The 56,064-nt window shown below is 73.4% G+C and carries 50 protein-coding genes and 1 pseudogene (1 of these 51 cut by a window edge); 22 read left to right on the forward strand and 29 right to left on the reverse strand.

Annotated features, from left to right (window positions below):
• Nucleotides 1-262: 262 nt before the first annotated feature.
• Nucleotides 263-994, reverse strand: a complete 732-nt coding sequence (locus ACFC0B_RS30715) for a DUF1707 domain-containing protein (RefSeq protein WP_376093287.1) — start codon at nt 992-994, stop codon at nt 263-265.
• A 223-nt stretch (nt 995-1,217) separates the two neighbouring features.
• On the opposite strand from ACFC0B_RS30715, the gene ACFC0B_RS30720 reads away from it, so the two are divergent.
• Nucleotides 1,218-2,885: a fumarate hydratase gene (locus ACFC0B_RS30720; protein WP_376093076.1), complete on the forward strand. Its 1,668-nt coding sequence runs from the start codon at nt 1,218-1,220 to the stop codon at nt 2,883-2,885.
• Between the two features lie 142 nt (nt 2,886-3,027).
• Nucleotides 3,028-3,239: pseudogene (locus tag ACFC0B_RS30725) on the forward strand (Txe/YoeB family addiction module toxin).
• 15 nt (nt 3,240-3,254) lie between these two features.
• Here ACFC0B_RS30725 and ACFC0B_RS30730 read toward each other — a convergent pair.
• Nucleotides 3,255-4,016 (reverse strand): GntR family transcriptional regulator, encoded by a 762-nt coding sequence (locus ACFC0B_RS30730; RefSeq protein ID WP_376093079.1) that lies wholly within the window; start codon nt 4,014-4,016, stop codon nt 3,255-3,257.
• 212 nt (nt 4,017-4,228) lie between these two features.
• Between ACFC0B_RS30730 and ACFC0B_RS30735 the strand changes: the two genes are divergently transcribed.
• Nucleotides 4,229-4,507 (forward strand): hypothetical protein, encoded by a 279-nt coding sequence (locus ACFC0B_RS30735; protein ID WP_376093082.1) that lies wholly within the window; start codon nt 4,229-4,231, stop codon nt 4,505-4,507.
• A 260-nt stretch (nt 4,508-4,767) separates the two neighbouring features.
• On the opposite strand, the gene ACFC0B_RS30740 is transcribed toward ACFC0B_RS30735, so the two are convergent.
• Nucleotides 4,768-5,034, reverse strand: coding sequence for a hypothetical protein (locus tag ACFC0B_RS30740; RefSeq protein ID WP_376093085.1), 267 nt, complete (start codon nt 5,032-5,034; stop codon nt 4,768-4,770).
• Between the two features lie 218 nt (nt 5,035-5,252).
• On the opposite strand from ACFC0B_RS30740, the gene ACFC0B_RS30745 reads away from it, so the two are divergent.
• The 3 genes from ACFC0B_RS30745 (at nt 5,253) to ACFC0B_RS30755 (ending at nt 11,523) form a co-directional block, all read left to right on the forward strand.
• Nucleotides 5,253-8,231, forward strand: coding sequence for a BTAD domain-containing putative transcriptional regulator (locus tag ACFC0B_RS30745; protein WP_376093088.1), 2,979 nt, complete (start codon nt 5,253-5,255; stop codon nt 8,229-8,231).
• Between the two features lie 685 nt (nt 8,232-8,916).
• Nucleotides 8,917-9,612: a class I SAM-dependent methyltransferase gene (locus ACFC0B_RS30750; RefSeq protein ID WP_376093290.1), complete on the forward strand. Its 696-nt coding sequence runs from the start codon at nt 8,917-8,919 to the stop codon at nt 9,610-9,612.
• Nucleotides 9,613-9,711: 99 nt separating this feature from the next.
• Nucleotides 9,712-11,523, forward strand: coding sequence for a SpoIIE family protein phosphatase (locus ACFC0B_RS30755; protein WP_376093091.1), 1,812 nt, complete (start codon nt 9,712-9,714; stop codon nt 11,521-11,523).
• Nucleotides 11,524-11,583: 60 nt separating this feature from the next.
• Here the strand turns inward: ACFC0B_RS30755 and ACFC0B_RS30760 are convergent, their stop codons facing one another.
• Entirely contained in the window at nt 11,584-13,782 is a 2,199-nt protein-coding gene (locus tag ACFC0B_RS30760; protein WP_376093094.1) for an MMPL family transporter, read from the reverse strand.
• Between the two features lie 151 nt (nt 13,783-13,933).
• On the opposite strand from ACFC0B_RS30760, the gene ACFC0B_RS30765 reads away from it, so the two are divergent.
• The gene (locus ACFC0B_RS30765) at nt 13,934-14,557 is read left to right on the forward strand and encodes a TetR/AcrR family transcriptional regulator (protein WP_376093097.1); all 624 of its coding nucleotides are present in this window, start codon (nt 13,934-13,936) and stop codon (nt 14,555-14,557) included.
• Between the two features lie 9 nt (nt 14,558-14,566).
• Here the strand turns inward: ACFC0B_RS30765 and ACFC0B_RS30770 are convergent, their stop codons facing one another.
• Entirely contained in the window at nt 14,567-15,520 is a 954-nt protein-coding gene (locus ACFC0B_RS30770; RefSeq protein ID WP_376093100.1) for a LysR substrate-binding domain-containing protein, read from the reverse strand.
• A 188-nt stretch (nt 15,521-15,708) separates the two neighbouring features.
• Here ACFC0B_RS30770 and ACFC0B_RS30775 point away from each other — a divergent pair, with 188 nt between their 5' ends.
• The 3 genes from ACFC0B_RS30775 (at nt 15,709) to ACFC0B_RS30785 (ending at nt 17,312) form a co-directional block, all read left to right on the forward strand.
• Nucleotides 15,709-16,260, forward strand: coding sequence for a peroxiredoxin (locus tag ACFC0B_RS30775; RefSeq protein WP_376093103.1), 552 nt, complete (start codon nt 15,709-15,711; stop codon nt 16,258-16,260).
• A gap of 3 nt (nt 16,261-16,263) precedes the next feature.
• Nucleotides 16,264-16,806, forward strand: a complete 543-nt coding sequence (locus ACFC0B_RS30780) for an alkyl hydroperoxide reductase (protein ID WP_376093106.1) — start codon at nt 16,264-16,266, stop codon at nt 16,804-16,806.
• A 152-nt stretch (nt 16,807-16,958) separates the two neighbouring features.
• Nucleotides 16,959-17,312 (forward strand): hypothetical protein, encoded by a 354-nt coding sequence (locus ACFC0B_RS30785; protein WP_376093109.1) that lies wholly within the window; start codon nt 16,959-16,961, stop codon nt 17,310-17,312.
• On the opposite strand, the gene ACFC0B_RS30790 is transcribed toward ACFC0B_RS30785, so the two are convergent.
• The 4 genes from ACFC0B_RS30790 to ACFC0B_RS30805 form a co-directional block, all read right to left on the reverse strand.
• On the reverse strand, nt 17,309-18,730 hold the full coding sequence (locus ACFC0B_RS30790; RefSeq protein ID WP_376093293.1) for an AI-2E family transporter: 1,422 nt from the start codon (nt 18,728-18,730) through the stop codon (nt 17,309-17,311). The genes ACFC0B_RS30785 and ACFC0B_RS30790 overlap by 4 nt on opposite strands.
• A gap of 403 nt (nt 18,731-19,133) precedes the next feature.
• A complete protein-coding gene (locus ACFC0B_RS30795; RefSeq protein ID WP_376093112.1) occupies nt 19,134-19,889 on the reverse strand; it encodes a transglycosylase SLT domain-containing protein in 756 nt (251 codons plus the stop codon).
• A gap of 455 nt (nt 19,890-20,344) precedes the next feature.
• Nucleotides 20,345-21,679: a PhoH family protein gene (locus ACFC0B_RS30800; protein WP_376093115.1), complete on the reverse strand. Its 1,335-nt coding sequence runs from the start codon at nt 21,677-21,679 to the stop codon at nt 20,345-20,347.
• 250 nt (nt 21,680-21,929) lie between these two features.
• Nucleotides 21,930-22,724 (reverse strand): isoprenyl transferase, encoded by a 795-nt coding sequence (locus tag ACFC0B_RS30805; RefSeq protein WP_376093118.1) that lies wholly within the window; start codon nt 22,722-22,724, stop codon nt 21,930-21,932.
• 422 nt (nt 22,725-23,146) lie between these two features.
• Here ACFC0B_RS30805 and ACFC0B_RS30810 point away from each other — a divergent pair, with 422 nt between their 5' ends.
• Nucleotides 23,147-24,766 (forward strand): chitinase, encoded by a 1,620-nt coding sequence (locus tag ACFC0B_RS30810; RefSeq protein ID WP_376093121.1) that lies wholly within the window; start codon nt 23,147-23,149, stop codon nt 24,764-24,766.
• A gap of 119 nt (nt 24,767-24,885) precedes the next feature.
• On the opposite strand, the gene ACFC0B_RS30815 is transcribed toward ACFC0B_RS30810, so the two are convergent.
• Nucleotides 24,886-25,602 carry a prepilin peptidase gene (locus tag ACFC0B_RS30815; protein ID WP_376093124.1) on the reverse strand — a complete coding sequence of 239 codons (717 nt, stop codon included), beginning with the start codon at nt 25,600-25,602 and terminating at the stop codon, nt 24,886-24,888.
• 474 nt (nt 25,603-26,076) lie between these two features.
• Here ACFC0B_RS30815 and ACFC0B_RS30820 point away from each other — a divergent pair, with 474 nt between their 5' ends.
• Nucleotides 26,077-27,291: a pyridoxal phosphate-dependent aminotransferase gene (locus ACFC0B_RS30820; protein WP_376093127.1), complete on the forward strand. Its 1,215-nt coding sequence runs from the start codon at nt 26,077-26,079 to the stop codon at nt 27,289-27,291.
• A 155-nt stretch (nt 27,292-27,446) separates the two neighbouring features.
• Here ACFC0B_RS30820 and ACFC0B_RS30825 read toward each other — a convergent pair whose 3' ends face one another.
• The gene (locus ACFC0B_RS30825) at nt 27,447-29,288 is read right to left on the reverse strand and encodes a phosphoenolpyruvate carboxykinase (GTP) (RefSeq protein ID WP_376093130.1); all 1,842 of its coding nucleotides are present in this window, start codon (nt 29,286-29,288) and stop codon (nt 27,447-27,449) included.
• Between the two features lie 284 nt (nt 29,289-29,572).
• Between ACFC0B_RS30825 and ACFC0B_RS30830 the strand changes: the two genes are divergently transcribed.
• Entirely contained in the window at nt 29,573-30,247 is a 675-nt protein-coding gene (locus ACFC0B_RS30830; protein ID WP_376093133.1) for a hemolysin III family protein, read from the forward strand.
• On the opposite strand, the gene ACFC0B_RS30835 is transcribed toward ACFC0B_RS30830, so the two are convergent.
• On the reverse strand, nt 30,218-30,730 hold the full coding sequence (locus tag ACFC0B_RS30835) for a hypothetical protein (protein ID WP_376093136.1): 513 nt from the start codon (nt 30,728-30,730) through the stop codon (nt 30,218-30,220). The two genes, ACFC0B_RS30830 and ACFC0B_RS30835, sit on opposite strands and share 30 nt — an antisense overlap.
• 308 nt (nt 30,731-31,038) lie before the next feature.
• Between ACFC0B_RS30835 and ACFC0B_RS30840 the strand changes: the two genes are divergently transcribed.
• A complete protein-coding gene (locus ACFC0B_RS30840; protein ID WP_376093139.1) occupies nt 31,039-32,619 on the forward strand; it encodes an MFS transporter in 1,581 nt (526 codons plus the stop codon).
• A gap of 8 nt (nt 32,620-32,627) precedes the next feature.
• Nucleotides 32,628-33,284, forward strand: a complete 657-nt coding sequence (locus ACFC0B_RS30845) for a TetR family transcriptional regulator (protein WP_376093142.1) — start codon at nt 32,628-32,630, stop codon at nt 33,282-33,284.
• 81 nt (nt 33,285-33,365) lie between these two features.
• On the opposite strand, the gene ACFC0B_RS30850 is transcribed toward ACFC0B_RS30845, so the two are convergent.
• Both ACFC0B_RS30850 and ACFC0B_RS30855 read right to left on the reverse strand, forming a co-directional pair.
• Complete coding sequence (locus ACFC0B_RS30850; protein ID WP_376093145.1) at nt 33,366-34,235, reverse strand: hypothetical protein; 870 nt, start codon at nt 34,233-34,235, stop codon at nt 33,366-33,368.
• Between the two features lie 8 nt (nt 34,236-34,243).
• On the reverse strand, nt 34,244-34,900 hold the full coding sequence (locus ACFC0B_RS30855) for a papain-like cysteine protease family protein (protein WP_376093148.1): 657 nt from the start codon (nt 34,898-34,900) through the stop codon (nt 34,244-34,246).
• Nucleotides 34,901-35,186: 286 nt separating this feature from the next.
• Here ACFC0B_RS30855 and ACFC0B_RS30860 point away from each other — a divergent pair, with 286 nt between their 5' ends.
• The gene (locus ACFC0B_RS30860; protein ID WP_376093151.1) at nt 35,187-36,119 is read left to right on the forward strand and encodes a hypothetical protein; all 933 of its coding nucleotides are present in this window, start codon (nt 35,187-35,189) and stop codon (nt 36,117-36,119) included.
• A gap of 47 nt (nt 36,120-36,166) precedes the next feature.
• Here ACFC0B_RS30860 and ACFC0B_RS30865 read toward each other — a convergent pair whose 3' ends face one another.
• The 5 genes from ACFC0B_RS30865 to mca all read right to left on the reverse strand — a co-directional run bounded on the left by ACFC0B_RS30865 (nt 36,167) and on the right by mca (nt 41,220).
• A complete protein-coding gene (locus tag ACFC0B_RS30865; RefSeq protein ID WP_376093154.1) occupies nt 36,167-36,925 on the reverse strand; it encodes a sterol desaturase family protein in 759 nt (252 codons plus the stop codon).
• A 144-nt stretch (nt 36,926-37,069) separates the two neighbouring features.
• A complete protein-coding gene (locus ACFC0B_RS30870) occupies nt 37,070-37,933 on the reverse strand; it encodes a GNAT family N-acetyltransferase (protein WP_376093157.1) in 864 nt (287 codons plus the stop codon).
• A 39-nt stretch (nt 37,934-37,972) separates the two neighbouring features.
• Nucleotides 37,973-40,030, reverse strand: a complete 2,058-nt coding sequence (locus tag ACFC0B_RS30875; RefSeq protein WP_376093160.1) for a thioredoxin domain-containing protein — start codon at nt 40,028-40,030, stop codon at nt 37,973-37,975.
• A gap of 43 nt (nt 40,031-40,073) precedes the next feature.
• Nucleotides 40,074-40,265: a hypothetical protein gene (locus ACFC0B_RS30880; RefSeq protein WP_376093163.1), complete on the reverse strand. Its 192-nt coding sequence runs from the start codon at nt 40,263-40,265 to the stop codon at nt 40,074-40,076.
• 49 nt (nt 40,266-40,314) lie between these two features.
• On the reverse strand, nt 40,315-41,220 hold the full coding sequence (gene mca / locus ACFC0B_RS30885; protein ID WP_376093166.1) for a mycothiol conjugate amidase Mca: 906 nt from the start codon (nt 41,218-41,220) through the stop codon (nt 40,315-40,317).
• Nucleotides 41,221-41,459: 239 nt separating this feature from the next.
• Here mca and ACFC0B_RS30890 point away from each other — a divergent pair, with 239 nt between their 5' ends.
• On the forward strand, nt 41,460-41,870 hold the full coding sequence (locus tag ACFC0B_RS30890) for a DUF4307 domain-containing protein (RefSeq protein WP_376093169.1): 411 nt from the start codon (nt 41,460-41,462) through the stop codon (nt 41,868-41,870).
• Between the two features lie 272 nt (nt 41,871-42,142).
• Nucleotides 42,143-42,640 carry a transcription elongation factor GreA gene (greA, locus tag ACFC0B_RS30895; RefSeq protein WP_376093172.1) on the forward strand — a complete coding sequence of 166 codons (498 nt, stop codon included), beginning with the start codon at nt 42,143-42,145 and terminating at the stop codon, nt 42,638-42,640.
• Between the two features lie 73 nt (nt 42,641-42,713).
• Here the strand turns inward: greA and ACFC0B_RS30900 are convergent, their stop codons facing one another.
• From ACFC0B_RS30900 to ilvA, 3 genes are all read right to left on the reverse strand, one after another.
• A complete protein-coding gene (locus tag ACFC0B_RS30900) occupies nt 42,714-43,571 on the reverse strand; it encodes an ABC transporter permease (protein WP_376093175.1) in 858 nt (285 codons plus the stop codon).
• A 1-nt stretch (nt 43,572) separates the two neighbouring features.
• On the reverse strand, nt 43,573-44,607 hold the full coding sequence (locus ACFC0B_RS30905) for an ATP-binding cassette domain-containing protein (RefSeq protein ID WP_376093178.1): 1,035 nt from the start codon (nt 44,605-44,607) through the stop codon (nt 43,573-43,575).
• A 180-nt stretch (nt 44,608-44,787) separates the two neighbouring features.
• Nucleotides 44,788-45,999 (reverse strand): threonine ammonia-lyase, encoded by a 1,212-nt coding sequence (ilvA, locus tag ACFC0B_RS30910; RefSeq protein WP_376093182.1) that lies wholly within the window; start codon nt 45,997-45,999, stop codon nt 44,788-44,790.
• 122 nt (nt 46,000-46,121) lie between these two features.
• On the opposite strand from ilvA, the gene ACFC0B_RS30915 reads away from it, so the two are divergent.
• Nucleotides 46,122-46,610, forward strand: coding sequence for a MarR family winged helix-turn-helix transcriptional regulator (locus ACFC0B_RS30915; RefSeq protein WP_376093185.1), 489 nt, complete (start codon nt 46,122-46,124; stop codon nt 46,608-46,610).
• A 4-nt stretch (nt 46,611-46,614) separates the two neighbouring features.
• Here ACFC0B_RS30915 and ACFC0B_RS30920 read toward each other — a convergent pair whose 3' ends face one another.
• Nucleotides 46,615-47,769 carry a cystathionine gamma-synthase gene (locus tag ACFC0B_RS30920; RefSeq protein ID WP_376093188.1) on the reverse strand — a complete coding sequence of 385 codons (1,155 nt, stop codon included), beginning with the start codon at nt 47,767-47,769 and terminating at the stop codon, nt 46,615-46,617.
• 131 nt (nt 47,770-47,900) lie between these two features.
• On the opposite strand from ACFC0B_RS30920, the gene msrA reads away from it, so the two are divergent.
• Together msrA and ACFC0B_RS30930 are read left to right on the forward strand one after the other, a co-directional pair.
• The gene (msrA, locus tag ACFC0B_RS30925) at nt 47,901-48,566 is read left to right on the forward strand and encodes a peptide-methionine (S)-S-oxide reductase MsrA (RefSeq protein WP_376093191.1); all 666 of its coding nucleotides are present in this window, start codon (nt 47,901-47,903) and stop codon (nt 48,564-48,566) included.
• A 145-nt stretch (nt 48,567-48,711) separates the two neighbouring features.
• Nucleotides 48,712-49,080, forward strand: a complete 369-nt coding sequence (locus ACFC0B_RS30930) for a cupin domain-containing protein (protein WP_376093194.1) — start codon at nt 48,712-48,714, stop codon at nt 49,078-49,080.
• An 18-nt stretch (nt 49,081-49,098) separates the two neighbouring features.
• Here the strand turns inward: ACFC0B_RS30930 and ACFC0B_RS30935 are convergent, their stop codons facing one another.
• The 6 genes from ACFC0B_RS30935 to ACFC0B_RS30960 form a co-directional block, all read right to left on the reverse strand.
• Nucleotides 49,099-49,602, reverse strand: a complete 504-nt coding sequence (locus ACFC0B_RS30935; RefSeq protein ID WP_376093197.1) for a DUF1203 domain-containing protein — start codon at nt 49,600-49,602, stop codon at nt 49,099-49,101.
• Nucleotides 49,603-49,675: 73 nt separating this feature from the next.
• Nucleotides 49,676-50,560 carry a hypothetical protein gene (locus ACFC0B_RS30940; RefSeq protein WP_376093200.1) on the reverse strand — a complete coding sequence of 295 codons (885 nt, stop codon included), beginning with the start codon at nt 50,558-50,560 and terminating at the stop codon, nt 49,676-49,678.
• Entirely contained in the window at nt 50,557-51,117 is a 561-nt protein-coding gene (locus tag ACFC0B_RS30945) for a SigE family RNA polymerase sigma factor (protein WP_376093203.1), read from the reverse strand. Before ACFC0B_RS30945 ends, ACFC0B_RS30940 begins: the two co-directional genes overlap by 4 nt.
• 137 nt (nt 51,118-51,254) lie before the next feature.
• Nucleotides 51,255-52,598, reverse strand: coding sequence for an Ig-like domain-containing protein (locus tag ACFC0B_RS30950; RefSeq protein WP_376093206.1), 1,344 nt, complete (start codon nt 52,596-52,598; stop codon nt 51,255-51,257).
• 179 nt (nt 52,599-52,777) lie between these two features.
• Entirely contained in the window at nt 52,778-53,116 is a 339-nt protein-coding gene (locus ACFC0B_RS30955; protein ID WP_376093209.1) for a hypothetical protein, read from the reverse strand.
• Between the two features lie 469 nt (nt 53,117-53,585).
• Entirely contained in the window at nt 53,586-54,989 is a 1,404-nt protein-coding gene (locus ACFC0B_RS30960; RefSeq protein WP_376093212.1) for a cystathionine beta-synthase, read from the reverse strand.
• Nucleotides 54,990-55,209: 220 nt separating this feature from the next.
• On the opposite strand from ACFC0B_RS30960, the gene ACFC0B_RS30965 reads away from it, so the two are divergent.
• A protein-coding gene (locus tag ACFC0B_RS30965; RefSeq protein WP_376093215.1) for an SGNH/GDSL hydrolase family protein crosses the window boundary here: on the forward strand, nt 55,210-56,064 show its 5' portion. Its footprint extends 231 nt past the window's final position; 855 of the gene's 1,086 nt are visible here — the first part of the coding sequence; its start codon is at nt 55,210-55,212; its stop codon lies beyond the right edge, outside the window.

Genomic DNA, 56,064 nt, shown 5'->3' on the forward strand with positions numbered 1-56,064 from the left:
CCGTACTCCTGACGAGGCTCTCGGACACGGGGAAGCTCGCTCCCCTGCCCAGCTGCGGGCCCCCGTTCGCACCCCCGGGCCGGCCTCAGGCCGCCTCCGCTACGCAGCCGTACAAGAAGCGATGTGCCAGAGGAACTACCCCACGCCCGCGCGATTCATGCACACTGCACGCAACCGACTACAGCCTGCACCCGCCGCAACGGCGAGTGCCCGGTCGGGAGTTGCCCCGAACCGGGCACCGGACCCGCCGTCCGTACCCGGATCAGTCGGCGCCGAGCTGCTTGCGCACCCACTCCTTGAGCTTCTTGCCCCGGCGCGGCTTGGCCTCGCACCCGCCGAACACCGCGGTGCCCTTCACCCGCACCACCGGCGCGTACGGGTCCGCCGCGGTCTGCTCCTTGACGTCGAAACCGCCGAAGATGCCGACGCCGCCGCCGTGCAGGCTGACGTTCTCCGGCACCTTGATCTCCACCCCGCCGAAGATCGCGACCACGTCGATCACCACCTCGGGCGACTCGAACACGGCGTCGGTGAGGTCGATCTCGACCCCGCCGAAGATCGCCACGGCCCGCAGGTTGGACCCCACCCGCCACCGCCCCTTGCGGGACGAGCCGCCGAAGACCGCCAGCATGGTCGGCGCCTCGTTGCGGGCCGGCAGCCGCACCGGGCCCTGCGGCCGCGAACCGGCGGCCGGCTCCGGGGCACCCAGCGGCGGCTTCTCGAAGGAGATCTCGCGGTGCGCCGGGAGGTCCCGGGTCAGCGGCACGAGGTCGCCCAGGGTCTTGGCGCCGTAGGCCGCCTCGATCCGCTCGGCGTGCTCGTCGACGTCCAGCCGCCCCTCGGCGTAGGCGTCGCGCAGCAGCTCGGCCACCCGTTCGCGGTCCGCGTCCGAGGCCCGCATCTCGGCCTGCGCCACCGGGGCGTGCGCGGGCCGCGCGGGCGGCGTCGCCGCGGGCTTGGTCATCGGTACGGGCCCCTGCCCCTGATCGTCCATCTGCTGGTCCTGCGGGTCCTTCGACGGCGAGTTGTCCACGGGGGCAAGCCTAGTCAACGGGCCCGCCCCGGACCCACCCCCGGGTGACCCTGGTCACGCAGGCGGACCTTCCCGCGTGCGGGATATCGGCGGGTCCTACCCTTGAGGGTGGTTTCGCCCCTCCAGGGTGCTTCGCCGACGCAGCCGGAACACCGGCAACACTGGACACCTAAGGACCGCCCCCATGGCTCCCACGCCGGACTTCGAGTACAGCGACCTGCTCCCCCTGGGCGCTGACCCGACCCCCTACCGCAAGCTCACCTCCGAAGGCGTCTCCACCTTCGAGGCCGGCGGACGCACCTTCCTCCAGGTCGAGCCCGAGGCCCTGCGGCTGCTCACCGCCGAGGCGATGCACGACATCTCGCACTACCTGCGCCCGGCCCACCTCGCCCAGCTGCGCCGCATCCTGGACGACCCGGAGGCCAGCCCGAACGACCGCTTCGTCGCGCTGGACCTGCTGAAGAACGTCAACATCTCGGCCGGCGGCATCCTGCCGATGTGCCAGGACACCGGCACCGCCATCGTCATGGGCAAGCGCGGCCAGAACGTGCTCACCGCGGGCGGCGACGAGGCCGCCGTCGCGCGCGGCGTCTACGACGCGTACACCAAGCTGAACCTGCGCTACTCCCAGATGGCCCCGGTCACCATGTGGGACGAGAAGAACACCGGCAACAACCTGCCGGCGCAGATCGAGCTGTACGCGACCGACGGCGACGCCTACAAGTTCCTCTTCATGGCCAAGGGCGGCGGCTCGGCCAACAAGTCGTACCTGTACCAGGAGACCAAGGCGATCCTGAACGAGGCCGGCATGCTCTCGTTCCTGGAGCAGAAGATCCGCTCGCTGGGCACCGCGGCCTGCCCGCCGTACCACCTGGCGATCGTGATCGGCGGCACCAGCGCCGAGTTCGCGCTGAAGACCGCCAAGTACGCCTCCGCGCACTACCTGGACAACCTGCCGACCTCCGGCGACGCGAAGACCGGCCACGGCTTCCGCGACCTGGAGCTGGAGGCCAAGGTCACCGAGCTGACCCAGAAGATCGGCATCGGCGCCCAGTTCGGCGGCAAGTACTTCTGCCACGACGTGCGGGTCGTCCGCCTGCCGCGCCACGGCGCCTCGCTGCCCGTCGCGATGGCCGTCTCCTGCTCGGCGGACCGCCAGGCGCTCGGCAAGATCACCGCCGAGGGCGTCTTCCTGGAGCAGCTGGAGACCGACCCGGCGAAGTACCTGCCGGACACCACCGACGAACACCTCGACGACGACGTCGTGCGCATCGACCTCGACCAGCCGATGGCCGCGATCCGCGCCGAGCTCTCCAAGTACCCGGTGAAGACCCGCCTCTCGCTCACCGGCACCCTGGTCGTCGCCCGCGACATCGCGCACGCCAAGATCAAGGAGCGCCTGGACGCCGGCGAGGGCATGCCCAAGTACCTGCAGGACCACCCGGTCTACTACGCCGGCCCGGCCAAGACCCCCGAGGGCTACGCGTCCGGCTCCTTCGGCCCGACCACCGCCGGCCGGATGGACTCCTACGTCGACCAGTTCCAGGCCGCCGGCGGCTCGATGGTCATGCTCGCCAAGGGCAACCGCTCCAAGCAGGTCACCGACGCCTGCGCCCAGCACGGCGGCTTCTACCTCGGCTCCATCGGCGGCCCCGCCGCCCGCCTCGCCCAGGACTGCATCAAGAAGGTCGAGGTCCTGGAGTACGCCGAGCTCGGCATGGAGGCCGTCTGGCGCATCGAGGTCGAGGACTTCCCGGCCTTCGTCGTCGTCGACGACAAGGGCAACGACTTCTTCCGCGAGACCACCGAGGGCCCGCTCATCACCAACCTCCGGGTCCGCTCCAAGGAGTAGCGCTCCCCCGCTTCCGCCACCGCCCCGGCCGCGCCCCGCGCCCGGGGCGGTGGCGTCTCCGGCCGGCGATTCGGCCTCGCGTTCCGGCGACGCCGTCCTGATGTCCGCCGAGGACTACGACTCCTGGCAGGAGACGATCTACCTGCTGCGCTCCCCCGCGAACGCCCAGCGCCGCATGGCGGCCATCGCCCGCGACAAGGCCGGCGACCCGTTCAGCGGGACCGGCAAGCCGGAACCCTGAAGGGCGACCTCGCCGGCTACTGGTCGCGCCGGATCGACGACGAGCACCGCCTCGTCTACCGCGCCGACGAGAAGGAAGTGAAGATCCTGAAGGCCCGCTACCACTACCAGTGAGGCGGGCGGCGGCGGTCAGGCGTCGAAGTCGTACTCAAGGACGTAGGAGGCCGCGTCGAGGGTCATCTCGTTCAGCTCGACGACCTGGCCCTCGTCGGCGAAGGCGGTGCGGCAGATGAGGATGACGGGGGTGCCGGCGGAGAGCCCCAGGCGGGCCGTCTCCTCGGCGTTCGGCATGCGGGAGCGGACCTCCTCGCGGAAGTGCACCGGCTTGGCGCCGATCTCGGCCAGCCGGGCGTAGGTGCCGCCCGGGCCGGTGTCCTCGCGGGTGATCGCGGTGCCCGCGACCAGGCCCGCCGGTAGGTAGGAGGTCGAGAGCAGGACCGGCTTGCCGTCCAGCACGAAGCGCCGGTGCCGCACGCACATCGGCTCGCCCGGGTCGACGCCGAGCACCCGGGCCACGTGCTCCGGTGCGCCCTGCTCGGTGACCGAGACCTGGTCGACGACGAGGCTGCGGCTGTCGATGTCGGCCGACCATATCGAGCGGCCGGAGCCCCACTGCCCCTGGGCGAGCCGCTGGATCCCGCGCCGGCGCAGCGGCCGGAAGTCCCGGACGAAGACGCCCGCCCCGCGGCGGGCCTCGGCGATGCCCTCGCTCTGCAGGACGCCGAGCGCCTGGCGGGCGGTCATCCGGGCCACGCCGTACGCGTCCATCAGGTCGTTCTCGCCGGGGAGCCGGTCGCCCGGGCGGTACTCGCCGGCGTCGATGGCCGCCTTCAGCGTGTCGGCGATCCGTTGGTACTTGGGCTGCTTCTCGCCGCCACTGCTGCCGACCATCGCCTTCTCCCTCGTCCTCCGCCAGAAATGGTAGGCGCGCCTTCGGTCTGCGGTCAGCCGATAGGACCGGTTCGACCGTTGACATCTCTAGAGATATTAGCTTCTCTAGAGATGCTGGGTAGTCGCCGAGCAGAGCCGAACCAAGCCAAGCCACGACAGCGACCAGGGCCGGCCACCACCGTCGCCGCGCCCGAGCAGCAAGGAGCAGCGCGGTGAGCATTCGGAAGCGCGCCGCCGCGGCCTACCGGCCGCGCGTGGGGGAATCCGTCCTCGACACCAGGACCGGACGCACCGGCATCTACATGGACACCATCGGTGGGGAGCACTACCTCCGGCCGCCCGAGGGCGGCTGCGAGTGGACCGCCCGCCCCGAGCACGTCGCCCCCGCGGCCCCGGCCGGCGGCGGGGGCGCCGACACCGATCCGGCGGGGCGCGACGGGCCCGCCGGACGCGCCGGCCCCGCGACCGCCGCCCCCGCCCACGCGGCCTGACGCCCGCGCCTCCGGGCAACCCCACCGGCGGATTCCGGCCACCGGACCCTCCGCCGGACGTGCGAGTGCCCCGCACCGCCGGGACGGCGGGGTGCGGGGCACTCGGGCGATGTGTGGGCTACGGGTGACCGGCGATGATGCCGGCGGAGGCGCCGGTGGCCGTCACGAGGTAGCCGGTGGTCACCACGATCGTCGAGACGGCGACGACCGCGAGGCGACGGAGCGTGTTCAAGCGTTCCCCCCAGGAACTGCCGGTGCGCTTACGGGTGGCTGGCGATGATGCCCTGCGGCTCGCGCTCGGTGGCCGCCTCGCCGTCGCCCGCCGTCTCGGTCTCCGCGATGTACTGGGCCTCGTCGCCGAAGAAGTCGTCCTCCAGGTCGGCCTTGCGGTCGGCGGAGGGCTCGGCGTACTCGGCCGGGGCCGAGGTCGCGGTGACCGCGCCCTCGACGACCTCGCCGGCCTGCGCGGCGACGGCCTCGCCGGCCGGCACCGTCGCCACGGGGGATTCACTCTGGTCGTTGGCCATGCGTCGGCCGCCTTTCGGTCATCGAACTGTCTTCCGCCCCACCGGATCGGCGCGAGCGCGGGCTCAGTATCGTAGGGTTGATTAAATGTCCGATAAACATCGTGCGGCTGACCGTGCCGTCCGGCAGAGTCGGCCCCCCGCCTAAGCTGAGGCCACCACAAGGGCGGAACCGCCGAGCGCCCTACCGGGAAATCGACACCAGGCCATCGGGGGACCACATGGAGTTGCGGGAAACGCCGCCTGCACCGGCGCTGCGCTTCCAGGTACTCGGTCCGGTCCAGGCCTGGCTCGACGGCAGGCAGCTCGCCCTCGGTTCACCGCAGCAGCAGGCCGTCCTGACGATGCTTCTGCTGCACGCCGGACGCCCGGTGACCACCCAGGACCTCGTCGACGGCCTCTGGGGCGACCGGCCGCCCGCCCAGGCCGTCGCGGCGCTGCGCACCTACGTCTCCCGGCTGCGCTCGGTCATCGAGCCCCGCCGCGAGGTGCGGCGGCCCGCCGAGTTCCTCGTCTCCGTCGCCGACGGCTACGCCCTGCACATCCCGGGCGAGGCCCTCGACATGACGGTCTTCGAGCACCTCTCCGCCGAGGCCGCGACCGCCCGCAACGCCGGGGACCTCGACAACGCCCACCGGCTGCTGGTCCGCTCGCTCGCCCTGTTCGCCGGCCGCCCGCTCACCGGCGTCCCCGGCCCGTACGCGGACGCCCAGCGGCTGCGGCTGGGCGAGCGGCAGGTCTCGGTCGCCGAGGAGCGGTGCGCGCTCGCCCTCGACATCGGCCTGCACGCCGAGGTCGTCGGCGAGTTGAACTCGCTCACCGCCGAGCACCCGCTGCGCGAGCGGCTGCGCGAGCTGCTGATGCTCGCGCTGTACCGCTGCGGCCGGCAGGCCGAGGCGCTCGGCGTCTACACCGACACCCGCAAGCTGCTGATCGACGAGCTGGGCGTCGAACCGGGGGCCGGACTCTCCGCCATGCACTCCCGGATCCTCGCCGCGGACCCCGCGCTGACCCTTCCCGCCGCGCCCGCGGCGCCCGCCGCCGCCCGCGAGGAGGGCCCCGCCGCCCCGCCGGCCCCGGCCCAACTGCCCGCCGACGTGTCGGACTTCAGCGGCCGCTCGGAGATGGTGGCCGATCTGTCGGCCGTGCTGATGAACGCCACCGGCCAGGCCGTCGTGGTCACCTCGCTGGCCGGCATCGGCGGCGTCGGGAAGACCACGCTCGCGGTGCACGTCGCCCACCGGGTGCGCGCGGAGTTCCCGGACGGGCAGCTCTACGTCGACCTGCGCGGCGCGGGCGCCTCGCCCTCCGACCCGGCGGTGGTGCTCGGCGACTTCCTGCACTCCCTGGGCGTCACCGAGAACCCGGACTCGCTGGAGCAGCGCGCCGCCCTCTACCGCTCGCTGCTCGCCAGCCGGCGGATGCTGATCCTGCTCGACAACGCCCAGGACGCCGAGCAGATCCGGCCGCTGATCCCGGGGGTCTCCAGCTGCGCGGTGCTCGCCACCAGCCGCTCCCGGCTGGCCGGCATCCCCGGCGCGCACCTGGTGGACGTCGAGGAGCTGACGCCGGAGGAGGCGCTGGCGCTGTTCTCCGCGATCGTCGGCGAGCAGCGCGTCGCCGCCGAACCGGAGGCGGCCATGGCGGTGGTGACCGCCTGCGGCTTCCTGCCGCTCGCCGTCCGGATCGCCGCGGCCCGGCTCGCCAGCCGTCCGCGGTGGAGCGTCTCGGACCTCGCCCGCCGCTTAGCCGATCAGCGCCGGCGCCTGGACGAGCTCCAGCTCGGCAACCTCGCCGTGGAGACCACCATCGGGCTCGGCTACGGCCAGCTCTCCCCCGCCGAGGCCCGCGCCTTCCGGCTGCTCTCGGTGGTCGACTCGCCGGACCTGCCGCTGCCGGCGGTGTCGGCGCTGCTCGGGGTGGACGAGACCGAGGCCGAGGACCTTGCCGAGGCGCTCGTCGAGGCCAACATGCTGGAGACCTTCTCCGCGGGCCGCTACCGGTACCACGACCTGCTCCGGCTCTACGCGCAGCGGCAGAACGAGCGGGTCGGGGACGTCGAGGAGCAGCAGGCCGCCGTCCTGCGGGTGCTCGACCTGCTGCTCGCCACCGTCCGCAACGCCGCCCAGGCCATCGAGCCCGACGACCAGCTGCCCGAGCCGCTGAACGCGCCGGGCTCCACCGGCATCCCGCTGATCACCAGCGAGTACGCGCAGGAGTGGATCCGGGCCGAGATCGGCCTGCTGCTCAGCTCGGTCGAGGCGGCCGTCCAGGGGCCGAGCGGACTGCTGCGGCCCGCCGTCGACCTGCTGATCATCCTGGACAGCCTGGTGGAGGACCCGACGCACGGGCCCCGGGTGCGCCGGATGCTGGAGACGGCCGAACGGAGCGCGGAGGAGCACGGGGACGCGGCGGCGCTCGCCCGGGTGCACTTCGCCTTCGGCACCCTGCAGTCCGTCACCGGCGACTTCCAGAGCTCCGAACAGTCGCTGCGCAAGAGCCTGGACCTGCTGGGCCCGGCGGACATGACCGTCATGCGGTCGGCGGCGGCCAACACCCTCGGCATCATCCTCAGCCTGGGCAACCGCCCGGCCGAGGCGGCGCCGTTCTTCGAGCAGGCCCTGGTCATCAGCCGCGTCGTCGGCACCCCGATCGGCGAGGCGCGGCTGCTCGCCAACCTCGCCCGGGCCCAGCTCGGGCTCGGACAGGTCGAGCGGGCCGTCCGCTCGGTCACCGAGGCGGTCGCCACCGCGCGCGCCTCGAAGAACGGCCCGTGCCTGGCCGACACGCTCTACCAGCTCGGCGTGGTCCTCTCCTCCGCCGACGATCCCGCGACCGCCGCCGAGCACCTGCGCGAGGCGCACCGGCTCTACCGGTCGCAGCAGAACCGGCTGCGCGAGGGCTACACGCTCGCCCGGCTCTCCTCCTCGCTGCTCGCCGCCGGCCAGCAGGCCGAGGCCGCCGAGGCGGCGGAGGAGTCCCTGGCGATCGGACTGGAGATGGACTCCGCCTACTGCCAGGGCCTGGCCGACGCGGCGCTGGGCGAGGCTCTGCTCTCCCTCGCCCAGCCCGCACGTGGCCTGGCGTGCCTGCGCGAGGCCCACGCCATCTTCACGCGGCTCGGTGTGCCCGAGGCCTCCCCCGTGGCGGACCTCATCTCCCAGCAGCACACCGAGCCCCTCTCTCCCCCCGCGCCGTAAGGCCTCCGCTCCCCCGTGTCCCCCCTGGAGGCCTTCCCCCGTGAGCGTCCGGCGCTCCCGCAGCCCCCCGGCTGCGGGAGCGCCTTCAACGCTTCCCCGGCGCTGGACTCCACTGTGCACCGGCCCGATTGACGTTCAATAAACGCCTGCTTGCCGACCCGACGGCCGACGAAACCGCAGGTCGGCGCGGGTACGGCGGCCGACCGTACGGTGCGCGGCGCCCGGCCGCACCGCCCCGGCACGCGCCCCGCGCTTCCGGGGAGGGGCGATGTCGGCCAACCGCCGCGAGTTGGCCGGAAACGGACCCCATCGCGGAGTGATCGCGCATATTCTCGGATGCCAGTACACACACGGGTGCCCTTCTCCGGTGAAGCAATCCGGAAAAGGCAGCGCGGCGGCGCTCCCGCGGTGCAGAGTGTCTCTGTGCAAAGAGTCTGTGCAGAGTGTCAGCGTGCAGTCAGCGTGGCAATGCAGTCATTGTGACGCGGGGAGCGTGACGTACCGCCACCGGCAGCGGGCCGGCGGGGCAGCGCGGCGCCGGGAGCAGACGGCGGTCCGGCCCCGCGCCTCGTCCAGCCGACCGGAGGCCCGGCCGGAAAGGTGCCTCTCAATCGTGACGACCGGACAGATATCGGATCCGTTCCCCGTCGACGAGGACGCGGGTGGCGACGACGGGTCCGACGTCCTGCGCCGCCGCGCCGCGCGCGCCCTGCAGGCGGTGGCCTTCGACACCATCGGCACCGGCTACGCGGAGGCGTTCCCCTCGAAGGACGGACAGCTGGCCTGCGGACGCCGGCTGCTGGCCGCGCTGGAGCCGGGCGCCGCGGTGCTGGACGTCGGCTGCGGCAACGGCGACCCGACCGTCCGCCAGCTCACCGCGGCCGGGATGCGGGTCACCGGGGTGGACCTCTCGGACGTCATGCTGACCCTGGCCCGGCAGGCCCGCCACCCGGGCCCGCACCCGCCCGTCCTGCACCGCATGGACATGTACGACCTCGCCACCGAACGCGCCCGCTCCGCCTGGAACATGCCGGAGCTCGGCCCCGCCGGGCGCGGCACCTTCGACGCGGTCACCGCCTTCTTCTCGCTGATCCTGCTCCCCCAGGACGAGATCCCCACCGTGCTGGGGCGGCTGCGCGACCTGCTGCGGCCCGACGGGCTCCTGGCGCTCGGTATGGTCGAGGCGGACCTCGACCACGTTCCCCTGCCGTTCCTCGGCCGGGAGCTGCGGATCAGCGGATACCTGCGGGAGGATCTCGAACGGGTCCTGCTGGCCGCCGGGTTCACGGTCGAGGAGCGGGAGGGGCGTCCGTACGCGCCCGCCAGCACCTCGCTGCCGCCGGAGGAGCAGCTCTTCCTCCGTTGTCGGCGGGTCGGCTGACCGGCCGGACCGCGGACCGCAGGCAGACCGAGCAGACCAGGCAGACCAGGCAGTCCCCCGACAGACCACAGACCGTACCGATCCCCAGGACAGGCACCCGTGCGCGACCAGCTCAATCCCGAGGCCGGAGAGCCGCCTGCCCTGCCGACCCCGCGCCGTCCGTCGTCGCCCCCGGAGCACGTCCCCGAGCGCCTCGCCTACCTCGACTCCGCGACCCGGCGGATCAACAGCGCGCTCGACCTGGCCGCCACCCTGCGCAACGTCGGCCGGGTACTCGTCCCCGCCCTCGCCGACGCCGCCGTCGTCCACCTGCGCGACCCGCTGCCCAACGTCGAGCGCGAGCCCGGCTTCCCCGAACAGCTCCGGATCCACCACAGCCAGGGCACCCGGCTGGGCCGGCGCGGCCGCCCGGCCGGCGACGACCGCCGCGACCGCTACGGGAGCCGCTACGGCGCCCGCTCCACCGCCGACCCCGGCCCGGCCACCCCGGTCACCCGCGGCGGCGCGCTCGCCCACACCCTGCTCAGCCGCCGCCCCGCCGAGGCGGTCGTGCTCGGCACCGGCGAGGACGGCGGCCGCGCCCGCACCACCGAGCTGCTGCGCGAGCTGTACGGCTCCCGCGGCCTGGCCCGGCTCAGCCCGGGGACGTCGGTGCTCGCCCTGCCGCTGCGCGGGCGCAAGACCGTCCTGGGGCTGCTGGTGCTGATCCGGCGCCCGCCCGCGAAGAGCGGCCGGCCCTCCTTCGACGCCACCGACACCGCCACCGCCGCCCACCTCGCCACCCAGGCCGGGCTCGCCGTCGACACCGCGCTGCGCTACGCCCGCGAGTGGGAGATAGCCAACGAGCTCCAGCGCAGCATGCTGCCGCTGCGGCTGCCCCAGCCGCACGGCGTCCGGCTCGCCCAGCGCTACCTGCCCGGCGAGCGCGGCGCCCAGGTCGGCGGCGACTGGTACGACGCCGTCCCGCTGCCCGGCAACCGGGTCGCCCTGATCGTCGGCGACGTGATGGGCCACTCGCTCACCTCGGCCGCCATCATGGGCCAGCTGCGCACCAGCGCGCAGACCCTGGCCGCGCTCGACCTCCCGCCGCACGAGGTGCTCTACCACCTGGACGAACAGGCCCAGCGGCTCGGCCGCGAACAGCACCTGGCGACCTGCGTCTACGCCGTCTACGACCCGATCGCCAACCGGGTGGTGCTCGCCAACGCCGGCCACGTGCCGCCGGTGCTCGTCCAGCCGGACGGCGCGGCCGAGTTGCTCGACCTGGAGGCGGGCGCGCCGATCGGCGTCGGCGGGGTCGACTTCTCCTCCGTCGAACTGCCCGCGCCGCCCGGCTCGGCCCTGCTGCTGTTCACCGACGGCCTGGTGGAGACCCGCAACCGGCCGCTCAGCGACGGCCTCGAACTGCTCCGCGCCCGGCTCGCCGGCGCCCACCGGCACGCGCCCGAGCACCTCTGCCAGGAGGCGCTGCGGATCCTGCCGCCCGGCGACCGGGGCGACGACATCGCGCTGCTGGCCGCCTGCTTCGACGGCATCCCGGCCGGGGACGTCGCGCACTGGTACCTCCAGCCGCGCCACGAGACGCCGGGCCGGGCGCGCCGGCTGGCCGCGCACACGCTGCGCCGCTGGGGTCTGGAGGAGCTGACCGAGGCGACCGAGCTGATGGTCAGCGAGCTGGTCACCAACGCCGTCCAGCACGCCACCCGCCCGGTGACGCTGAGTCTGGTCCGCACCACCCGGCTGCGCTGCGAGGTCGGCGACGACAGCCCGCTGCTGCCCCGGCCGCGCCGGACCGGGCCGGAGGACGAGCGCGGGCGGGGCCTGCAGATCGTGGCCCGGTGCGCCGAGCGCTGGGGCGCGACCCGGCTGGGCACCGGCAAGGTGGTCTGGTTCGAGCAGCGGCTGCCGTGACGCGCGGGGCCGCCCCGGGCGCGGTGCGCCGGGGGCGGCCCTCGGTCGGGCCCGGGTCCGTCAGACCCGCTCGGACACCTTGGCGTCCTGCGCGGTGTCGCTCCCGGCGGGCTCCAGCCGGGCCATCAGCTGCTCGCCCTCCATGTCCACCCGCGGCACCACCTTGTCCAGGCTCTTCGGGAACCACCAGGCGGCCCCGCCGAACAGCGCCATCGCGGCCGGCACCAGGGCCATCCGCACCACGAAGGCGTCCACGAACACGCCCACCGCGAGGGCGAAGCCGATCGGCTGGACGATCGGGTCGTGGCCGAAGACGAACGAACCGAAGACCGCGATCATGATCAGCGCGGCCGCGGTGACCACCCGGGCGCCGTTGCGCACCCCGGCCACCACCGCCTCGCGCGGCGCCATGCCGTGCACATGGTGCTCCTTCATCCCGGAGACCAGGAACAGCTCGTAGTCCATCGCCAGCCCGAACAGCACGCCGATCAGCAGGATCGGCACGAAGCTGACCACCGGGCCGACCTTCGGCACGTCGATCAGGCCGTCCAGCCAGCCCCACTGGTAGACCGCGACGACGGCGCCGAGCGAGGCCGTGATGGAGAGCAGGAAGCCCGCCACCGCCTTCAGCGGCACCAGCACCGAGCGGAAGGCCAGCGCCAGCAGCACCAGCGCGATGCCCACGATCACCGCGACGAACGGCGGCAGCGCGTCGGCGAGCTTGGCGGAGACGTCGATGTTGGCCGCGGTGGTGCCGGTGACGTCGATCCGCGCGCCCGTCCCGTCCTGGATCGCGTCGCGCTGGTCGCGGATGTCGGTGACCAGCTGCCGGGTGTCGGCGTGGTCCGGGCCGGTCTTCGGGATGACCGGGACGAGCGCGGTGCCGCTCGGCCCGTCGAGCTGCGGCGGGAGCAGGGTCTGCACGCCGGGCAGCGTGGCGAGCCGGCCCGCCACGCCCTGCACGGCCTGCTCCGGCTGCGCGGTGCCGGCGGCGTCGACGACGACCACCAGCGGGGCGTTGAAGCCGGGGCCGAAGCTGTGGTCCACCAGGTCGTACGCGGTGCGGGCGTCGGTGCCCTTGGCCTGGGAGCCGCCGCCGGGCAGACCGAGGGTGAGGCTCGCGGCGGGCACGGCCAGCGCGATCAGCGCGGTGAGGCCGGCCAGCAGGACGGCGAGCGGGCGGCGGACCACGAAGCCCGCCCAGCGCTCGCCGAGCGTGGTGCGCCCGGTGGTCCGCAGCGCGCGCCGCCAGACCGGCAGCCGGTCGATGCCGCGGCCGGCGAAGCCGAGCAGGGCGGGCAGCAGGGTGATCGCGACGAGCACCGCGATCACGACGGCGCCGGAGGCGGCCAGGCCCATCACGGTCAGGAACGGCACCCCGGCGACGGCCAGGCCGGCCAGCGCGGCGACGACGGTGAGGCCGGCGAAGACCACCGCGCTGCCGGCGGTCGCGTTGGCGCGGGCCGCGGCCTCCTCCGGCTCCAGCCCCTCGGTGAGGTGGCGGCGGTGCCGGGAGAGGATGAACAGGGCGTAGTCGATGCCGACCGCCAGGCCCACCATCAGCGCCAGCACGGGCGCGGTGGAGATGATCTCGAACGAGCCCGCCACCGTGAACACCCCGGCCATCGCGACACCGACCCCGATCAGGGCGGTGACCAGCGGGAGCCCGGCCGCGACCAGCGAGCCCAGGGTGACCACCAGGACCAGCCCGGCCACGATCAGGCCGATCACCTCGCCGCCGTCGACCTGGGCCATCTCGTTGTAGGCGTCGCCGCCGAAGGCGACCGTGACCCCGGCCGCGCGGGCCGGGTCCGCCGCCGCCCGGACGGCGTCGCGCTGCTGGTCGGTGATGTCGCCGAGCGCGCCGTCGAAGGAGACCAGGCCCAGTGCGACCTTGCCGTCCGGGGAGAGCGCGCCGGTGGTGTACGGGTCGGGGACGCCCGCGACGCCCGGGACGGCGGCGATCCGGGCGACCGCCTCGCCGACCGCCCTGGCGTTCTCGGGGGCGGCGATGCCGCCGGGCGCCTCGGTGGCGAAGACCACCTGGGCGGAGCCGCGGCCCTGTTCGGGGAAGGTGCCCTTGATCCGGTCCAGGGTGGCCTGGGCCTCGGTGCCGGGGACCTTGAACTCCTCGGAGGTCGTGCCGCCGAAGGCCGCCGCCGCACCGCCGACGGCGATCAGCAGGGCCAGCCAGACGGCGAGCACGGTACGCCTGCGGCGGAAGCAGAGGCGGCCCAGGCGGTACAGGTACGTGGCCATGCGTACACCTTCGGGTCGGGTCGTCGGGGCTGGTCGCCCAGTCGTCCGCACCACCGTACGCGCAACTTGTTCATGTGACAAAGTCGACCGACGAGAGTGTGTGATGCAATCGATCGATCCAGTTGTGTGAACATGGCGATACCCTGGCCCAATGGCTCATGTCCCGGCCGCCGAACGGCGCCCCCAACTCATCCAGGCCGCCATCGACCTGATGGCCCGCGAGGGCGTGGCCGCCGGCAGCACCCGCGCCATCGCGGCCGAGCTGGGCGTGGCGCAGGCGACGGTGCACTACACCTTCGGCACCAAGAAGGACCTCTACCGGGCCGTCGTCGAGCAGCTGACCGCCGAATTCATCGGCCAGGTACGGGCGTCCGCGCCGGCCGAGGGCCCGTTCGGCGAGCAGGTCCGCACGATGGTCCACGCCCTGTGGGACAGCGCCGTCGGCGAGCGCGGCAAGTGCGCGCTGATCACCGAGTTCTCCGCGCTGGCGCTGCGCGACCCGGACCTGCAGGAGATCATGCGGGCGGTGCAGCACGAGATCGAGGCCACCGCCGCCGAACTCCTCACCGGCCTCGCCGACGCCCACGGGCAGCCGCTGCCGCTGCCCGCGCAGGAGATCTCGGTGTACTTCCTGGCCGGCTTCAACGGGCTGACCGACCGCTACCTGGTCCTCAAGGCCGCCGGCGAGGACCCCGAGGAGGAGTCCCGCCGGGCGCTCGACCTGCTGGTCGCCACCACGGTCGGCCTCTGCCTCGGCGCGCCCGCGCAGGCCTGACGGCCGGCCCTACGGCTCGACGATCCGGACCGGCAGCTCGGCCAGCACCTCGCGCAGCGTGGCGGCGAAGCGGTCGTACTCGGAGCTGCGGGCCGAACCCGGCCGGGCCGCGAGGCCGATCCGGCGCCCCGGCGCCGGCGCGGCGAAGCGGACGGCGGCCAGCCGGTCGGTGCGGCCCGCCTCGACGTCCAGCGCCGTGGCGGGGAGCAGGGTCACCCCGAGGCCGCCGGCCACCAGCTGCACCAGGGTGGACAGGCCGGCCGCCCGGGTGGTGGAGCCGGCCGGGTCGGCGCCGACCTCCCGGCAGATGTCGAGGGCCTGGTCGCGCAGGCAGTGGCCCTCCTCCAGCAGCAGCACGTCCAGGTCGAGCAGCACGTCGCGCGGCACGTCGACCCGGCCGGCCAGCTCGTGGTCGGGCGGGGCGACCAGGACGAAGTCCTCGTCGAACAGCGGGATGTCCCGGGTCGGCGCGCTGCCGCCGGCCGGCAGCGCCAGCAGCAGCAGGTCCAGCCGCCCGGCGGCCAGCCCCTCCAGCAGCGAGGGCGTCCGCTCCTCGTGGACGTGCAGCTCCAGGTCCGGGTAGCGGTCGCGGACCAGCCGCAGCACCGTCGGCAGCAGGTACGGCGCGACGGTCGGGATGACGCCCAGGTGCAGCGGCCCGGTGAACGGTCGGCGGGCGGCCTCCACCTCCTCGGTGAGCGCCTGCAGCGAGGCGAGCACCCGGCGCGAGTGCTCCAGCACGCGCTCCCCCAGTGGAGTGATCATGACCCGGCGCGTCGTACGCTCGACGAGCTGCGCGCCCAGCGACTCCTCCAGCGCCGCGACCGCCCCGGAGAGCGCCGGCTGGCTCGTCCCGGTGGCCGCCGCGGCCTCCCGGAAGTGCCGGTGCTCGGCCACCGCCACGAAGGCCCTGAGCTGGGCGACCGTGGGGGTGCGGGGGCTGCGCGAGGTGGCGTTCGCCACAGTCGCGTCGGGTTTGCGGGCGGGAGCCCTGCGACGGGCGGGGCGGGAGGGGGGTGCGGGGCTGTTGATAACTCTCTCCGATCAGACACATCGAGTGTAGCTATTTCCCTGATCAGTCCACGATGTGGAATGGTGGAAGCCGTTCCGCAAACCGGACAAACTCCCCACCCCTCACAGGAGAAGCGAACGTGCTGACGATCGGTGACCAGTTCCCGGCCTACAACCTCAAGGGCGTGGAAGGCCCGTCCGCCGACAAGCTGGAGTTCAAGGACTACACCTCGGAGGACCAGAACGGCTGGAAGGTCGTCTTCTTCTGGCCCATGGACTTCACCTTCGTGTGTCCGACCGAGATCGCCGCGTTCGGCAAGCTGAACGAGGAGTTCGCCGACCGCGACGCCCAGATCCTCGGCGTCTCCGGCGACTCGGAGTTCGTGCACCACGCCTGGCGCAAGGACCACAAGGACCTCAACGACCTGCCGTTCCCGATGCTGGCCGACATCAAGCACGACCTGATGCGCGCCTGCGGCGTCGAGAACGCGGACGGCACCGCCCAGCGCGCCGTCTTCATCGTGGACCCGAACAACGAGATCCAGTTCGCCATGGTGACCGCCGGCTCCGTCGGCCGTAACCCCAAGGAGGTCCTGCGGGTGCTGGACGCCCTGCAGACCGACGAGCTGTGCCCCTGCAACTGGAACAAGGGCGAGGACACCCTCGACGCCCAGGCCCTCCTGGCGGGCTGACCCATGGCCCTCGACGACCTGAAGTCCGCCCTCCCGGACTACGCCAAGGACCTCAAGCTCAACCTGGGCTCGGTCATCGGCAACTCCGACCTCCCCGCCCAGCAGCTGTGGGGCACCGTCCTCTCCTGCGCGATGGCCACCCGCAGCCCCGCCGTCCTGCGCGAGCTGGAGCCCGAGGCCAAGGCCAACCTCTCCCCGGCGGCGTACAACGCCGCCAAGGGCGCGGCCGCGATCATGGGGATGAACAACGTCTACTACCGGACGCTGCACCTGCTCTCCGACAAGGAGTACAGCAGCATGCGGGCCGGTCTGCGGATGAACATCATCGGCACTCCGGGCGTCGAGAAGGTCGACTTCGAGCTCTGGTGCTTCGCGGTCTCCGCGATCAACGGCTGCGGCCAGTGCCTCGACTCCCACGAGGCCGTGCTGCGCAAGGCCGGCGTCGACCGCGAGGTCGTCCAGGCCTCGATGAAGATCGCCGCCGTCCTCCAGGCCGTCGCCGGCGTCCTCGACTCCGAGGCCGCCCTCGCGACCGTCACCGCCTGACTCGCACCACCCCGAACGGGCCCCTCCCCCGGACTCCCCCCGAGTCCCGGCGGAGGGGCCCGTTCGCGTACCCGGAACGCCCGTCCGCCCGGGAACCGGGGAGCCGGAGCGGACGTCCCAGCGGGTGAAACCGTCTCCGGGGGGAGTTTGCGATGGCGGGGATCGACCGGGCGCGCGCATCGGCGGGCGGGTGGGTGCCGGTGGCCTACGCCCTCTGGGCCGTGGTGGCCCTGGCCTGCTCGGGCTGGGTCCTGATCACGGGCTTGCTCCTGTCGGTCGCCGCCGACGGGGGAACCACCACCGCGGGCGAAGCCGTCCGGACCCTGCTGCTGCCGCTGGCCCCGCCGGCGGCGGCGACCGCCCTGACGCCCCTGCTGATCCGGAGGACCGCCGCGCGGCACGAGCCGATGGCGGCCAGAACCGCGTTGACCGGCCTCGCCGCCTTGACCGGGTGCGCGGTCTCGTTCGTCTGGCTGGCCCTCGGCGCCCCAGGGCTGTGGCCCTAGCCGTTACCCGGGGTCGGGGGGCGGGTGGCGGCTTCGCGGGCGGCTTCGAGGGCGGTGAAGACGGCCTGGCCGGCCTCGTTGCGGCGGCGGAGGTGGGTGACCACGGTGTTGGTGACGGCGATCAGGGGGACGGCGACGATGGCGCCGCCGATGCCGCCGATGATGGAGCCGGCGGCCACGCCGAGGACGACGCCGAGCGGATGGACGCGGACGGCGCGGCCGAGGATCAGCGGCTGGAGCACATGGCCCTCGATCTGCTGGACGGCGATCAGCACCACCAGCACCATCAGCGCCGTCCAGGGCGTGGTGGTGACCAGTGCGATCAGCACCGCGACCGTCCCGGTGACCAGTGCGCCGACCAGCGGGACGAAGGCGCCCAGGAAGATGATCACGGCGAGCGGCAGGGCCATCGGCACGCCGAGCAGCTGGATGCCGGTGCCGATGCAGACCGCGTCGATGAAGGCCACGCAGACGGTGCCGCGGACGTAGGCGGTGAGCGTGGCCCAGGCCTTCGGGCCGGCACCGGCCATCGCGTAGCGGGAGTGCCGGGGCAGGCCGCGCAGCGCCCAGTTCCAGATCCGCTCGCCGTCGTAGAGCAGGAAGAAGGTGGTGAAGAAGGCGAGCAGGACGGCGGTCAGCACCTCCACGGCGATCTGCGCGCCGGTGATGCCGGCCGAGGTGAGCTGCTCGGTGTTGGTGCTGATCGCCTTGGTGATCTGGTTGGCGAAGTCGGTGATCTGCTGCTCGGTCAGGTGCAGCGGCCCCGTGATCAGCCAGTCCCGCAGCTGGTCGACACCGGCCTTGACCTTGCTGGTGACGGTCTCCAGGTTGGTGGTCACCTGCCAGACCACGAACCAGCCGACCAGCCCGATGCCGGCCAGTCCGCTCATGAACACCCCGCCGGCGGCCAGCGAGCGCGGCACGCCGTGGCGGCGCAGCCAGGAGACGGTGGGCTCCAGCAGGGCGGAGATCAGCAGCGAGGCGAGCACCGCGAAGGCGACCAGCCGCAGCATGTCGACGATGGAGAAGACGACGTACAGCGCGGCGCCGAGCAGCAGCAGCCGCCAGGTGGACTCGGCGGCGACCCGCAGGCCCCACGGCACCGCCTCGGCGGGGGTCGCGGGCCGGCCGAAGTGGCCGTGCGAGGGCGTGGAAACCGGAGCGGGGGCGGGGACGGGCGGGGGCGCCGGAGCGGGCGCGGGAACGGCGGCGGCCGGCGCGGCGGCCTCGGCCCGCGGACCCGGCAGCGGGCCGGCGGGCGGCGGATCGGCCGGCGACGGGGACAGCGGGGCGAGCGGCGGTTCGTGGAAGTCGGCCGCCATCGCGGCCCGCCGGCGCCGTTCGATCACGGCGGCGGCGCTCGCCACCACGGCCATCCCCTTGGCCACGGCCTTGAAGGCCTGTCCGCCCCGCGCCATGCTCACTACCACTTCTCCCCGCCGGAGCCGCCCGGTGCGGCGGCACGCCGTGGGTCCCGCCACGGCCGTCAGGAAGACGCTACCCGGCCGGGGGGCGGTGAGTCCGCCGGCCGGAAGGATCCGCACGGGTTCTTCGGAGCCGATTCCAGGACAAAACAGCACGTCCCGGGTGGTTTCAGGCGCCCGGCAACGGGGAGGAGTCGGGCGGGAACCCGGAGCCGACTGTCGGCGGACCGGCCGGCGCGGGGAGCTACCAGGACCCCTCCCCGTCCCCGCGTCCGCACCCGGGCCCGCACCGCCCGAGGGCGCACCGCGCGACCCGGGCGGCGCGGCCCGTCCCCGCACCGCGAAACACCGCGGCCCCCGGTCACCGGGTGGGTGACCGGGGGCCGCGGCGGCGTTCCTAGTACCAGTGGTGCGACTGCCAGAACGACCAGGCGCCGCAGGGGCTGCCGTAGCGGCTGTTCATGTAGTTCAGGCCCCACTTGATCTGGGTGGCCGGGTTGGTGCGCCAGTCGGCGCCGGCCGAGGCCATCTTGGAGCCGGGCAGCGCCTGGACCAGGCCGTACGCGCCGGAGCTCTTGTTGGTGGCGGTGTAGTTCCAGCCGCTCTCGCGCTTCACGATCTGGCTGAAGCACTGGAACTGGGCGTCGTTGCCGACGATCTGCTGGGCCAGCTCCTGCACCGAACCGGGGCTGACCGAGACCGGCGGGGCGGAGTTGTCCGTGGCGGACATCGCCGAGCGGGCCTTGGAGCGGTTGGCGGCGGCCTCGTCGGCCTTGCGCTTCTCCTCGGCGGCCTTCGCGGCCTTCTCCGCCTCGGCCTTGGCAGCGGCCTCCTTGGCCGCGGCGTCCGCCTTGGCCTGGGCCTCGGCGGCGGCCTGCTGGCGGGCCGCTTCCTCGGCGGCCTTCTGCTCGGCGGCGGCCTTGGCGGCCGCGTCGGCGGCGGCCTGCTGGGCGGATGCCTGCGTGCCGATGTTGTCGCTGATGGTCTGCGCCTGGGCGCCAGAGGGGACTTCGGCAAGCAGGGTCGCGCCGGCGACGTCGACCGTCTGCGTCGTCTTGCCCTCGCTGCCCGACGCCATGCCCACGACGGCACCGACAGCGGTGACGGCGGTGGCGGAGGCGACAGCAACTCCCCGGACCGAGATCCGAGTCACATGGATTCCTTCCAGCATCGCCCACGCGTGACCGTACGGGCGCAACCTGCCCCTTGGCTCTGCCCTCCGTACGGTGCTGGTCACGGGAGGTACTGACCCGGCGTCCGGCCGAGGTGAGGCGACCGGGCGTTTCATTCGGGCGGCGTACGGCTCACGGTCTTCAATTGTGCGTCCACCGACCGGAGTTGGTGGACCGTCCGGGCCGGACTCCCGGCCTTCCGGAAGCCCTGCCATGCCGTACGCGGGGCCTGACAGAACCCTCACCATGCCGCACGGGGACGTGTCGACGCAATTCCCTGTTGCGTGGCGGATGTCACATTCACCGAACCGGCGTTCGCCGGACACAAAGCACTCGATGTGATGAAAAGGGCAGGGCCCGCTCCGCCAGGAACGGGCCCCATGCCGGGAATTGACGGTTTTGTCCGTGAATGCCCGGATCGCCGGAGATCACCGGATCACGGGCTGACGTCCTCCAGCATCTCCGTCACCAGCGCCGCGATCGGCGAGCGCTCCGAGCGGGTCAGCGTGATGTGCGCGAAGAGCGGATGCCCCTTCAGCTTCTCCACCACCGCCACCACGCCGTCGTACCGGCCGACCCTGAGGTTGTCCCGCTGCGCCACGTCGTGGGTGAGCACCACCCGCGAGCCCTGGCCGATCCGGGACAGCACCGTCAGCAGGACGTTGCGCTCCAGCGACTGCGCCTCGTCCACGATCACGAAGGCGTCGTGCAGGGAACGCCCGCGGATGTGGGTGAGCGGCAGGACCTCCAGCATGCCCCGGGAGATGACCTCCTCGATCACGTCCGGGGTGGTGACCGCCGAGAGGGTGTCGAAGACCGCCTGGGCCCAGGGGCTCATCTTCTCGGTCTCACTGCCCGGCAGGTAGCCGAGCTCCTGCCCGCCGACCGCGTACAGCGGCCGGAAGACCATCACCTTGCGGTGCTGCTGCCGCTCCAGGACCGCCTCCAGGCCGGCGCAGAGCGCCAGCGCGGACTTGCCGGTACCGGCCCGGCCGCCCAGCGAGACGATCCCGACCTCCGGGTCGAGCAGCAGGTCCAGCGCCACCCGCTGCTCGGCGCTGCGCCCGCGCAGGCCGAACGCCTCGCGCTCCCCGCGCACCAGCCGCACCCGGCCGTCCCCGGTGACCCGGCCGAGCGCCTTGCCGCGCTCGGAGGTGAGCATGAGTCCGGTGTGCACCGGCAGCTCGGCGGCGCCGTCGACGTCCACCCCGGCGTCGTGGCCGGCCGCGAACAGCGCGTCCACGTCGTCGGCGGGCACGTGCAGCTCGGCCATGCCCGTCCAGCCGGAGGTGATCGCCAGCTCGGCCCGGTACTCCTCGGCGAGCAGGCCGACCGAGGACGCCTTGATCCGCAGCGGGAGGTCCTTGGAGACGACGGTGACGTCGTACCCCTCGGCCTGCAGGTTCCGGGCCACCGCCAGGATCCGGGTGTCGGCCTCGCCGCCGCCGGCCCGGTAGCCGGCCGGCAGTATCGACGTGTCGGAGTGGTTGAGCTCCACCCGGATGGTGCCGCCGAGCTCGCCGACCGGGATGGGCTCGTCGAGGCGGCCGTACCGGATCCGGTAGTCGTCGAGCAGTCGCAGCGCCTGGCGGGCGAAGTACCCCAGCTCGGGATGGTGCCGCTTGGCCTCCAGCTCCGTCACCACGACCACCGGGAGGACGACCTCGTGCTCCTCGAAACGGGTCATGGCGAGCGGGTCCGCCAGGAGCACACTGGTGTCGAGAACGTACGTGCGCCGGTCTGGTGTCCGGCGGCTCTTGGAACTGACCACTAGGCCTCCAGGGCGGATGACCCTGCGTCATCCGCGGCAAGCCGGCCCCCGCTGCCCCGGTGGCCTCGGGGCCGGTCTGATCGGAGTATTCCCAGGCGGGGGGCGGTGCATTCGCGCCCTCGGAGAACTGACGGATCATTGCGGATGAACGTTTGGCCTCGCCCGGCCTCCGGGTAGGCCAGCTCCTACGGCGGTCAATCCGGTGCGCCCGGCCGCCGGGCCCGGTCCCCCGGGGGCGGCGCGGCCCCCGTCAGAGGCCCATCCGCCGGTTGCGCTGCTCGAAGGCGCGCAGCGCCCGCAGGAAGTCGACCTTGCGGAAGGCCGGCCAGTACGCCTCGCAGAAGTAGAACTCGCTGTGCGCGCTCTGCCAGAGCAGGAAGCCGGAGAGCCGCTGCTCGCCCGAGGTGCGGATGACCAGGTCGGGATCGGGCTGGCCCTTGGTGTACAGGTGCTCGGCGATGTGCTCGACGTCCAGGATCTCGGCCAGCTCCTCGATCGAGGTGCCCCGGCCGGCGTGCTCCTGGAGCAGCGAGCGGACGGCGTCGGCGATCTCGTGCCGGCCGCCGTAGCCGACGGCCACGTTCACGGTGATGCCGTCGATGCCCGCGGTCTCGTCGGCGGCCTGCTTCAGGACGTCGGCGGTGTGCTGCGGCAGCAGGTCCAGCGCGCCCACCGGGTGGATCCGCCAGCGGCGGGCGGCGGCCAGGTTGGTGACCGCGTCCTCGATGATGCCGAGCAGCGGGACCAGCTCGTCGGCCGGGCGGTCGAGGTTGTCGGTGGAGAGCATCCACAGCGTGACGACCTTGACGTGGGTCTCGTCGCACCAGCCGAGGAACTCGCTGATCTTGTCGGCGCCGCGCTGGTGGCCGTACGCGGTGGAGCCCCCGGTCGCCCGGGCCCAGCGGCGGTTGCCGTCGAGGATCACGCCGATGTGGTGCGGGGTGCGGGCCAGGTGCACCTCGACCCGGCGACCGTAGAGGCCGTACATCCCGTCCAGCAGGACGCGCAGACCCGGCGTGCGTTCGACGACATCGCGCAGACCCATGGTTTTCGGCCCCTCCGTACTCACTTCACCGGGTGCTTCAGAACCCCCGGCGCAGCCTACTCCCGCGCCGTGGCGGCAGGGAAAGCCGCAGGTCGCGGGAGGGTCACAGTCCTGTGCTGAGTCTGTCGCGGCGGGCGCGCCGGAGGTGGCCGGAACGTACCGGGACGGCGCCCCGGGGACGCGCCGGGGAACGGCCGGGGGCCGGATACGGAACGGTCTCCGATTCCTTAAGGAATCCGTAAGCCGACGGTTCAATGCTTGACGACCCCCAATGGTCTAGTCCAGCTTTTGTTCCCAGGGCGGAACAGAACACCGGACCCGCCCTCGTCAAGGCAGTACTTCGGACGCAATGCCCTCCCCCACACGCGGCCGCCGCGCCCCCCACCGCGGCGGCCGCTCCTCCCCCACAGGAGCGCACCTCCATGGCCCGTACGCTGAACCGGCCCGTGTCGCACAAGCGCCGCCGCGGCCCCGTCCCGGCTCTCGCCGCGGGCGCCACCGCCCTCGCCCTGGCCGGCACCGGCCTCGCCCTCTTCGCCGGCGGGGCCAACGCCGCGGCCGGGAACCTGGTCGCCAACGGCGGCTTCGACGGCTCGCTCGGCGGCTGGGTCTGCACCGGCGCCGCGAGCGCCGTCACCACGCCGGTCCACTCCGGCACGGGCGCACTGCAGGCCACCCCGGGTGCGGCGGACACCGCCGAGTGCACCCAGACCATCAGCGTGCTGCCCAACACCAGCTACACCCTGAGCGCCTGGGTCCAGGGCCCGTACGCCTACCTCGGGGCGCGCGGCACCGGCGGCACCGACCCGAGCGTCTGGTCCAACCAGAACAGCTGGAACCAGCTCTCCACCACCTTCACCACCGGCGCGAGCGCCAAGAGCGTCACCGTCTACCTGCACGGCTGGTACGGCCAGAGCGCCTACCTCGCCGACGACGTCGTGCTGAGCGGCCCGGCCGGCCCCTCCACCCCGAGCCCGACCGCGACGGCCACCCCCACGCCGACCGCCACCCCCACCGTGACGCCGACCACGACCGCCTCGCCGACGGCCACCCCCACGCCGACCCAGACGGTGACCCCCACCCCCACCCAGACGGTCACCCCGACCCCCACGGCGACCAGCACCGGCAACCCGAACACCGGCGTCCCGAAGCACGCCGTCACCGGCTACTGGCACAACTTCGACAACAAGGGCAACAACCTCCAGAAGCTGAGCGACGTCCAGAGCGCGTACGACATCATCGCGGTCTCCTTCGCGGACGCCGTTCCCACCCGCGCCGGCGCCATCACCTTCAAGCTGGACCCGGAGCTGTCGGCCGGCCTCGGCGGCTACACCGACGCCCAGTTCCGCGCCGACGTGAAGGCCAAGCAGGCGGCCGGCAAGAAGGTCATCATCTCCGTCGGCGGCCAGAACGGCGCCATCTCGGTCAATGACGCCGCCGCCGCCCAGGCCTTCGTGGACAGCGCCTACGCCGTCATCAAGGACTACGGCTTCGACGGCATCGACATCGACCTGGAGAACGGCGTCAACCCGACGCACATGGGCAACGCCCTGCACAGCCTCCAGGCCAAGGTCGGCTCCGGCTTCGTCCTGACGATGGCCCCGGAGACCATCGGGATGTACTCCACCGCCGGCGCCTACTTCCAGCTGGCGCTGAACACCAAGGACATCCTGACCGTCGTCAACACCCAGTTCTACAACTCGGGCGGCATGAACGGCTGCGACGGCAAGGTCTACACCCAGGGCACCATCGACTTCATCACCTCGCAGGTCTGCACCCAGATCCAGGGCGGCCTGCGGCCCGACCAGGTCGGCATCGGCGTCCCCGCCTCCACCAAGGCGGCCGGCGGCGGCTACGTCGCGCCGAGCGTCGTCAACAACGCGCTGGACTGCCTCGCCACCGGCAAGAACTGCGGCAGCTTCGTCCCGCCGGCCAAGTGGCCGACCATCCGGGGCGCGATGACCTGGTCCACCAACTGGGACTCCGTCAACGGGAACGCCTTCTCCAACACGGTCGGCCCGTTCGTCCACCAGATGCCGTAACTCCCCCCGGCGCGCCGCTCCTTGAGGGTGGAGCCTGCGCGTCGGCGCCGGGCCCGCCGTACCTGACCGGTACGGCGGGCCCGTCCGCTTTCCGGGCCCGTCCGCTTTCCGGGGCCGGCTCAGGCGTGGCCGAGCACCGCCAGCAGGGTGCCGAGCAGCAGGAACGGGCCCAGCGGCACCTCCCGACCGCGCACCGGGCGGCGGCGCGCCAGCGCGGTCAGCAGCACGCCGACCGACCAGAGCCCGGCCAGCAGCACGAAGGCCACCAGCGCGGCGAAGGCGGCCGACCAGCCGTACCGGCCGAGCAGCGCACCGAGGCCGAGCGCCAGCACGGTGTCCCCCGCGCCCACCAGCCCCAGCTGGACCGGGACCTCGAACAGCACCCCGGCGGCCAGCGCCACCAGCAGGCAGCGCAGCAGCACCCCCGGGGCGTCCCCGGCCAGCTGCACCCCGGTCAGCAGCACCGCGAGGCCCGCCGCCAGCGTCCAGGTGAGCGGGTAGGGCAGCCGGTGCACCCGGGCGTCGGTGAAGCCGAGCACCACACCGGGCCCGGCCAGCCAGAGCAGCAGCAGCGCGTCCGCCGGGTGCGCGGCGGCGAGCGCGGCGGCGGCCGCGGCCGCGGTGACCGCCTCCACCCGCCAGGGGCCGGGGCCGAGCCCGGTCCGGCAGCCCGGACACCGCCCGGTGGGCGGCAGCCCGCGCAGCTCCCGCCCGCAGGACGGGCAGGCCCGGCACCACGCCTCGCCCTCCGGCACGGCGTAGCGCACCACCAGGCCGCGCAGCGCCGGTGCCACCAGTACCCCGGCCAGTACCGCTCCCAGCGCGCTCGCGATCACGGCTCGCCCCCTCCTCGCCCGGGACCCGCGATCCGGCGGGCTCCGCTCCGGAACCGGCCGGACACCGTCCGCGTCCGACCCCTGACGGCACCGCGGAGCCCGGGTGCCGCACGACCACATCATCCACGGGGCAGAGACACCTTGACGAAGCTTCCGGGCACTCTGCGCGCGGCGGTCCTGGCCGCCCCGACCGTCCTGAAGCCGGTCCCGCGGTGCGACTCCGGCAGGAAGCCGGGCACCCTGGCCGACGGCCGGACCCGGCGGCAGTGTGCCGTCCGTCTCGTTCCCGACGGCACCCCGCCGGAGTTCCTCGCCTTCGGCACTGTTCCGGGCACCCGGCCGCTGATCCGGAAGGCGGGCCGAGGCGTCCGCCTCCTGATCGAAGGCGGAGCGGAACGGTGGCGTCCGGGCGCTCCGGCGGGTGTCCCACGACACGCGCCGGACCGCCCGTTCGTGCCCCTAAAGTAGGCAGGCATGCAGGTCATCCAGTCCAGCAAGCTCGCCAATGTCTGCTACGACATCCGCGGTCCGGTGCTCGACGAGGCGATGCGGCTGGAGGAACAGGGCCACCGCATCCTGAAGCTCAACACCGGCAATCCCGCACTGTTCGGCTTCGACGCGCCGCCGGAGATCCTCCAGGACATCCTGCGCAACCTCTCCACCGCGCACGGCTACGGCGACTCCAAGGGCCTGCTCTCCGCGCGCCGCGCCGTGGTGATGCACTACGAGGAGCGCGGCCTGGAGGGTCTGACGACCGAGGACGTCTTCCTCGGCAACGGCGTCTCCGAACTGATCCAGCTGGCGATGACCGCCCTGCTGGACGACGGCGACGAGGTGCTCGTCCCGGCCCCGGACTACCCGCTGTGGACGGCCTCCGTCTCGCTGGCCGGCGGCACCGCCGTCCACTACCGCTGCGACGAGCAGTCCGAGTGGTACCCGGACCTCGCCGACGTCGAGGCCAAGGTCACCGACCGGACCAGGGCGCTGGTGGTGATCAACCCCAACAACCCGACCGGCGCGGTCTACCCGCGCGAGGTGCTGGAGGGGCTGGTCGGGATCGCCCGCCGCCACCAGCTGGTGATCTACGCGGACGAGATCTACGACAAGATCCTCTACGACGACGCCGAGCACGTCCCGCTGGCAAGCCTGGCGCCCGACCTCTTCTGCGTCACCTTCAACGGCATGTCCAAGTCCTACCGGGTGGCGGGCTTCCGCTCCGGCTGGATGGTGCTCTCCGGCGACCGCACCCGGGCCCGCAGCTACGTCGAGGGTCTGACCGTGCTCGCCTCGATGCGGCTGTGCGCCAACATGCCGGCCCAGCACGCGGTGGCCGCGGCACTCGGCGGACGCCAGTCGATCAAGGACCTGATCCTGCCCGGCGGCCGGCTGCTGGAGTCCCGGGACGCGGCGTACCGGCTGCTCAACGACATCCCCGGGGTCAGCTGCGTGAAGCCGAAGGGGGCCCTGTACGCCTTCCCCCGGCTGGACCCGAAGGTCTTCAAGATCAAGGACGACGCCCGGATGGTGCTCGACCTGCTGCGTGCCGAGCGGATCCTGCTGGTCCAGGGCACCGGCTTCAACTGGCCCGAGCCGGACCACTTCCGGCTGGTCACCCTGCCGCGCGCGGAGGAGATCACCGACGCGGTCACCCGGATCGGGATGTTCCTGAGCGGCTACACCCAGCCCTGAGGGACGCGCGAAAAGCGCTACGGCCGGAGTCCCGGTCGGGCGATCTCCTTGGTCGGGGAAAGATCGTCCGTCGGGGCTCCGGCCGTCCTGTCGCTTGCCGGTGCGCGGTTCGTGCCGCGCACCGGCCTCTCTACCGCTCCTGCTGAGGCTCAGGCTCAGCCGAGGCGGGCGACCAGGTCTCGGTACTCGTCCCACAGCGCGGCGGGCGTGTGCTCACCGAACATCTCCAGGTGGGCCGGGACGAGCGCGGCCTCCTGACGCCAGATGTCGGCGTCGACGGTGAAGAGCAGGTCGAGGTCCTCCTTCGACAGCTCCAGCCCGTTCAGGTCGAAGCCCTCGACGGTCGGCAGCACGCCGATCGGGGTCTCGACGCCCTCGCCGGTGCCCTCCAGGCGCTCGACGACCCACTTCAGCACGCGGCTGTTCTCGCCGTAGCCCGGCCAGACGAACTGGCCGTCGGCGTTCTTGCGGAACCAGTTGACGTAGTAGATCTTCGGCAGCTTCTCGGCGTCCGCCTCGGCGCCGACCTTCAGCCAGTGGGCGAAGTAGTCGCCCATGTTGTAGCCGCAGAACGGCAGCATCGCGAACGGGTCGCGGCGCAGCTCGCCGACGGTGCCCTCGGCGGCGGCGGTCTTCTCGGAGGCGATGTTGGCGCCGAGGAAGACGCCGTGCTGCCAGTCGAAGGACTCCGTCACCAGCGGGACGGCGGTGGCCCGGCGGCCGCCGAACAGGATGGCCGAGATCGGCACACCCGCCGGGTCCTCCCACTCGGGGGCGATGGTCGGGCACTGCGCGGCCGGGACGGCGAAGCGGGCGTTCGGGTGGGCGGCCGGGGTCCCGGACTCCGGCGTCCAGTCGTTGCCGCGCCAGTCGGTCAGGTGGGCCGGCTTCTCGTCGGTGAGGCCCTCCCACCAGACGTCGCCGTCGTCGGTGAGCGCGACGTTGGTGAAGACGGTGTTGCCCCAGAGGGTGTCGATCGCGTTGGCGTTGGTGTCCACGCCGGTGCCGGGGGCGACGCCGAAGAAGCCCGCCTCGGGGTTGATGGCGTACAGGCGGCCGTCGGCGCCGAAGCGCATCCAGGCGATGTCGTCGCCGATCGTCTCGACCTTCCAGCCCGGGATGGTGGGCTGGAGCATCGCCAGGTTGGTCTTGCCGCAGGCGGACGGGAAAGCGGCCGCGACGTACGTGGGCTCCGCCTCGCCCGCCGGGCCCGCCGGCGGGGTGAGCTTCAGGATGAGCATGTGCTCGGCCAGCCAGCCCTCGTCGCGGGCCATGGTCGAGGCGATGCGCAGCGCGTAGCACTTCTTGCCGAGCAGGGCGTTGCCGCCGTAGCCGGAGCCGAAGGACCAGATCTCCCGGGTCTCCGGGAAGTGCGAGATGTACTTGGTGCTGCTGCACGGCCACGGCACGTCCGCCTGGCCCTCGGCGAGCGGGGCGCCGACGGTGTGCACGGCCTTGACGAAGTCGCCGTCCTCGCCGAGCTGGTCGAGCACGGCCCGGCCCATGCGGGTCATCACGCGCATCGACACGGCGACGTAGGCGGAGTCGGTGATCTCGACGCCGTAGGCGGCCAGCGGGGAGCCGACCGGGCCCATCGAGAACGGCACGACGTACATGGTGCGGCCCTTCATGGCGCCGCGGAACAGGCCCTGCTCGCCCTGGAAGATCTCGCGCATCTCGGCGGGAGCCTTCCAGTGGTTGGTCGGGCCGGCGTCCTTCTCCTGCTCGGAGCAGATGAAGGTGCGGTCCTCCACGCGCGCCACGTCCGAGGGGTCCGAGGCGGCGTAGTAGGAGTTGGGGCGCTTCTCCTCGTTGAGCTTCTTGAAAGTGCCCTGGGCGACGAGCAGGTCCGCGAGGCGCTGGTACTCCTCCTCGGAACCGTCGCACCATTCGACGCGGTCCGGCTGGGTGAGCTCCGCGATCTCGCTCACCCACGCCAGCAGGCGCTGGTGGCGGGTGGGCGCGGCGCTGAGAGCAGCCGAGTTCTCGTTCGACACGATCGCTCCGTTTCACGCCATCCCGGCGGGGAGACGGCGTAGCGGGGGTTGAGGGTGCTTGCAGCGTAGCTCCGGACCCCCGACCTCAACGCGGCAGAACGGCGGAATTGACGCATCTTTTACTACAGTACGGATGATTACTGGTTAGTAGGACCGGACCTTCGACACCTGGCAGGGCCTGCCGACCCCCCTTCGAATACTCCAAAACGTCCAAGTCGTGATGAGCGCCACTTCCTACGAATCAGTAACCTACGGATCCGTAGGTAGCGGGTAGCATGCGGCTCATGACTGCTGAGCTCCTGGAGAGCACGGAGCGTGCCGAGAGCAGGCCGAAGTGGCGCGGCTGGCTGCACGCAGGAATGTTCCCCGCCACGGTGGCCGCCGGGATCGTGCTGATCTGCCTGGCCGAACCGGGGCCCGCGAGGATCGCGTGCGCGATCTACTCCGCCAGCGCCTGGCTGCTCTTCGGGGTCAGCGCGGTCTACCACCGCTTCCACTGGGGGCCGCGCGGCGACGCGATCCTGCGCCGGCTGGACCACGCGAACATCTTCCTGATCATCGCGGGGACCTACACCCCGTTCACCATCCTGCTGCTGGACGGCACCGCCCGGCAGGTGCTGCTCTGGGCGGTCTGGGGCGGCGCGCTGGCGGGGATAGCGTTCCGGGTCTTCTGGGTCGGCGCGCCGCGCTGGCTCTACACGCCGGTGTACCTCGCGCTGGGCTGGGCCGCCGCGTTCTTCCTGCCGGACTTCCTGCGCGCCGGCGGCGTCGCCGTCCTGGTGCTGATGATCGTCGGCGGCGTGCTCTACAGCATCGGCGGCGTGGTGTACGGGCTCAAGCGGCCGAACCCGTCACCGCAGTGGTTCGGCTTCCACGAGGTGTTCCACGCCTTCACCCTCGGGGCGTTCATCACGCAGTACGTCGGGGTCTCACTGGTGGCCTACAGCGCGGCCGGCTGAGCCCGGCGCCCCGTGACGGGCGGTCGACCGGTCGTGCGACCGGACGGCCGCCCGTTCCGCCGTCCACTCCCGGACCGGGTGCTCGTACACCCGGTCGTGCGGCGCCCGCTCGTGCGCCCCGTCGGGCCGGTGCTCGTGCAGCCGGTCGAAGCGCTCATGGGTGTGCCGGCCGCGGACCACCCGCCCGGCCTGCCGCGCGTCGATCGCCTCCCGGGCCCGGCGGCAGCGCTCGCAGTGCGCGGCGTCCACCACGGCCCCGGCCGCCCGGTGCCCGCCCGGCGCCGACCGGCGGTCCGGCTCGGACGCCTGATGGAGCAGCCGCCAGCGACGGCCCACATAGACCATCAGCAGCAGCGTCTCGACCCCGGCGACCACCAGCACCAGCGCGGCGCCATGGATCAGATAGGCCGCGACCACGGCCAGCGCCGAGCCCACCACCACTGCGGCACCCCAGATCTGGGCACCCGACTCCCGAACGGCCATGACGGCTTCTCCTTCCTGCGCCGGGCTCGTGGTCGGCCCGTGCCGCCCCACCCCTTCTCCGCTCTCGGCACGCACCGGCCCGCACTGACCGACGGCCACATCGTATCTACCGACAGTCACCCGCAACGCCCCGAAAGCGGCGAACGACAGATCAACGTTGCGTCAATTCCCCGTGCGGAACGCGCACTTCCAGGACACATCACGGAGAGTGACGATCTTTCCGCATCCTCCCGCATTGACGGCGACCTTCTTTTGGGAGTTACTGTCATTTGACACCGACTACCGTCACCGGTCTCCGGAGGTTTCCCGTGCCCACTGCGCCCACCCCGCCCACCGAGGACCGGGCGGCCCCGCCCGGCCCGGACCCACGGCGCTGGCTCGCGCTCGTCGCGGTCGCGCTGAGCGTCCTGGTGATCAGCCTCGACATGACGGTCCTGAACGTCGCCCTGCCCACGCTGGCCTCGCAGCTCGGGGCCACCACCGGGCAGCAGCAGTGGATCGTCGACTCCTACACCGTGGTCTTCGCCGCCGTGATGCTCCCGGCCGGGCTCATCGGCGACCGCTTCGGCCGCCGCTTCACGCTCACCCTCGGACTCACCCTGTTCGGCCTCGCCTCGGCGATCGGCATGCTGGCCGACAGCCCCGCCACGCTGATCGCCGCGCGCGCCGCGATGGGCCTGGCCGGCGCGCTGGTGATGCCGATGTCCATGGCGGTGATCCCCGGCCTCTTCCCGCCCGGCGAGCAGCGGCGCGCCACCGCGATCCTGGCCGCCTCGCTGGCCGTCGGCACCCCGCTCGGCCCGCTGATCGGCGGCTTCGTCCTCCAGCACTACTGGTGGGGCGCGATCTTCGCGATCAACCTGCCGCTGGTGGCGATCGGCATCACCGCCTGCGCCGTCCTGCTGCCGGAGACCCGTAACCCCGCCGCGCCCCCGATCGACGTGCCCGCCACCCTGCTCGGCGCCGGCGGGCTGGCCGCGCTCACCTACGGCATCATCGAGAGCCCCGAGCGCGGCTGGGGCGACCCGCTGGTGCTCGGCACCGTGGGCGGCGCGCTGGTCGCGCTCACCCTGCTGGTCCTGCGCAGCCGGCGGCAGACCGCTCCGATGCTCGACCTGTCGCTGCTCGCCGACGCCGCCTTCCGCTGGTCGACGGTGGCCGCGACGCTGGTGTCCCTGGTCCTGTTCGGCGCGTTCTTCGTGCTCCCGCTGTACTTCCAGAGCGTCCTCGGCGCGGACGCCTTCGGCACCGGTCTGCGGCTGATGCCGATGATGCTCGGCCTGATGGTGGCCGCCCGGCTCAGCGACAAGCTGGTCGCCCGGACCAGTCCCCGGACGGTGATCGCCCTCGGGCTGGCCCTGCTGGCCGCCGCCCTGCTCGTCGGCAGCCGGACGGAGGTCTCGGACGGCTACGGCCTGGCCGCCGTCTGGCTCACCCTGCTCGGGGTCGGCATGGGCCTGTCCCTCATCACCGCACAGGCCACCGCCCTGCTCACGCTGCCGCCCGCCCGGGCCGGCGTCGGCTCGGGCCTGCTGCAGACCTTCCGCCAGGTCGGCGGGGCCATCGGGGTGGCGGTCTTCGGCAGCCTGCTCGCCAACGCCTACCGGGGCGCGCTGGACACCGGCGGGCTGGCGGCGGGCACGGCCGAGCAGGCCGGGCGGTCGGTGGTCGCCGCCGACGCGGTCGCCGCCGCGGCCGGCGACCCGGCGCTGGCCGCCTCCGCGCACAGCGCCTACGTGCACGGGATGACGGTCGTCCTGCTGGTCTCCGGGGCGATCGCCGTGCTGTCGGCGTTCCTGGTCGCGCTGCGGATGCCCGCCGTCGAACCGGCCGGGCCGGCCGCCGGGGCCACCGGGTCCACCGCCGTCCCCGCGGCCGATCACGGATAATCGAAGACATGAACGCAACGCGGCCGGCGACGGCACCTCCGACAGGACCGGGCAACCCGATCCAGGCGATGCTGGAGGCGCCGCTGTCGCTGCGCGAGCGCAAGAAGCTGAAGACCCGCCAGACCATCCGGCGCGAGGCGTACCGGCTGATCGCCGAACAGGGGTACGAGAACACCACGGTGGACCAGATCGCGGCCGCCGCCGAGGTGTCCCCGTCCACCTTCTTCCGCTACTTCGCCACCAAGGAGGACCTCGTCCTCACCGACGAGTACGACCCGGCGATGATCGAGGCCCTGCTCGCCAGGCCCGCCGACGAACCGTTTCTGCGCTCCTGCCGGGAGGCCCTCATCGGGCTGACCCGGCAGTTGATGGAGCACGAGCGCGAGGAAGTGCTCGTCCGGATGCGGCTGACCAAGGACGTCCCCTCGCTGCGGGCCCGGCTGCTCGACACCGGCAACGAGCCGCAGCGGCTCTACCTCACCGCGCTGACCCGGCGGGCCGGCGTCCAGGAGCCCACCTTCGCGATGCGGATCACCGCCGCCGCGATCGGCGCCGCCACCACGGAGGCGGTGCTGCGGTGGGCCGAGAGCAACGGCACCGAGGACATCGCCGATCTGGTGGACCGCACCTTCGCGATCCTGGAGGACGGCTTCACCGGTCTGTAGCCGGGAGGAGCGCGCGCAGCCGGGAGGAGCGCGACGGCGGGGTCACCGCCGCCACGCTCCGCCCGGGCGCGTCCCCGCGGGCTACCCGTGCCGCAGGGCCGTCCGCCGCCGCAGGGCGACGCCCGCGCCCGCGAGCGCGGTGGCGCCCAGGGCCGCGGCCGCCGTCACGGCGGGCAGCGCGGTACCGCCCGCGCCGGGTGCGGCGGCCTGCTCGTAGCCGCCGCCCCGGCCCGCCCGGTCGTACGCCGAGCCGGGCAGCTTGTCGCCGTACCGCTGCCGGACCAGGCCCTGGTACGCGGCCAGGCTCACCCCGGCCTCGCCCACCGAGCGGCGCGCCTCCTCGTCCAGCGGCAGCACCCGGCCGTCCCGCAGCACGTACCAGGCGTTGATCTGCGGCTCGCGGAACGCCGTCCCGCCGCCGTCCGCCGCCCGCGCGGCGTAGTCGCCCTCGTCGCCGCCGGTGGCGATGTTGACGACCCGCCAGCCGTCGCCCTGCTTCACCGTCCAGACCGAGGCGACCCGCCCGTCGGCCGCCACCACCCGGCTCGCGGCGAACTCGGCCCGGGCCACCGGGGCGCCCGGCGTGCCGGACACGAAGGCGGCGTTCAGCGTGTACACCGGCACGGTGTCCCCGGCCAGCCGGGGCGCGGGGGCGGCGGTCACCGCCCCGTCGGCCGCCCCCGGGGCGAGCCGCCCGGTCGGCGGGAGGCCGTTGCGGGCGAAGAAGCGGCCGACCTGGTCGAGCACCGCCGGGCTCTGCACCGCGCTACGCGCCCGGGCCAGCTCCGCGACCGGCACCGGCTCGGGCACCCCCGACGCGCCGGACGCGCCGGACGGACCGGACGGACCCGCGGCGGAGGCGGCCGGCGCGAGCGCCAGCCCCAGACCGGCGGCGAGCAGGACGACCGCCGCGCCGCGGACCGCCGCGGCCTTGCGCATGCTGCTGCTCATGTCGCCCCTCACGCGCCGATCCGGTACAGGGAGTGGGTCCAGGAGAACGTGCCGTTCGACACGTAGTAGGTGTAGTCCGCCCAGTTGTAGCGGTAGTTGGACGGCCACGGATCGCCCCAGTAGACCCAGTTGTTGGCGGTGTCGTAGCCGTACAGGACGTGCATGTGGCCGCCGCCGGAGCTCCACTGGATCCGGGTCTCGACCGGCCGGTCGGCGTTCACCTCGGTCTGCACCGTGCCGTAGCGCAGGTAGCCGGTGACGTAGGAGCCCGGGTTGATGCCGATCCAGCTCAGGGCGTTCTGCACATCGCCCAGCGTGGCCTGGCTGTTGGGGCAGCCGGAGTTGGTCGAGCGGCCGAACGCGGCGTTGCAGAACTGGTTCTGGCTGTAGTCGTAGCCGTACCAGGTGGCGATGGTGTTGCCGCTCGCCGCCCAGCACCAGTTGGTCTGCTGTTGCTGCTGCATGGTGATGTTGAGCTTCTTGGACGTGCCGGCCAGGTCGGTCGTGGCGCCGGCGGCGGCAGCGGGCCGCACCCGCGCCTGGGGACCGGCGGCCGTGGGGGCGGCCTGGGCCGGGGTGACGGCCGCGACGCTGAGCGCCGGGCCGAGGACGCCGAGGGCGAGCACCGAGACGGCGCGACGCAGGCGTATCCGGGGAACGGACATGGGGGATGGCCTCCTTGCGGCAGGCAGAGGAGTCGAGAGGTGTGGGGGTGCGGTCCGGATCGCGCCACCGAGCATCGCGCCGTTGACATGGCTGGTCAACGCCCTTCGGACCCCGCCCGCGCGGGTGTGAACGGGCCCGCCCCGCTGTGAACGCCGGCCGCGGAACCCCCGCCCGGAACGTCAGGACCGGTGACAAACCCCCCTCCCCGTGTGAATATTCACGACCAGCCGGGCCCACCGCGCCGGCCCGCGCCGGGCCGCCCGGCCCCGCCCCCGAGGAGGCCGCATGCAGCGGACCGAGCACGCCGACCTCGCCACCGCGCTGCGCACCGGCCCGTTCGACCTCGCCCTGCGCACCGCCATCACCGTCCGCGGCCTCGCCCTGCACCGCATCCGCGACCACCTGGCGCTGCGCGGCGTCCACATCGGGGTCACCAGCCTCAGCTACTGGCAGCAGGGCCACCGCCGCCCCGAGCGGGCCGAATCACTGCGCGCCGTCCGCGAGTTGGAGCGGGTCCTGGAGCTGCCCGCGCACTCCCTCACCCGACTGCTCGGCCCCCGGCGCGCCGCCCCCGCCACGCCGGCCGGTCCGCCCGTCCGCCCCTACCGCGACCTCATCACCCCGCCCACCGCGGTCGACGACCTGCTCGCCGAGCTGGCCGGCCCGCGCGACAGCGGGCTGCACACCATCACCCACATCGAGCGGATCCGGATCGGCGCCGACCGCCGGCTCCGGCGCCGCGACTCCCAGCACGCGCTGCGCGCCCACCGCGACGGCGTCGACCGCTACCTCGCCATCCACCAGGGCGACCCCGGCAGCGACATCACCCGGGTCGGCGTCCGCGCCGAGGAGAACTGCCGCCCCGGCCGCGTCCGCCGCGACCAGGCCCACGACCTGCTGATCGCCGAACTCCTGCTGGACCGGCGGCTGCGCGCGGGCGACACCCACCTGCTCGGCTACGGCTTCGACGACGCCCCGGCGCCCGAGCCCAGCTGCGAGTACCTCCGCGGCTTCCACTCGGGCGCCGGGCAGTACGTCCTCCAGATCACCTTCGACCCGGCCGCGCTGCCCGTCCGCTGCCACCGCTTCGCCCGCCGCTCACCCGAGGAGAGGCCCTACGAGAGCGAGGAGTTGACCCTCGACGGCCACCACTGCGTCCACCTGGTCGCCACCGCCGTCGGGCCCTGCATCCTGGGCATCGGCTGGGACTGGGAGTGACCGCGCCGCGCCGGCCCTCCCGGGCGTCGCGTCACCGGACCGCCGGATCACCCGAGCGTCACGTCCGGGGCGGCGCGGCGTGTGTCGTACCGGGGGTCGACGGTGCCGAACAGCCGGTCCCAGACCGTGGTGTAGAAGCCCAGGTTGACCGCCGGATCGGCGTGGTGGCCGGCGTGGAACATCGGCAGCGCCACCCAGCGGAACACCGCGAGCCGCCGGATCCGAACCGGGAAGGGCTCCACCCCGAGGTGTCCGAGCAGGCCGAAGACCAGGTTGACGCCGATGTAGCCGGCCAGCGCGAGGGCGGACATTCCCGGCCAGAGGCAGAGCACCGCGATCCACGCGCCGCCGAATCCCAGCACCTCCAGCGGGTGCAGCACGAAGAGCGTGGCGGGGCGCGGGTCCGGATAGGCGTGGTGCAGCTCGTGGGCCAGCCGGTAGAGCCGGCGGCGGTGGGCCAGCCAGTGCCCGCCGTACATCAGCGCGTCCATCACCAGCGAGAACAGCAGCAGGTCGGCCACCGCGCGCGGTCCCGCGTCGGCCGTGAGCCGGATCCAGCCGGCCCGCCAGAGCTGCCAGCCGACCAGGCCCACGGCCGAGTTGAGCAGCACCGCGACCACCGTGAGCAGCCGCTCCCGGTGGTCGGGCGGCGCGGGCGGCGGGGTCACCCGCCGGTCGCCGAAGCGGTGCACCAGCAGAGCGCCGGCCAGCAGGGCCAGCGCGAACAGCGCCAGGTTCCCGCCCAGCGCACCCGCCGCCGCCTGCGCCGGGCTCAGCCGCCCCACCCATCCGAGTACCGCGTCCACCCTCGGGCTCCCCCCGGCCGCCGGTCCACCCCTCCGGTGCGACGCCGCCCCGCCCGGGGCGGTTCCCCGCAGAGCCGGGCCGCGGACGGCGGCCTCAGGACGCCGGGCGCCGGGCGCCGGGCGTCAAGTGTCAGGCGTCAGGCGTCAGGCGCCGAAGGCCAGCTCCAGGCAGTCCGCCACCGGCCGGTAGCCGATCTGCTGGTAGATCGCGTTGCTGGTCGGATTGGCGAGGTCCGTGTACAGCAGCACCTCCTGGGCCCCGCCGGCGAGGGCGGCGGCCGAGGCGGCGGCCGTGACGCCGCTGGCGTAGCCGCGGCCGCGGGCCTCGTGCGGGGTGTACACCGGGCCGATGCGGGACATCCCGGCGACGACCGCGCTGGCCCCGGCCACCGCGACCGGACGCCCGGCCCCGTCCTCCCACAGGTGCAGCTGGCCGCCGGCGGTCCGGTCGTCGACCACCATCGCGGTGTCGGGGATCCGGATGTCCACCTCGGCCGCGAAGGCGTCGAACCAGCGGATCAGCAGCTCGCGGTCGGCCGCCCCGGCGAGCCGGGGGCGGCCGGCCGGCGGGCGCGGCGGGCCGGTCAGCTCACCGAGCCGGTAGAGCCGCTCATTGGTCCTGACGGTGGCGGTGGCCCCCGTGGCCCCGGCCCACGCGTCGCCGAACGCCCGCACCACCGCCGCCCCGCCGCCGACCCCGGCGAGCGGGGTGGCCCCGTCCCGGGTGCCGGCGAGTTCGACGGCCAGTTCGGCCGCCGCCCGCTCGGGCATCAGCCCGAGCCGCGGGGCGAACGGCGGGGTCTGCAGGAACGCCCCCGCGACCGGCCCGTCCGGCTCCGGGCTCCACCAGCCGAACACCGGCGCGCCGTCGCCGTAGTACCGCGGGCCGCGCGCCGTCAGCCGGTCGGTGATCGTGAGCAGCACGGTGTTCTCGGCCGGGTTCGCGGCGAGGAAGCCGCCGGCCCGGCCGCGGAAGTCGTCGAGGGAGGTGCTGAGGGTCCAGGGCATGCCCCATCCTCCCCCGCCGCTCCGCCGGTGCCCACCGGTTTACCCGGCCTCGGCCGCTCCCAGCCGCTCGGCGAGGGCCGCCGGGTCGGTGGTCGGCGCGTCGCAGGTGAAGTGCCGGCAGACGTAGGCGGCGGGCGCGCCGTCGACCAGCGGCCGCCCGGCGAGCAGCGGGACCTCGTCGCTGCCGGCGCCCGGCTCGCCGAACGCGACCACGGCGCCGGGCGCGGTGCCCAGCAGCGCCGTGCGGTGCAGCGCGGCCGTCCCGGGGTCGCCGGCCGGGCCGATCACCGCGACCTCGCGGGGGCCGTCGGCCAGCGCCTCGGCGGCGGCCAGGCCCCAGCCGACGAACCGCGGTGCGCGCGCGGCGAGTGCCCCGACGATGCCCAGCGCGCGCTCCGCGGCGGTCCGGTGGCGGTCCGAGCCGGTGTACGCGGCGTACGTGAGCAGGGCGGCCGCGGCGGCGGTCCAGCCGGACGGGGTCGCGTTGTCGGTCGGGTCCTGCGGGCGCCGGATCAGTTCCTCGGCGTCGTCGGCGGTGTCGAACAGCGCGCCGGTCGCCTCGTCGGCGAAGTGCTTGAGCACGGTGTCGAGCAGACCGCCGGCGAGCTGGAGCCACTCGGCCTCGCCGGTGACGGCGAACAGCGCGAGGAAACCCTCGGCGGTGTCGGCGTAGTCCTCCAGCACCCCCGCGTTGGCGCCGGGGCGGCCGTCCCGGGAGGTGCGCAGCAGCCGGCCCTCGGGGGTGAGGTGGACGGCGAGCAGCAGGTCGGCGGCGCGTTCGGCGGCCCGGACGAGGTCGGGGCGCTCCAGCAGGGCGCCGGTCTCGGCGAGGGCGGCGATCGCGAGTCCGTTCCAGGCGGCGACCACCTTGTCGTCCCGGGCTGGCGCCGGGCGGTCCGCGCGGGCCGCCAGCAGGCGCGCGCGGATCGCCTCGTACTCGGCGGCGTCCTCGGGGTCGGCGAGCAGCTGGAGGACGGAGGTGCCGTGCTCGAAGGTGCCGCCGGCGGTGACCGAGAACAGCCGGGCGGCGGTGGCGGCGTCGGCGGGTCCGAGCAGGTCGACCAACTGGCCCGGCTCCCAGACGTAGTAGGCGCCCTCGGCGGTGGCCCCGGTCTCCTCGTCGAGGCTGTCGGCGTCCAGCGCGGAGGCGAACGCGCCCTCGGGGGTGCGCAGTTCGCGCAGCAGGAAGTCCGCGGTGGAGAGCGCGACCCGGCGGGCCAGCGGGGAGCCGGTCGCCCGCCACAGGTGCAGGTACGCGCGCAGCAGCAGCGCGTTGTCGTACAGCATCTTCTCGAAGTGCGGGACCACCCAGCCGGCGTCCACCGCGTACCGGGCGAAGCCGCCGCCGAGCTGGTCGTGGATGCCGCCGCGGGCCATCGCCTCACCGGTGCGGACGGCCATCTCCAGCGCGGCCTGCGAGCCGGTCCGGGCGTGGTGGCGCAGCAGGAACTCGATCGCCATGGCCGGCGGGAACTTGGGCGCCCCGCCGAAGCCGCCGTGCCGCGGGTCGAAGTCCCGGCTGAGCGCGACCAGCGCCTGGTGCAGATCGGCCTCCCCCGGCGGCTGGTGCACCCCGCTGCCGACCGCGTAGACGGAGGCCCGCTCGGCCAGGTCGGCCCGGATCCGGGCGGCCACCTCGCCGACCTCGTCCCGCCGGTCCCGCCAGGCGGCGTGGACGCCCTCCAGCACCTGCCGGAACGACGGCATGCCGTGCCGGGGCTCGGACGGGAAGTAGGTGCCGAAGTAGAACGGCTCCTTGCCGGGGGTCAGGAAGACGGTCATCGGCCAGCCGCCCTGCCCGGTCGCCGCCTGCACGGCCTCCATGTACACGGCGTCGACGTCCGGCCGTTCCTCCCGGTCGACCTTGACCGCGACGAACCGCTCGTTGAGGTACTCCGCCGTCCCCGCGTCCTCGAAGGACTCGTGCGCCATCACGTGACACCAGTGGCAGGCCGCGTAGCCGACCGAGAGCAGCACGGGGACGCCGCGGCGCGCCGCCTCCTCGAACGCCTCCGGCCCCCAGGGCCACCAGTCGACCGGGTTCTCGGCGTGCTGCTGCAGGTACGGCGACGTCGCGTCGGCGAGGCGGTTCGGCATGCCCCCCATCCTTGCGCATCCGCGCGTCGGAGGGGGCCCGGCCTCACTCCTTCGGGGTCTCCGGCTCCTCGGCGAAGTTCACCCGCTTGAACTGCTTGTTCATCGACTTGGCCAGGAACCAGGTGGCCACGCCGAGGGCGGCGAAGACGAGGAAGCCCAGCAGGCCGGGGGTGACCTTGGCGTCGTCGACGGCGAGCTGGACGGCGAGGTGGGTGAGGTTCACGGGGGCACTCATATCTCTATGGTGGCCCGGCTCACGGGGAGCCGGGCCGTCGGGGGGTACTTCAGTCCCGCGTGTCGGCCGACTCGGCCGTCAGGCTGGGGGTCCGCAGGCCGGCGAACAGGTCGTCCTCCGGCAGGTCCACGTCGACCAGGGTACGGGCGAGCTCGTAGTCCTCGGTGGGCCACACCTCGCGCTGGACCTCCAGCGGGACGCGGAACCACGGGCCGTCCGGGTCGATCTGGGTGGCGTGCGCGATCAGCGCGCGGTCCCGGGTCTCGAACCAGTCGTCGCAGCGGACCCGGGTGGTGATCTCGCGCTCCACGCGGCCGCTCTTCTCCCAGCCGGCGATCCACTCGCCGTAGGGGGACTCGTGGCCGTTCTCGGAGAGGTACTTGTGCAGGGCGCGGATCCGGCCCATCGGGAAGCCGTGGTTGTAGTACAGCTTCAGCGGCTGCCAGGGGTCGCCGGCCCCCGGGTACGCGTCGGGGTCGCCGGCCGCGTCGAAGGCCACCATGGTGATCTTGTGGGTCATGATGTGGTCGGGGTGCGGGTAGCCGCCGTTCTCGTCGTAGGTCGTGATGACCTGCGGCTTGAACTCCCGGATCAGGCGGACCAGCGGTTCGGCCGCCTCCTTGACGTCCTGCAGGGCGAAGCAGCCCTCGGGCAGCGGGGGCAGCGGGTCGCCCTCCGGCAGGCCGGAGTCCACGTAGCCCAGCCAGGCCTGCTTGATCCCGAGGATCGCGCGGGCCTCGTCCATCTCCTTGCGCCGGACCTCGTGGATGTTCTCCTCGATCTCCGGCTTGCCCTGCAGCTTCGGGTTGAGGACCGAACCGCGTTCTCCCCCGGTGCAGGTGGCCACCAGCACGTCCACCCCCTGGTCGACGTACATGGCCATGGTCGCCGCGCCCTTGCTGGACTCGTCGTCCGGGTGGGCGTGCACCGCCATCAGTCGCAACTGCTCACTCAACGCGTGCGTTCCTTCCACAAATGTCGGGCGTACCGCGCAAGCCGGTCTGCCCACCGTCTGAGCCGCTCTCGGGGCCGCGTCACCGCAGGGCCGGCCGCCGCGCGGGGCGCCGACACGGCCGAGCCCGCCCCCGCCGGAACGGCCGCGGGCGCGCCCCTCCTATAGTGACGGACTGGAGGAGCACCGCATTCCCCCCGCACCACCCGCGCGGCCCCCTCCCCACGAGAGGACTGAGCCCGATGAGCGCTGGCACCCGGCCCCCGCAGCTGCCCGAGGACCGCTACGGGCGGCGCGGCGACCGCGAGAACGACCGCCGGCTCAAGGTGGTCGGCGCGGTCTGCGGGGTGGTGATGCTGGGCCTGATCGCCTGGCTGGGCGGTTCCTACCTGATCCGCGAGACGAAGATCAACGGCACCGTGCCGACCTTCCAGGCGCTCTCCGACACCGAACTCCAGCTGCACCTGGCGGTGCGCAAGAGCGACGGCACGGCCGGCAGCTGCACCGTCCGCTCGCAGGGCGAGGACGGCGCGGTGGTCGGGGTGGCCGACTTCCCCGTCCCGGCGGCCGGCTCCGCGTACGACGCCGTGGTGAGCCTGCGGACCACCGCCCGCGGCACCACCGCCGAGCTGCTGGGCTGTACTCCCGAGTAGCGGAGCGCCAGGCATATCCGCTCAGGAGAACGGGCATCCGTAGAGGAGTCCGGCCCGCCGATCCTGTACACCTTGGCGCAACGCTGTCGTCAATGGCGCGCCAACGACCCTCCCGATTGTCGGCGGGAGTTGTTAGGCTCGTGGTTTCGCCCCTTCCGCACCAGCTGGTACGGGAGCGGGCGTTGCTTTGTAGTTAAGACCGATATCAGCACCACTCAACACGCTGACGACTCACACCCTCAGCACAGCCCCAGCACCTACGAGGAGCACCCGTGACCCAGACCAGCGAGAACGTGACCTGGCTCACTCAGTCCGGCTACGACCAGCTCAAGGCCGAGCTGGATCACCTGACCGGCCCCTGGCGGATCGAGATCGCGCAGAAGATCGAGGCCGCGCGTGAGGAGGGTGACCTCAAGGAGAACGCCGGCTATCACGCCGCCAAGGAGGAGCAGGGCAAGTACGAGCTGCGGATCCGCCAGCTCACCCAGATCCTGGAGCGCGCCAAGGTCGGCGAGGCTCCCGCGGACTCCGGCGTGGTGGCTCCGGGCATGGTCGTCACGGTCGCCTTCGACGGCGACGAGGACGACACCATGAAGTTCCTGCTGGGCTCGCGCGAGGTCGGCGACGACGACCTGGACATCTACTCGCCGCAGTCGCCGCTCGGCCGCGCGATCGACGGCAAGACGATCGGCGACGAGGCGACCTACGAGCTGCCGAACGGCAAGCAGGCCATGGTGAAGATCGTCGAGGTCAAGCCCTACTCCGGCTGATCCCACCCCCGCCCGTGCGAAGGGCGGCCGCGGCGTCGCGCCGCGGCCGCCCTTTCGCGCGCCCGGGACCGGCTCAGCGGGTGGAGGAGCGGTACTTGCGCACCGACAGCCAGGAGAACACCGCGGTGATCACCACCGACCAGAGCACCGACACCAGCTCGGCGTGCTGCATCGGCCACACGTCGTCCACCGGGCCCACCTGGTTGCCGAACAGGTTGCGGCAGGCCTGCACGGTGGCGCTGAACGGGTTCCAGTAGGCGATCCCCTGCAGCCAGCCCGGCATCGAGCTGACCGGCACGAAGGCGTTGGAGATGAAGGTCAGCGGGAAGAGCCAGATCAGCCCGGCGGAGGTGGCCGCCTCCGGACTGCGCACCGAGAGGCCGATCAGCGCGCCGATCCAGGAGAAGGCGTAGCCGAGCAGGAGCAGCAGCCCGAACGCGCCCAGCGCGGACAGCAGCCCCTCGTGGATCCGCCAGCCGACCAGCAGCGCCACCAGGGCCAGCACCACCAGGGTGAACGCGGTCTGGCACAGGTCGGCCAGGGTCCGGCCGACCAGCACCGCCGAGCGGGCCATCGGCAGCGAGCGGAACCGGTCGACCAGGCCCTTGGACATGTCCTCGGCGATGCCCGCCGAGGCGCCGGCCACCGCGAAGGTGACGGTCTGGGCGAAGATGCCCGCCATCAGGAACTGGATGTACGCCGAGGAGCTGGACTGCGTCCCGGGGATCTTGATCGCGCCGCCCATGACGTACGAGAACAGCAGCACGAACATGACCGGCTGCATGAGGCCGAACACCACGATCTCGGGTATCCGGGTCATCCGGCGCAGGTTGCGCCTGGCGACCACCCAGGAGTCGTGCAGGACGGCGTCCACGCCCCGGCGCTGCTTGGGTACCGCCCCGCCGATGGCGTGCTCGGTCGCGGTGGCCATCTCAGAGTTCCTTCCCGGCCGGAACGGCCTGCTTGCCGGCGCCGGAGCCGTCGCCCCGCCCGCGCCCCTTGCCCCCGGCGCCCTCCTCGGCCTCGGCCTCGGTGTGGTGGCCGGTGAGCGAGAGGAAGACGTCGTCCAGGGTCGGCCTGCGCAGGCCGATGTCGGCGATCTCGATCGAGCGGGAGTCCAGCTCGCGGATCACGTCGGCCAGCACCCGCGCGCCGCCGCTGACCGGGACGGTGATCCGCCGGGTGTTCTTCTCCACCGCCGGCTCGCCGATCGCGTAGGAGGAGAGCGCCTCGACCGCCTCGCCGACCAGGTCGGGCCGCTGCACCACGACCTCGATCCGCTCGCCGCCGATCTGCGCCTTGAGCTGGTCGGCGGTGCCGCGCGCGATCACCCTGCCGTGGTCGACCACGGCGATGTCGTGGGCGAGGCGGTCCGCCTCCTCCAGGTACTGGGTGGTGAGCAGCAGCGTGGTGCCCTGTTCGACCAGGGTCTCGATGACCTCCCACAGGGCGAGCCGGTTGCGCGGGTCGAGGCCGGTGGTGGGCTCGTCCAGGAACATCACCGGCGGCCGGACGACCAGGGCGGCGGCGAGGTCGAGGCGCCGGCGCATGCCGCCCGAGTAGGTCTTGGCGGTGCGGTCCTTGGCCTCGGTGAGGTTGAACCACTCCAGCAGTTCGAGCGCCCTGGCCTTCGCCGCGCGGGCGGGCATCTGGTAGAGCTCGCCGACCATCTGGAGGTTCTCGAAGCCGGTGAGGTACTCGTCGACCGCGGCGTACTGGCCGGAGAGGCCGATCAGGCTGCGGACCCGGTTCGGGTGCTTGAGGACGTCGACGCCGGCCACCGTCGCGTGGCCGGAGTCGGGCTGGAGCAGGGTGGTGAGGACGCGCACGGTGGTGGTCTTGCCGGCGCCGTTCGGGCCGAGCAGCCCGAGCACCGTGCCCTCGGGGACGTCGAGGCTGACGCCGTCCAGGGCTCGTACGTCACCGAAGGTCTTGACCAGGTTCTCGGCTTGGATGGCTGGCGCCATGGGCCTGCCTCATCTCCTCGGAGGAACGGGCGGAACTGCGCGGTCTGTCCCACTGTGCCCCCAATGCGGGCAGGCGAGCGACTCGTTCCCGCCGCCACGGGGACAGAACGCGATGTATCGCGAGTCTGGCAGCCGCGATATATCGCGTCAAGGAGCGGCCGCCGCTCCCCCGGCCGGCCCCTACCGGGTGACCACGTACCCCGCGCCCCGCAGCTCGCCGAGCACCACCGCGCAGTGCTCCGGCCCCTTGGTCTCCAGGTGCAGGTCCACCTCCACCTCGGTCAGCCCCAGCTGTGGATCGACCCGTACGTGCGCGACGTCCAGGACATTGGCGTCCACCCTGGTCAGCACCCCGAGCAGGCCCGCCAGCGCGCCCGGCCGGTCGGCCAGCCGCACCCGCAGCGAGAGGTACCGGCCGGCCGCCGCCAGACCGTGCCGCAGCACCCGCTGCATCAGCTGCGGGTCGATGTTGCCGCCGGACAGCACCGCCACCACCGGCCCCTCGAAGGAGTCCGGCCGCTCCAGCAGCGCCGCGACGGGGGCCGCCCCGGCCGGCTCCACCACCAGCTTCAGCCGTTCGAGGCCGAGCAGCAGGGCCCGGGACAGCGAGTCCTCGGAGACCGTCCGGACACCGTCCGCCAGGGTGTTGACGATCTCGAACGGGACGTCCCCCGGCCGGCCGACCATGATCCCGTCCGCCATCGTGGCGAACCGCTCCAGCGAGACCGGGTGCCCCGCCGCCAGCGAGGGCGGGTACGCGGCCGCGGCCGCCGCCTGCACCCCGATCACCCGCACGTCCGGCCGCAGCGGCTTGACCGCCGCCGCGATCCCGGCCAGCAGGCCGCCGCCGCCCACCCCGACCAGCACGGTCCGCACCTCGGGGCACTGCTCCAGGATCTCCAGGCCGACGGTGGCCTGCCCGATCACCACGTCCCGGTGGTCGAACGGGTGGATGAACACCGCGCCGCCGGCCTCCGCGTACCGCTGCGCCGCCTGCAGCGCCTCGTCGACGGTCGCCCCGTGCAGCCGCACCTCGGCGCCGTACTCCCGGGTCGCCGCGATCTTCGGCAGCGGCGCGGACACCGGCATGAAGACCGTCGAGCGCACCCCGAGCAGCGCGGCCGCCAGCGCCACCCCCTGGGCGTGGTTCCCGGCACTCGCCGCGACCACCCCGCCGGCCCGCTGCACCGGGGAGAGGCCCGCGATCCGCACATACGCCCCGCGCAGCTTGAACGAGCCGGTGCGCTGGAGGTTCTCGCACTTCAGGTGCACCGGCGCGCCGACCAGCGCGGAGAGGTGGCGGCTGCCCTCCATCGGCGTCACCCGGGCGACCCCGGCGAGCATCTTCTGGGCGCCGCGGACGTCGTCGAGGGTGATCGGCCAGCTGTGCATGACAGCAGCCTAGGCCGTCGCGACACGTGGTTCGGGGACGTCGGCCCTGTTCCCGGGCCCGCCCGGCCCGCGTACTCTGCTGGTCCTGAGCCTTCCTCACCGCACGACGATCGTGAGCCGCGATGACGACGACCTCGCCCCAGGCCACCGACCTCACCGACCCCGTGCACACCCAACTCCAGTACCAGCTGGCCCTGTTCGCCCGCCGCATGGAACAGGTCCGCGGATCCGACGGGGTGGCCGCCCTGGTCCGGGCCGCCTACCTGCTGCTCGAACGGCTGGAGCGCCTCGGCCCGGCCAACGTCAAGGCCCTGGCCGACGCGCTGGGCGTCGACTCCTCCACCGTCACCCGGCAGGTCGCGCCGCTGGTCGCGGCCGGCCTGGTCGGCCGGGTGCAGGACCCGGCCGACCGGCGCGCCGTCCGGCTCGCGCTGACCCCGCTCGGCGCCGGCCGGCTGGCCGAAGTCCGGGCCGGGAGAACCGAGTTGACCCGCCGGCTGGTCGCCGACTGGCCGCACGAGGAGCAGCGGGCGTTCTGCGCCCTGCTGGCCCGCTTCAACCACTCCATGGAGGAGTACACGGCGGGCCGGCAGGGCGCCGGCGGCGCGTAGGGCCTCAGCCCAGCGCCTGCTTGAGGTCGGCCAGCAGGTCGTCGATCGACTCGATGCCGACGGAGACGCGCACCAGGTCGGACGGCACCTCCAGCGCCGAGCCGGCCACCGAGGCGTGGGTCATCCGGCCCGGGTGCTCGATCAGCGACTCCACGCCGCCCAGCGACTCGCCGAGGGTGAACAGCTGCGCCCGGTTGCAGACCTCGACCGCCGCCTCCTCGCCGCCGTTCACCCGGAACGACACCATGCCGCCGAAGGCCTTCATCTGCTTGGCGGCGATGTCGTGGCCGGGGTGCTCGGGCAGACCCGGGTACAGCACCTGGCTGACCGCCGGGTGGCCCGCGAGCAGTTCGGCGACCTTCTCGGCGTTGGAGCTGTGCCGGTCCATCCGCACGCCGAGGGTCTTGATGCCGCGCAGCACCAGCCAGGCGTCGAACGGGCCGGAGACCGCGCCCATCGCGTTCTGGTGGTAGGCGACCTCCTCGCCGAGGCCCGCCTCGGCGATCACCAGGGCGCCGCCGACCACGTCCGAGTGGCCGCCCATGTACTTGGTGGTCGAGTGCACGACCACGTCGGCGCCGAGCGCGATCGGCTGCTGCAGGTACGGGCTGGCGAAGGTGTTGTCGACCACCAGCAGCGCGCCGGCGCCGTGCGCGATCTCGGCCAGCGCGGCCAGGTCGGTGATGCCCAGCAGCGGGTTGGACGGGGTCTCCACCCACACCGCGCGGGTGTTGGGGCGCAGCGCCTCGCGGACGGTGGCGAGGTCCTGGGTGTTGGCCACGGAGAACTCGACGCCCCAGCGGGTCAGCACCTTGGCGAATAGCCGGAAGGTGCCGCCGTAGGCGTCGTTGGGGATCACGATGTGGTCGCCCGGCTTGAGGATCGTGCGCAGCAGGGTGTCCTCGGCGGCGAGGCCGGAGGCGAAGGCGAGGCCGCGGGCACCGCCCTCCAGCGCGGCGAGGCACTCCTCCAGCGCGGTGCGGGTCGGGTTGGCGCTGCGGCTGTACTCGTAGCCGCCCCGCAGGCCGCCCACCCCGTCCTGCTTGTAGGTGGACACCTGGTAGATCGGCGTGACGACGGCCCCGGTCTGGGGGTCTGCTTCCTGACCCGCGTGGATGGCGAGGGTCTCGAAGCCCTGGGGAAGCTGGTGCTCGGTCATGCTCCGAGCGTAGTCGGCCGACGGACGGAAGCCGCCGGGTCGCCGCCGGGTCGCCGCCGCGCGCCAGGAATCCCCCGGTGTCCGGCCGTGTTGGAACGTCCGCAACCCTCCCCGAACCGTTGGAGCAGGCCGTGCTGTTCAACCGCCACAAGACCTCGCTCGTCCCCGCCGCCCAGGCGCTGCCCGGCCGGGAGGCCCCGGCGTTCACGCTGCGCGAGCCGCACACCGTGCTCGGCCACCCGCTGACCGGCCCGTACCCCGACGGTCTTGAGGTCGCGGACTTCGGGCTGGGCTGCTTCTGGGGCGCCGAGCGGACGTTCTGGCGGCTGCCCGGCGTCTGGACCACGCTGGTCGGCTACCAGGGCGGCCACACCCCGAACCCGACGTACGAGGAGGTGTGCAGCGGCCTGACCGGGCACACCGAGGCGGTCCGGGTGGTGTACGACCCCGCGGTGGTCTCCTACGAGCGGCTGCTGAAGACCTTCTGGGAGGCGCACGACCCGACCCAGGGCAACCGCCAGGGCAACGACGTGGGCACCCAGTACCGCTCCGCGCTCTACACCCACTCCCCCGCCCAGGCCGCCGCCGCGACCGCCACCCGGGACGCCTTCCAGCCGGCCCTCACCGCGCTCGGCCTCGGCGCGATCACCACCGAGATCGCCCCGGCCGGCCCGTTCTACCCGGCCGAGCCGTACCACCAGCAGTACCTCTCGGACGCCAAGAACCCGAACGGCTACTGCGGCCTCGGCGGCACCGGCGCCAGCTGCCCGATCGGGGTGGCCCGCACGGAGGCCTGAGGCCGGGCGTCACGGAGGGTGTCCGAGGCCCTTCGTCACGCAAGGTTCCCGAGCCGGGCCCCGCGGGCGCAGACTGGAAGGACCGGTAGGGCGGCCGCGTCACCGTCCCTGGTGACGGGGCCGCCCCTGTCCCGAGGAGCACCTCATGGCCGGTCTCATCCGCAGGAACTTCGACACCGATCCCGACGAGGTCCGCCCGTTCGAGGCGGACAAGGGCGAGATGCGCCTGGTTCACCTGGACGGCGGGGGCGTCGGACGGGCGGTGTTCCAGCCCGGCTGGCAGTGGTCCCAGCACGTCAAGCCGATCGCCGGGACGGACAGCTGCCAGGCCTCCCACGCCGGCTACGTCCTCTCCGGACGGTTGAAGGTCGTCATGGACGACGGCGAGGAGGACGAGTTCGGCCCCGGCGACTTCATGCTCTGCGCGCCCGGCCACGACGCCTGGGTGGTCGGCGACGAGCCGGCGGTCGTCCTGGACTGGCAGGGCTACGTCGACTACGCCAAGCGGGCCTGAGCACCCGGCCGGCGGGGGTCAGCCCCGCCGGACCTCGTGCATGAAGCAGCCGAACTCCACCGCCCGGACGTGCAGCACGGCCACCTCCGGGTCGGCCAGCACCCCCGCCGCGACCTCCTCCGCGGTCTCCGGCTCCACCAGCTCGCCGCCGAGGATGTGCCCGCGCCGGTCGTAGGCGCGCAGCACCCGCCGACCGCTGTGGAAGCCGCCCGGCCAGCCCGGTCCGGCCGGACCGGCGCACGGCCCGTCGTGCACGAAGACCGGGCCGCGCTCGTCGTACGGGCCGGGCTCGGCCCCGGTCACGGCGGCCCAGCGCCGCAGCGGCGCGTAGGAGACCAGGGCGATCCGCTCCCCGGCCCGCGCCCTGGTGAGGCAGCAGCGCAGCGGGGCACCGCCGGTCCCGTCGACGGAGCGCACGGGCGGACGGCCGGCGTCGTCGCGTTCCAGCAGCTCGCGGTGGACGGCCGGGTCGATCGCCCGGACGGTGAGCACGGACGGGGTGGGGGCGGTGGTCGTCGTCATGGCTCCACCCTGTCCCCGGCCCGGCCCGGCGTCCGGCGGTTTTCGGCCGTCGCGTTCGGGCGCCCGCCCGCCGTCAGGGCGCGGACGGCGTGGCCGTCCCGCCGCCGGCGGTGGCCCACGGGTCGGGCCGGCGCGGGTCGATCAGGTCCGCGAGCCGCGTCCCGTCGGCGGCCCAGGCCGCGACGGCCGGGGAGCCGCCGCCCCCGTTCGGGCCGACGGGATCGGAGACGGCATCGGGGAGCACCGCGTAGTAGGCGGTCCAGCCGTTCATCCCGGCGGTGGTGACCAGGGTCGCGACGGCCTGCGTGCCCTTGAGCTCGACCACGATCCGGGCGGGCGCCGGGCCCAGGTACATCCCGGTCACCGCGGTGCCGCCCCGGTGGCCCAGGCTCTGCGCGCCGACGGTGGGCCGGCTGTGGTCGAGGTTGTCGCTGGTGGCGTCGCGGCAGCCGAACGGCTTCTCCCATCCGCCGGTGGCGCTCTCCCACGCCTCGACGCAGGACCCGGTCGCGGTGACGCTCATCCGGAGGCCGTCGGCGATCGTGACCTGCTCGCCGGGCGCCACCCGCCTGACCGGCGACTCCGGCGTCGGCCTCGGCTTCGGCGTGCCGGAGGGCGGCTCCGCCGCGGGCGCCGCCGGAACCGCCGGTGGCGCCGTCCCGGTGGCGCCCGCGCCCGGGGCCGTCCCGCCGCCCCCGCCGGGGAGCACGACGGCCGTCGGCGCCCCCGCCGCCGTCGCCCCGCCCGGCGGCCGGCCGTCCCGCACGGTCAGCGCCGTCCCGCCGCAGAGCAGCGCGACGGCGAGCGCGGCCGCCCCCGTGCCGATCCGCCGCCGGGCCCTGCGCCGCCGGGCCCCGGCGATCACCGCCGCCGGGTCGGGCCCGGCCGCCCCCGGGGCCCGTTCCCCCTGCTTGAGCAGCCCGTCGAGCCGCTGCTCGAAACTCCTGTCGTCGCTCATACCGCCACCTCGATGTCGCTCGGGTCGTGGCCCGCCGGACCGCCGGTGCGGTCGGCGAGCTCGGGCCGTGCGCGCAGCTTCGACAGCGCCCGGTGCAGGGTGGACTTGACCGTGCCCGGCGCGATCCCCAGCTCGGCGGCGGTCTCGGCCTCGCTCAGGTCCGCGTAGTACCGCAGCACCACGACCGCCCGCTCGCGCCGGGTGAGCGCGGCCAGCGCCTGGTGCAGCAGCGCCCGCTGGGCCTGCTGCTCGGCGAAGTCGGCCGGCCCGGGCCGGTCGGGCGCGCGGTCGGTGGGCAGCTCGCGGTTGCGCAGCCGCCGCCACCAGTCGCGGTGCTGGTTGACCACGATCCGCCGGACGTAGGCGGCCGGGTCGTCGGCGTTCGCGGTGATCCTGGGCCAGTGCAGGTAGGCGCGTTCCAGCGCGGACTGCACGATGTCCCCGGCCCGGTGCGGGTCACCGGTCAGCAGCTCGGCCAGCCTGGCCAGCCGGGGTCCGTTGCCGACGACGAACGCGCTGAACTCGGCGTCCAGGCGCTCTCTCTGCTCGCGTTTCACACCCCCCTGACTCCTCGGGGGGCGGGCGGGGTTCTGTCCTCCCCGGAGGAATCCCGGCGGGGTTCCGGCCGAGTCCCGGCCGAGTCCCGCGGGGTTCCGGTGGGGGCCCGGCGGGGTTCCGGCGCCCGCCGGGGGCGTCAGACCGCGCTGCCGGCCTTCCAGTCGGCCCAGCCCATGTTCCAGCCGTTGAGGCCGTTGGACGGCGCGACGGTCTTGTCGCCGGAGTTCACGACCTCGACGACGTCGCCGACCATCGAGCTCTTGAAGAACTTGTAGCCGTCCGCGCTCGCGTCCTGGCCGCCCTTGACGTCGCGCAGGCCGACGCAGCCGTGGCTGGTGTTCTGGCCGCCGAAGGTCGAGGCCGGGGACCAGTAGTTGCCGTGGATGAAGGTGCCGGAGGTGCTGAGCCGCTGGGCGTGCGGCACGTCCGGGATGTCGTACTCGCTGCCGAGGCCGACCGTCTGCGAGTTCATCCGGGTCTGCTGGTACTGCTCGGTGATCACCATCTTGCCGCCCCAGGTGCGGTACTCGGGCGAGCCGCCGGAGATCGCGTAGACGGCGCTGACCTGGCCGTCCGTGGTGACGGTGAGCTTCTTGGCGGCGAGGTCGGCGACGCTGGTCTGCGCGCGGCCGATCGTGAAGCGGACGTCCTTGGACTGGGTGCCGTAGACGCCCTTGGCACCCTGGACGTCCTTCAGCCGGAGCTTGACGGTCACCTTGGTGCCCTTGGCCCAGTACTGCTGCGGCCGGAAGTCGAGGCGGGTGCTGGAGAACCAGTGCCCGACGATCTCGACGCCCGGCTCGGCTATCACGGTGATCGCCTGCTGGACGGTCTTGCGGTCGGTGACCGGCTTGCTGAAGTTGATCGAGACGGGCATGCCGACGCCGACGACCGAGCCGTCCTCGGGGGTGAAGTAGCCGACGAAGGTGTTGGCCGGGGTCGCCGTGGTGAAGACGGCGTTGGCGTCGGCCTCCAGCTTCTCCTTGTCGAGGGCGGCCGCGGCCACCGTGTACTTGGTGCCGCTGGCCGGGGCCGCGGAGGAGGTCCAGACGGTGGCGTCGGCGGACAGCTCGCCGGCCAGCGCCTTGCCGGTGGAGTCGGTGACCTTGACCGTGGTCAGGGCGCCGCCCGCGACGGCGACCCGGACCGGGTCGCTGAAGCTGGCGGCGGTGGCGCCGTCGGCCGGGGTGACGGTGATCACGGCGGCCGAGGTCTTCGGGGTCGGGGTGCTGGTGGCGCTGGGCGTGGGCTGGGCGCCGCCGGTGGCCGTACCGCCGGTGCCCGCCGCGGTGCCGGTGCCCGCGGGGGTGCCGGTGCCGCCCGACCCGCCGCTGCCACCGGTGCCGGCGCCGGTGTCGGCGCTCTTGCTGTCGTTGCAGGCCGCCAGCAGCAGGACCGGGGCACCGATCAGACCCGCCAGCACGCCGCGCCGGCTCCAGTTGCTGCCGGCCGCTCGGCCCTGGCCTTCCCGTGCCGTCACGTCGCCCACTCCCTGCTCATCATCCGGGCATTACGGATACAGAAACGCAATCCGTGCGTTCACGGTTCCATCACCAACGGCTTGCGATGGTACGAGAATCCGAAACTGCGCGCCAAATATGGACAAATGCCCGGCCTGCGGACAGCAGACCGGGCCTTCACGGGCCGTGACGGAAGCGCCTACTCGGCGGACTCCTCCACCACGTACTCGTCCCACTCGTCGCTCTCCGGGTCGAAGTCGGTCTTCGCCGACTCCCAGGTCGCCGAGGCGAGCTCGATCCCCGGGACGTCGCCGAGCAGCGCCACCGGGTCGATGAAGTGGGCGAGCGAGCCGGACGGGTCCACCTCGATGGCCTCGACGGACTGGGCGCGCTCGTCGTCGTCGAGGTAAGCGTCCTCGGCCACCTGCTGGAGGGCCGCCGCCTTGAGGGCGCCCTCGTCGGTGATCTCCGCGATGAGCTCGATGTTGAGCCGGACGTAGCGCGGGCTGTCCTGGCCGGTCGTGTCAGTGCTGGTCATGCCAGTGAGACTACGGGAACGCGCCGGCGGGGGAGCACGGGCACGGAAGGGGCCGGCCCTCCGTGTGGAGGGCCGGCCCCGCCGCCTCCGCCGGACTCCCCCACCCGGGAGCCGCGGAGACGCGCCAAGCGGCGCGGTCGCCCGGGGAGCCGCCTCACCCTGGCCTCCGGCCGGAGCCGGGCAGGGGCGGGACGACGGCGTCTCCACGGGCAGGGACACCACCGGTCGGATCAGGACCGACCGTCGTGCCCGAGACGGTCCGCGCCACCGGGGAGCCGCTCCCGGTCGGTCACCGCCCGTCTCGCTCGGCGTCTTGCCGTGAGCACAACGATGGCGCAGCCGTGTTAAGCCCGTGCTGCACGGAGATGACGCCGGTGTACCAGTTCGCCCGGAAACGGAACCTCCGCCCCGCAGGTCCTCGCCCCGGGAGTCCCCAGCCGCCGGGTCGGGGTCGGCGGCTGACCTGGCCTCAGTGCCCGGCGCGGCTGCCGGTCAGGAAGCCCAGCAGGTCCTGGCGGGTGACGATGCCCTGCGGCTTGCCCTCCACCAGCACCACCGCGGCGTCGGCCTTCTCCAGCACCGTCATCAGGTTGGTGACGGTCTCGCCCGAGCCGACCACCGGCAGCGGCTTGGACATCACCTTGTCCAGGGTGTCGGTCAGCTGGATGTCGCCCGCGAAGACGCCCTCCAGCAGCAGCTTCTCCACCACCGAGCCGATCACCTCGCCGGCCATGATGTCCGGGTGGCCGGCGCCCGGCGAGACCACCGGCATCTGCGAGACGCCGTACTCGCGCAGCACCCGGACCGCCTCGGAGACCGTCTCGTTGGGGTGCATGTGGACGAACTGCGGGATGCCCTCGTGCTCGATGGCGTCCTTGCGGGCCAGCACCTCGCCGATGTGCGCCTCGTCGGTGGCGGACGGCAGGAAGCCGTAGTCGGCCATCCAGTCGTCGTTGAAGATCTTCGACAGGTAGCCGCGGCCGCCGTCCGGCAGCAGCACCACGACGACGTCGTCCGGGCCGAGCCCGCGGGCGACCTCCAGCGCGGCGACGACCGCCATGCCGCAGGAGCCGCCGACCAGCAGGCCCTCCTCCTTGGCCAGGCGGCGGGTCATCTGGAAGGAGTCCTTGTCGGAGACGGCGACGATCCCGTCCGCGACGGTGCGGTCGTAGGCGGTCGGCCAGAAGTCCTCGCCGACGCCCTCGACCAGGTACGGCCGGCCGGTGCCGCCCGAGTAGACCGAGCCCTCCGGGTCGGCGCCGATCACCTGGACCTTGCCGCCGGAGACCTCCTTCAGGTAGTTGCCGGTGCCGGAGATGGTGCCGCCGGTGCCGACGCCCGCCACGAAGTGGGTGATCCGGCCCTCGGTCTGCTCCCACAGCTCCGGACCGGTGGAGTGGAAGTGCGAGGCCGGGTTGTCCGGGTTGGAGTACTGGTCCGGCTTCCAGGCGTTCGGGGTCTCACGGACCAGGCGGTCGGAGACGTTGTAGTACGAGTCCGGGTGCTCGGGGGCGACGGCGGTCGGACAGACGACCACCTCGGCGCCGTAGGCGCGCAGCGTGTTGATCTTGTCGGTGGAGACCTTGTCGGGGCAGACGAAGATGCACTTGTAGCCCTTCTGCTGGGCCACGATCGCCAGGCCGACACCGGTGTTGCCGGAGGTCGGCTCGACGATGGTGCCGCCGGGCTTGAGGGCGCCGGAGGCCTCGGCGGCCTCGATCATGCGCATCGCGATGCGGTCCTTCACCGAACCACCCGGGTTGAAGTACTCGACCTTGGCGAGCACGGTCGCGCTGATTCCCTCGGTGACCTTGTTCAGCTTGACCAGCGGGGTGTTGCCGACCAGGTCGATGATCGAGTCGTGGTACCGCACGGGGGGTCCTCCCGGTCTGTGGGCATGCAGTGGCTGTGGGCATGCACGTGGCGCTTTCGGTACTGCAAAGCCTAGGCCGTACCAGGGGCCCCGTCCGGCCCGTACGCCCCACGAACGGACCACCCCCGTCGTAGGCCGGGCCGATCGCGGGTACTAGGGGTGTACACGCATCGGGAGCGGCCCGTCACCGGGTGGCACGAGGACGCGAAGGGGGCACCGGATGTCAACGGCACAGGGGTCGCGGGCCCGGGTGGCCCGCCGGATCGCCACCGCGGCGGCGTACGGCGGGGGCGGGCTCGGCGTGCTGGGCGTCGGCCTGGTGGGCCTGCTGCTGACCGAGAGCAGGCTGGCCGTCCAGGCCATCGGCATCCTGGAGGGCACTCCGCCGAAGGCCGACGGCGTCTACGGGGAGGCCTTCGCCGACACCTCCGCCGCGCCGCAGCCGCCGCTGGTGATGGCCTTCCTCGGCGACTCCACGGCGGCCGGCCTGGGGGTGCTGCGGTCCCGCGAGACACCGGGCGCGCTGCTCGCCGCCGGGCTCGCCTCGGTCGCCGAGCGACCGGTCCGGCTGGTCAACGTGGCGTTCACCGGCGGCCGCTCCGCCGACCTGGCCGGGCAGCTGGACCAGGCCCTGGCGCACCGCCCCGACGTCGCCGTGATCATGGTCGGGGCCAATGACGTGACCCGGCACAGCCCGGCCGAGCTCGCGGTGCGCCAGCTCGGCGAGACGGTCGCCGCGCTGCGCGCCGCCGGCTGCCAGGTGGTGGTCGGCACCTGCCCGGACCTCGGGACGATCAAGCCGGTCCGCCCGCCGCTGCGCTGGGTGGCCCGTCGGCTGAGCCGCCAGCTGGCGGCCGCGCAGACCATCGCGGTGGTGGAGGCGGGCGGCCGGACGGTCTCGCTCGGCTCGCTGCTCGGCCCCGAGTTCGCGGCCCGTCCGGAGATGTTCGCCGCCGACCGCTACCACCCCTCGGCCCAGGGCTACGCGACGGCCGCGATGGCCGTGCTGCCCTCGGTCTGCGCCACGCTGGACCTCTGGCCGCAGGAGGAACGGCCGGGCGGGACGGTCCCGGGC

This window comes from Kitasatospora sp. NPDC056184 (genome assembly GCF_042268405.1).
Taxonomy (GTDB): Bacteria; Actinomycetota; Actinomycetes; order Streptomycetales; family Streptomycetaceae; genus Kitasatospora.

What these genes read in the sequence shown, in the direction of transcription:
- ACFC0B_RS30715 (WP_376093287.1), bottom strand. Translation starts at nt 994, where the DNA reads ATGGACGATCAGGGGCAGGGGCCCGTACCGATGACCAAGCCCGCGGCG.
- ACFC0B_RS30720 (WP_376093076.1), top strand. Translation starts at nt 1,218, where the DNA reads ATGGCTCCCACGCCGGACTTCGAGTACAGCGACCTGCTCCCCCTGGGC.
- ACFC0B_RS30730 (WP_376093079.1), bottom strand. Translation starts at nt 4,016, where the DNA reads ATGGTCGGCAGCAGTGGCGGCGAGAAGCAGCCCAAGTACCAACGGATC.
- ACFC0B_RS30740 (WP_376093085.1), bottom strand. Translation starts at nt 5,034, where the DNA reads ATGGCCAACGACCAGAGTGAATCCCCCGTGGCGACGGTGCCGGCCGGC.
- ACFC0B_RS30745 (WP_376093088.1), top strand. Translation starts at nt 5,253, where the DNA reads ATGGAGTTGCGGGAAACGCCGCCTGCACCGGCGCTGCGCTTCCAGGTA.
- ACFC0B_RS30760 (WP_376093094.1), bottom strand. Translation starts at nt 13,782, where the DNA reads ATGGCCACGTACCTGTACCGCCTGGGCCGCCTCTGCTTCCGCCGCAGG.
- ACFC0B_RS30765 (WP_376093097.1), top strand. Translation starts at nt 13,934, where the DNA reads ATGGCTCATGTCCCGGCCGCCGAACGGCGCCCCCAACTCATCCAGGCC.
- ACFC0B_RS30780 (WP_376093106.1), top strand. Translation starts at nt 16,264, where the DNA reads ATGGCCCTCGACGACCTGAAGTCCGCCCTCCCGGACTACGCCAAGGAC.
- ACFC0B_RS30785 (WP_376093109.1), top strand. Translation starts at nt 16,959, where the DNA reads ATGGCGGGGATCGACCGGGCGCGCGCATCGGCGGGCGGGTGGGTGCCG.
- ACFC0B_RS30790 (WP_376093293.1), bottom strand. Translation starts at nt 18,730, where the DNA reads ATGGCGCGGGGCGGACAGGCCTTCAAGGCCGTGGCCAAGGGGATGGCC.
- ACFC0B_RS30805 (WP_376093118.1), bottom strand. Translation starts at nt 22,724, where the DNA reads ATGGGTCTGCGCGATGTCGTCGAACGCACGCCGGGTCTGCGCGTCCTG.
- ACFC0B_RS30810 (WP_376093121.1), top strand. Translation starts at nt 23,147, where the DNA reads ATGGCCCGTACGCTGAACCGGCCCGTGTCGCACAAGCGCCGCCGCGGC.
- ACFC0B_RS30820 (WP_376093127.1), top strand. Translation starts at nt 26,077, where the DNA reads ATGCAGGTCATCCAGTCCAGCAAGCTCGCCAATGTCTGCTACGACATC.
- ACFC0B_RS30830 (WP_376093133.1), top strand. Translation starts at nt 29,573, where the DNA reads ATGACTGCTGAGCTCCTGGAGAGCACGGAGCGTGCCGAGAGCAGGCCG.
- ACFC0B_RS30835 (WP_376093136.1), bottom strand. Translation starts at nt 30,730, where the DNA reads ATGGCCGTTCGGGAGTCGGGTGCCCAGATCTGGGGTGCCGCAGTGGTG.
- ACFC0B_RS30845 (WP_376093142.1), top strand. Translation starts at nt 32,628, where the DNA reads ATGAACGCAACGCGGCCGGCGACGGCACCTCCGACAGGACCGGGCAAC.
- ACFC0B_RS30850 (WP_376093145.1), bottom strand. Translation starts at nt 34,235, where the DNA reads ATGAGCAGCAGCATGCGCAAGGCCGCGGCGGTCCGCGGCGCGGCGGTC.
- ACFC0B_RS30855 (WP_376093148.1), bottom strand. Translation starts at nt 34,900, where the DNA reads ATGTCCGTTCCCCGGATACGCCTGCGTCGCGCCGTCTCGGTGCTCGCC.
- ACFC0B_RS30860 (WP_376093151.1), top strand. Translation starts at nt 35,187, where the DNA reads ATGCAGCGGACCGAGCACGCCGACCTCGCCACCGCGCTGCGCACCGGC.
- ACFC0B_RS30870 (WP_376093157.1), bottom strand. Translation starts at nt 37,933, where the DNA reads ATGCCCTGGACCCTCAGCACCTCCCTCGACGACTTCCGCGGCCGGGCC.
- ACFC0B_RS30875 (WP_376093160.1), bottom strand. Translation starts at nt 40,030, where the DNA reads ATGCCGAACCGCCTCGCCGACGCGACGTCGCCGTACCTGCAGCAGCAC.
- ACFC0B_RS30880 (WP_376093163.1), bottom strand. Translation starts at nt 40,265, where the DNA reads ATGAGTGCCCCCGTGAACCTCACCCACCTCGCCGTCCAGCTCGCCGTC.
- ACFC0B_RS30890 (WP_376093169.1), top strand. Translation starts at nt 41,460, where the DNA reads ATGAGCGCTGGCACCCGGCCCCCGCAGCTGCCCGAGGACCGCTACGGG.
- ACFC0B_RS30900 (WP_376093175.1), bottom strand. Translation starts at nt 43,571, where the DNA reads ATGGCCACCGCGACCGAGCACGCCATCGGCGGGGCGGTACCCAAGCAG.
- ACFC0B_RS30905 (WP_376093178.1), bottom strand. Translation starts at nt 44,607, where the DNA reads ATGGCGCCAGCCATCCAAGCCGAGAACCTGGTCAAGACCTTCGGTGAC.
- ilvA (WP_376093182.1), bottom strand. Translation starts at nt 45,999, where the DNA reads ATGCACAGCTGGCCGATCACCCTCGACGACGTCCGCGGCGCCCAGAAG.
- ACFC0B_RS30915 (WP_376093185.1), top strand. Translation starts at nt 46,122, where the DNA reads ATGACGACGACCTCGCCCCAGGCCACCGACCTCACCGACCCCGTGCAC.
- ACFC0B_RS30920 (WP_376093188.1), bottom strand. Translation starts at nt 47,769, where the DNA reads ATGACCGAGCACCAGCTTCCCCAGGGCTTCGAGACCCTCGCCATCCAC.
- ACFC0B_RS30930 (WP_376093194.1), top strand. Translation starts at nt 48,712, where the DNA reads ATGGCCGGTCTCATCCGCAGGAACTTCGACACCGATCCCGACGAGGTC.
- ACFC0B_RS30935 (WP_376093197.1), bottom strand. Translation starts at nt 49,602, where the DNA reads ATGACGACGACCACCGCCCCCACCCCGTCCGTGCTCACCGTCCGGGCG.
- ACFC0B_RS30940 (WP_376093200.1), bottom strand. Translation starts at nt 50,560, where the DNA reads ATGAGCGACGACAGGAGTTTCGAGCAGCGGCTCGACGGGCTGCTCAAG.
- ACFC0B_RS30955 (WP_376093209.1), bottom strand. Translation starts at nt 53,116, where the DNA reads ATGACCAGCACTGACACGACCGGCCAGGACAGCCCGCGCTACGTCCGG.